Raw genomic sequence first — 54,418 nt, 5'->3', positions numbered from 1 at the left:
GCGAGGGCCGTCCGCGGGTCGGTGGCGCGGGTGATCGCGGACTCGATCGCGGCGATCCGGTCCGCCAGCAGCCCCAGCGCGGCGACCGCCCGCGTCACCGGGTCGTCCTCCGCCCCGCCGAGCACCCGCGCCCGGGTGTGCGCGGCCTTCAGCTCGGCCCAGCGTGCGGCCTGCCCGCCGGTCAGGGTGCCCTGGAGCTCGGCCAGCTTCAGCAGGTTCGCCTCGGCCCCGGTCGTCAGCGTCTGGGCCTCCGCCACGTAGTGGTCCCGTACGAGCGCCGCCACCTCGGCCTCGTTCATGACCGGCCGGATCCGCGCGACGATCTTGTTCATGTCGCGGTACGAGCCCTGGAGCTGGAACCGGGGCTCGGTGCGGGCGTCGTCCGACTGCGCCGCCGACGCGATGTACGCCGCGTTCACGGCCAGGACCGTGCGCCGCGCCGCCAGCACATGGCGCAGCACCGCCAGCACCCCGTCCAGCTCGGACGCCGCGTACGCGTGGCCGAGCCGGTCGGCGCTCGCCGTCGGGTCGCCCGCGGCGAGCCGGACCAGCACGTCGAGGTCCGCCGGGTCCCGGCCGGCCAGCGGCGCCAGTGCGGGGTTCGCGGTCAGCGCGTTCTCGACGAAGCTCAGCGCGAAGGCCTCCTCCTTGCCGGTCAGCACGTCGCCCAGGTTCCACACGTCGGCCCGGTTCGCGAGCATGTCCGGGATACGGAAGCGGCTGCCCGACTCCGTGTACGGGTTGGCGGTCATGCACACCGCGAACCGCTTGCCGCGCAGGTCGTGCCCGTTCAGCGTGCGCGTCGCGTCGCACAGCGGGATGAACTTCTGCAGCAGCTCCGGCGACGTGTGCTGGATGTCGTCCAGGTGCAGCAGCACGTTGTTGCCGGCCGCCAGCGCGAACCGGACCTTCTCCAGCTCGCGGCGCGCGGCCGAGTTCGGCGCCTCGGCCGGGTCGAGGGACGTCACCTCGTGGCCCAGCGCCGGGCCGTCCACCTTCACCAGCAGCATGCCGAGCCGTTCCGCGACGTACTCCATGAGCGTCGTCTTGCCGTAGCCCGGCGGCGAGATGAGAAGCAGCAGGCCGTGGCTGCCCGGGCCCATCTGCTTGTTCAGGCTGTCCCCGACCAGCGGCAGGTACACCTCGTCGACCAGCCGGCCCCGTACGAACGACGCCATCGCGCGCGGCCGGTACGCGTCCAGGTCCAGCCGCTCCCGCTCGGCCGCCACCAGCGCGGCCCGCCGCCGCTGGTAGGCGCGGAACGCGGGCGCGGTGTGCCGCGTGAAGTGGTCCACGCGCGCGAGGAGGTCGTCCAGGCGGACCTCCAGGGTCCGCGCGGCGATTCGCGGATGCGTGCCCAGCAGGCCGTCCACGGTCTCCGTCAGCGGCGCCTCCAGGTCGTACCGCGGCAGCCCCGGGCACAGTTCGATCGCGACGGCCTCCGCGAGGTCGCCGGGCGCCGTGCCGAGGCCGCTCGCCGCGGCGTACGCGGACAGCCACGACTCGATCAGCAGGCGCCGCGCGTCGAGCGAGACGACGCCCGCCAGGTCGTCGCCGTACGCGGCCGTGTCCACCGCGCTGCGGAACTTGTCCACGAGCGTGCGCGCCGCGGCGCCCGTCACGAATCCGTCCGGCGCCGCCGCGAGCTCCTCGACGAGGTACGCGGCGGCCTGCTCGTCACCCACCGCCCCGCACAGCTCGGCCCGCAGCCCGTCCAGGCCCGCCGCCGTGACCGCCGCGCCGAACGCGGCACGCGCGCGTACCAGGGACCGGGCCCGCACCGTCCACTCGTCCCGGGCCGCCGCGTCCGCGCCGTACGCCCAGAACTCCTGCGCCGCCGCACGCGCGCGTGCCGGGTACCGCAGCAGCCCGGCGCCCGCGTGAAGGCGCAGCAGCGCGCCCAGGATCAGGGCCGCGTCCCGGTCGTGGACGCCGTGCTCGTATCCCTCGTCGTAAGCGCTTTCCGCCGCCTCCCGCACCAGCGCCTCCAGGCCCGGCCCGTCGAGCGCCGACAGCGCGTCCGCGCCGTGCTCGGCCAGCAGCCGGGCCGCCAGGAACTCGCCCCGGTACACGTCGGCGTTCTCCGACGGCAGGCTCTGCCCCCAGAACGCCCGGGTCTCCGCGAAGCCCTCGTCCGCGTCCGTCACCGGCGCCCGGTAGTCCGTGCCCGTCACGGCGAACGCGAGCCCGTCGTCGCCGTGCGGCACGAGCGTCAGGTCCAGCGGCTGCGTGTTCACCGCGAACCGGTGCCGGCCCAGCCGGATCGCCGCGCCCCCGTCCGCGTACAGGTCGGTGCGGTCGCGCAGGGCACGCGCCGCCTCCTGCCGGGCGGCCGCGATCCGCCCCTCCAGCTCCTCCGCCCGTACCAGGTCGCCCAGTTCGCGCAGCTCGTCGGCGCTGCGGCGCACCTTGGCGACCAGCGGGTCCGACGCGAAGTACGTGTTGATCTCGTCCGTGTCCGCGAGCGAGGCCAGCCGCCGCGTCACCGTGTCCAGGACCCGGGCGGCCGACGACGCCAGCCGCTCCGCGTGCCGGGCCCGCTCGTCCTGCAGGGTCTGCTTGCGCGCCGCGAACGCCTCGTACACCTCGTCGCGCTTCCCGGCCAGCAGCGACAGCGCGTCGTCGGACGCGCCGAACCGCGCCTCCAGGTTCTCCAGGCGCAGCAGCAGCCCCGCCAGCTGGTCGTCGCACGCCTCGGGTGTGTCCGCGGCGGCCAGCGCGCCCGTCACGGCCTGCCCGAGCAGCGCCGTCTCGGCCGCGAACTCCGCGCGCGACTCGCCCGCCGCCAGCTCCCTGCGCCGCGCGTCCAGCGTGGCCCGCGCCCGGTTCACGCCGCCGAGGACGGCGGAGATCCGCTCCAGGATGGCCGTCCGTACGGTCGCGTCACCGATGTCGAGGCCCGTCACGACCTCCGTGACCGTGCGCAGGCCCTCCGTCTGCGCGTCGATCCGCGCGGCCAGCGGCTCCGCCCCGGCGGCCGTCGCGATGGCCTCGGCCTCCACCGTGAGAACCGCCACCTCCTCGTCGTACGAGGCGAACGCGTCGTCCCGCGCGAGGAACTCCACGGCCCGCCCGCCGAACGCGGCCAGGTCGCCGTCCACGTCGGCGGCCAGCTCGTCGATCCGCTCGACGTCCGCGTACCGCATCTCCTTCAGGGTCGTCAGCCGCCCCTGGGCGCGCCGCAGTTCGGTGAGCCGCTCCACCCAGCCGGGCGCGGTGCGCGGCGCCTCCCCGCGCGTGCGCCGCACGAGCGTCGCGACCCGCGCGGCGGCCTCGGCCAGCGCATCGGCGGCCTCACGCCGCAGCTCCCGTACGGTCGCGAACTCGGCCAGCACCTGCCGCACCGTGTCCCGCATGCCCGTCAGCGGCTCCAGGACCCCGCCGCCGGCCTCCGGGTCCGCCAGCCAGTGGTACGTGTCCAGCGCGCGCACGCACCCGGCGAGCAGCTCCTCGTACGCCTCGCCCGTCGCCGCCTCCGGCAGGTCCGCCGCCGTCGCGGCGAGCGTCAGGCAGTCGGACACGCCGCGTACGAGGTCGGGGTTGCCGATCCGCTCCAGAGGCCCCGTGCCGACGGGCTGCGCGGCCGCGTACGTGTCGGAGACGTACGGCGTGTGCCACACCTGCACCGGGTGTACGCGCGCGGGCTCCCCGTCCGGGCTCTCGCGCAGCACGTGCAGCGTGCCGTCGTCGAACAGCGCGTACCCGTGCCCGGCGACCGGCGTGGCGACGGACGCGCGGATCCTGTTGTACGGCAGGAGCAGCGTCCGCCCGTCCACGCGCGCGTGGAACGCGTACAGCACGTCCTCGCCGTTCGGGGACACGACGGCCCGCTCGAACTCCAGGCCATCGGTGTCCAGGTCGAACGTCTTGTGCGCACCCGTCGCCAGGCAGTACCCGCCGGGGAAGACGACGCCCTGGTCGTCGGGGAGGCGGCGGCAGGCCTGCCCGATGCCGTCGAGCCGTGCCACACGCCGGGTGGGGGAGTGGAACACCAGATACCGGTCCGCGTCCTCCTTGTACGGCCGGACCTTCAGCAGTACGAGGGTGCCCACGCGCGCGTAGGCGACGTCCGCGTCCGCGAGCGACTGCAGCGGCTCGGCCACCGGCTCCGTGTACGCCGTGCCCTCCGCGCCCCGCACCGTCAGCGTCCCGCCCGTCGTCCCGACGAGCAGCTCCACGTCACCCGGCACGCGCACGTACGGGGTGCCGTCGACGGCCGTGTGGTCCTCGCGGGACGTCACCGTCCACGTCACGTCCTGCGCGGCCGGCAGCACATGGTCCCGCTCACCGCGCGCGTCGAGGAACGCGACGGACCCGTCGGCGCCCACCCGCCACCGCAGCACCCGGATGTCGGCGGCCGTGTCCCCCGTACGGAACACCGCCAGCAGTTTGCCGTCCACCAGCCGCAGCTGAAGCAGCCGCGAGCCGCGGTAGTACCGGTACAGCGCCGTGAATTCCCGTACGAAGGCGGGGTCGTCCAGCAGGCCCGGCACCGCGTCGTACGGCAGCGCCTCCAGGCCCTCGCGCGCGTGCAGCGCGAAAACGTCCCCGACCTCGACGTCCCCCGACCCGGTCGCCCCCGACCCGGTCGCCCCAGCCCCGGTCGCCCCAGCCCCGGTCGCCCCAGCCCCGCTCGCCCCGGCGCCTGACGCGCCCGCCCCGTTGCAGCCGAACAGCAGGGCGTCCCCGACGGCCACGACGTCCCGCGCCACCGCCGGACCCGCCGTCCGCAGCCGCTCCGTCCCGGCCAGCCGCAGCTCCCCGGCCCCGAACACCTCCACGCGCCGCGCGTTCAGCGCCTCGGCGCGGCGGGCGAGTTCGGCGCCCTGGGCGGCGAGCCGCTCACGGAGGACGTCGAACGACGCGGCGTCGAAGGTGGTGTGGGTGCTGCTCATCCTCGCTGGTCCCCTCATATCGAAAAGTCGGCCCGGAGCTGCTGCCCCCCGTGACGGCAGCTCCGGGCCCGTACGCCTCAGACGAAATGGCGATCCCAGACCTCAGGGATCCCGGACCCCAGGGGTCTCAGACCTTCGCCGGCGTACCGTTCAGTGCGGCCAGGGGCGTCTCCGAAAGCCCCAGCCGGTCGGCGGCGTCCAGCAGCTTCCGCAGCTCGGGGCTGCTCTCGACGCCACCCGCCTGACCCATCAGCTTCATCAGCAGCGCCGACACGGTCATGTTCTGCACATCGCCCGTGGACAGCGAGCCGAGCACCCGGGTCACGTCCTTCGTGAAGTCCGCGGACCCGTCCAGCCACGGCCCGGCCAGCGTCCGCGCGGTCTTCGACTGGTCCATGAACCCGTCCACGCTCTTGCCGAGCGACATCGCCCCCACGATCCGGTCGAAGAAGGCCGACTCCCCGCCGACGATGTTGATGTCGGCGTTCTCCAGACCGGTGGCGAGCACCGTGGCCTGCGCCTCCGCGATCTGCCGCTGGGCGTCGAGGCCGGCGAGCCGGATGTCCTTCTCCGCCTCCAGGCGCAGCCGGTACTCCTCGTGCCCGCGCGACGCCTCGTCCAGGGCGGCCATGGCCGCGGCCTTCTCGTTGATGCCCTGCGCCTCGGCCTTGAGCCGCTCCGCGATCCCCTCGGCCTCCGCGAGCGCCCGCGCCCTCGCGCCCTCGGCCTCCGCCTTGAGCCGCGCCTCGGCGGCCTGCGCCTCCGCGAGGCCCGCCTTCTCGATGACGTCCGCCTCGGCCTCGCGCACCCGCACCGCCGCCAGCCCCTCGGCGGCCGTCTCCGCCTGGACACCCTCCGCGAGCCGCAGCTTGGCCTGCGCGTCGAGGTCGGCGGCCTTCAGCCGGGCCTCGGCCAGCGTCAGCTCCTCGGCGGCGCGGTGCGTGGCGGCCTGCTCGGCGGCCTCCGCGGCCTTGATGTCCTTGACCAGCCTCTCCTGCGCCTCCGCCTCGGCGGCGATGACGACCGCCTGCCGCTGCCGCTCCGCCTCCTCGACGGCGCGCAGCCGCTTGATCGACTCCTCCTGCTCCGCGACCGTACGGTCCACGGCGACCCGCTCGCGGATGACCTCCGCGATGTCGCGGCGCTCCGCCTCGACCTCCTTCTCGGCGGAGATCCTCGTCAGCGACGTCTCGCGCTCACGGGCGATGGCCTCCAGCTGGCGGTCCTTCTCGATGCGCTCGTTCTCGATGGCGATGACCCGCTCGCGGTTCTTCTCGGCGACCGCGATCTCCCGGGCCTGGTTCTCGCGCTGCACCCCGAGCTGCTCCTCGGTGCGGAGGAAGGCGCTCTGCGCCCGCAGCCGCTCCTCCTCGACGACGCGCGCCGTCTCGGCCTCCTCACGGGCCCGTACGGTCTCGATCTCGCGCTTCTGCTTGATCTCGGCGTCGGCCTGCCGGCGCTCCAGCTCCAGGATGGCCTCGCGGGCGTCGACGTTCTGCCGCGTGATCTCCTTCTGCTCGTGCTGCCGGAACTCGTTCGTGCGGACGTGTTCGGTCGCGGTCAGCTCGGTGATCTTCCGGATGCCCTGGGCGTCGAGGATGTTGCTCGCGTCGAGCTGGTTGAGCGGGGTCTGCTCCAGGTAGTCGATCGCCACGTCCTCCAGGCTGTAGCCGTTGAGGTCGGTGCCGATGACGGCGATGATCCGGTCCCGCAGCTCCTGCCGCTGGTCGTAGAGGTCGGAGAAGTCCATCTGCTTGCCGACCGTCTTGAGCGCCTCGGAGAACTTCGGCGCGAAGGTCTTCTGGAGCATCTGGATGTCGCTGGCGTGCGCCGTGCCGATGGCCTGGGCGACCTTCAGGACGTCCTCGACGGTCTTGTTGACGCGGATGTAGAACGAGATGCGGATGTCGGCGCGCAGGTTGTCGCGGCAGATCAGGCCCTCGCGGCCGGTGCGGCCGATCTCGATGGTCTTCAGCGAGATGTCCATGACCTCGGCCTTGTGCAGCACGGGCAGCACGACCTGGCCGGTGAAGGTCACATCGACCTTGCGCATCTTCGACACGATCAGGGCCTGGCCCTGCGGCACCTTCCGGAACAGCCGGGTGATGACGAGCAGTGTCGCGACGACGATGAGCAGGACAACGGCGATGAGCACACCGATGCCCCAGGTGATGGCATCCATGGGAATCCTTGCGGTGAGGCGCGCGGGGCGCGGGCGGAGGCGCGCGGGCGCGGCGCACGCGGGCGTGTATGTGGGGCGTTGAAGCCGGTTTCAGGGGCGGAGAGCAGCCACAGCGGCTGCGGGACTGCTACGGGGCCGGCTGCTACGGGACAGCGGTGCTGCGGGACAGCGGTGCTACGGGACAGCGGTGCTACGGGCTGCTACGGGGCGACCCAGAAGAACCCGCCGTCGTCGTCGTACGCGTACAGCAGCCCGGTGGCGCCGCGCGTCAGCGGCTGCTCACCGCCCAGTTGCCGTACCTGTACGACGGCCGTGGAACCGTCCTGCGCCGCGACCTCGGCCTGGCCGAACCCGTCGTCCACCCGCCCGGTGCGGATGGTGCAGGTCCGTCCGACGAAGTCCAGCCGGGACGGGGCGGGTTCATGCGGCCGCAGGCGCCGCCAGGCTCTGACGAGCCGCCGCGTCACCTGGTGGGCCACCAGCAGGGCGGCCCCGAGCAGCGCCACGGACAGCAGGGTCCGTACGAGCCCGGGCCCGGTGAGCCGGCCGATCGCGACCGACCCGGCGAGGCTGGTGAACCACCCGGTGAGGGTCACCGCCGACACGGCGACCGTGGCCGGCACGCCGCCGAGACCGACGGCACCGAGCGGGACGTCCGCGTCGAAACTGTCCGTGCCGGCGGCGCCGAACAGCGCCAGCAGCCAGAACCCGACGACGATGACGAGCGCCGCGGTGAAGAAGAGGGTCGGGAAGCCGATCGCCGCGGCGTAGAACTCGCGCATTCCACTTCCCCCTTCGACCCCTGCGGCCCCTTGGTGCGAGGCATGACCGGGTACGGGTCACCGTGTCCGGTGCCGGGTACGGTCTGCCGTATCCCGGCACCGGTTCGGTTGCCCCCGTTTCCGTAGTACGCATCCTGACAGGGGATACAAGGGTCTCGCATTGCCGGATTCCGGCAATCTTTACGGTGCCTTGATGCCGAGCTCCGGAGCCCCGCTACTGACGGGTCATCAACGAACGGGCGCCTCGCTCAGTGCAGGGCGGGCGGCGTCTCCGCCGTGCACAGCGCCCAGATCACGAAGACCCCGATGCCGATGGAGACGATGCCCCAGACCGGCTGGTACGGCAGCCAGATGAAGTTGGCGATGACCGCGAGCGAGGCCAGCGCCACGCCGACCGCCTTCGCCCACGAGGCGGCGCGCAGGATGCCCCAGCCGACGACCGCGAGCAGCAGCCCGAGCACCAGGTGGATCCAGCCCCAGGCCATGACGCTGAACTCGAAGACGTACTGCCCCAGCACCCCGTACACGTTGTCCTCGGCGATCCCGGCGATGCCCTGGAGCATGTCGATCACGCCCAGCACCAGGAGCAGCACCCCGGCGAACATCGCCCCGGCGGACGCCCAGCCGTCGCCCGCGGCGACCGGCGGCGGGCCGCCCTCGTGGTGCGCGTGGGCATGCCCGGGCGCCCGGTCGTGCCCGTGACCGTGACCCGTGGTGTCGCTCATGGCCGCTCCCTCTGCCGGTGCGTCGTCGGCGTCGTACGCAGCAGCCTGCGGCGACGGGCGCGACGCGGCGACGCGGGGCGTCCGCACGGGTGAACGGGACCGGGCGAACGGGACCGCGTGAACGGGACCGTGCGCCGACGGGGTCGCGGCGCCGACTGGGTCGCGGCGCCGGTGGCCGCGTGCTGTCCTGGAGACATGGGCAGCACGCCGGCCGTACGGAGCGGTACGGGGCCGTCGTCGTGGCTGCGGCGCCGCGACATCGCCACGGGCTGGGCGCTGATGACCCTGCTCGCGGTGCTGGCCTGGGTCCTCACGGTCGCCCAGGCGCGCGGCATGGGGCACGTGGAGCCGGGCACGATGGGCCTGGCGCTTCCGCTGTTCCTGCTGCTGTGGCTCGTGATGATGGTGGCGATGATGTTCCCGTCGGTCGCGCCGGTCGCGATCACATGGGCGCGGGCCATCGGACGGCAGTCGAGCGGGGCGGTACGGGCGGCGCGGACGGCCGAGTTCGCGGGCGGGTACCTGGTGGCGTGGACGGCGTTCGGGCTGGTCGCGTACGGGCTGCTGGCGGCGTCCGGCTGGCTGGTGGACCGGGACCCGGACGCGGCCAGGTGGCTCGGGGCGGGCGCTTTCGCGCTGGCGGGCCTGTACCAGCTCGGGCCGCTGAAGCGGGTGTGCCTGCGGCACTGCCGCGACCCGCTGGGACACCTCATGCACTACTCGGGCTACCGGCCACCGGCCAGGGACCTGCGCGTGGGCGTGAACCACGGGCTGTACTGCGTGGGCTGCTGCTGGGGCCTGATGATCGTCCTCGTACCGCTGGGCATGATGAACCTGGCGGCCATGGCCGTGCTCGCGGCGGTGATCTTCCTGGAGAAGCTGTGGCGCTGGGGCCCGTGGCTGGGCCGCGCGGTGGGCGTGGCGTTCCTGGTGCTCGGGGTGCTGGCCGTGTTCCAGGACTGGATGCTGCCGGGCCTGAGCGCGGAGCACGCGGGAATGTGACGCTGACGTACGTAACGTGCTGGCGTACGTAAGGGGCGGGACGCCAGGAGAAGCACGCCCCGCCGTTGGATCCGGGTCCGGCCGCCGAGAGGCCCAAGGAGCCCCAAGCAGCCTCAGGAAGCAGCTCCAGGAAACCCAGGCATCTCAGCCGCGCCCGGTGGGAGCGCCTTCCGCCTGCTCACTGTTGAAGGCGAAGTCGCCCTTCTCCCCGTAGACGGCGTCGAAGGAAAGACCGAACGCCTGGGACTGGCCGGACGCCGTTCCGATCGCGTACTCGGGGGCGAACCCGAACGTCGCGTTCTTGATCGTCGTGGGTCCGCCGTCGGGCCCGGTGAGGCCCTCGTACGAGATCTCGGTCCTGCCGCCGACGGACAGCTTGGGCGCGTCGCCGTCCGACAGGGAGACGGGCGCGCGCTCCATGCCGAGGTACTCGCCGTAGAACTGGGACAGCTGACCGAAGGGGCCGCCCTCGTCACCGGAGAGGATGCGCTCCAGGGCCGAGGCCTGCTCGTCCGTCGCGCCCTCGTCGACGACGACGCCCACCTTCCAGTTGCCGGACGTCAGGTTGGACGGGAACTGGTTGTACAGCGCGAAGTCGACCCCTGACAGATCGACGTCGTCCAGGCGGCCGTCGGCCACGTGGAAGACGTTCACGCCCAGGCACCGCTCGGTGCCCTGCGCGTCACGCGGCTTCGCGTCGACGGCGCACCCGCAGAGAATCGCGCATGAGCAACCGGCCAGGTAATTGCCGGAGATGCTCCACGTCATGACGGTTCACCCCTCACACCTCTCTGTACTGCCTGCGTACTGCCTATACCTCCACGCTAGGCGTCTTCGGGCGCACCTGCGCGACCGGGAACGACCGCCGCCCGCCGCCCGCCGGTGGGGCATCATTGCGGCGGGTACGACGGATTTCGAAACCGCCGGACAGCAGAGGAGAAGGCGCGCGATGAGCGAGCGGCACATGCGGATCGGCGAGGTCGCCGAGCGGACCGGCCTGTCGCTGCGCACGATCCGCCATTACGAGGACGTGGGCCTGGTGACCCCGTCGGCGCGCAGCAAGGGCGGCTTCCGCCTCTACACGGAGGCCGACGTCGAACGCCTCATGGTGATCCGCCGCATGAAGCCCCTGGACTTCTCCCTCGACGAGATGCGCGACCTCCTCCAGATCACCGACCGCCTCACCGCCACCGAGAACGCACCCGCCGGTCCCGAGACCGCCCGCCTCCGAGAACGCCTCGACGCGTTCCGCAAGGTCGCCGAAGCCCGCTGCGAAGCTCTCCGCGCCCGCCTCGCCATGGCCGAAGACTTCGCCACCACCCTCCGCCGCCTCCAGTCGGACATCCACCCACCCACCCACCCACCCACCCACCAGCCGGCCTGACGCCCACGCCCATGTACTCGGAGTACTCGGACAGAGCTGAGTACACGAGCTCTGGTCGCTGACGGTGCGAGCCGGAACGCTCGGGCCATGCGCCAAGGACTCCTGAAACCCCTTCGCCCGCTGATGCCGTTCCTCGTGCCGGCTGTCGCCGCGCTGGCGGCGTGGGCCGCCTGGCTGGGCTGGGACCAGCACCGCGACGTGCAACCCGACGACACGACGACCGGCCCGTACGAGGCGTGGCAGGTGATCGGGCTGGTGCTGACTCTGCTGGCACCGGTGTACTGGGCGGCGTCCCGGCGCCACGTCGCGGGCGCGGTCCTCGGCACCACGACGGGCTTGACCGTGGCTGCTTACTACGACTGGTCGGACGACGCGAGCGGCCTCTTCATGGTGGGCGTGGCGATGGTCATGCTGGGCACCCTCGGCGCGACCGCCGCCGTCTCCGCCGCGATCGCCTTCGCTCGACGGGACGGGCGAGGCACCTCGGAATGAGGTTCGGCAGGCGCCGCCGCCTGCGGTCCAACTGCTGCGGACGCATCGCCGCCGGTGTCAGGGGCCGCTCCTCGCCTGTCCCGTGTACTCTCGCCTGTCCCGTGTACTGGCGGTACTCGCCGGTGAAGCCTGGCGACGAGGGTCCCTTCGACCCTCCACAGCCGACCTGGACGAGGTCGGTGTCGAGATTCATCTCCGACAGCCACACCACGGTGTGGGTGACCTGCTTGGGGAAGTCGGCGGCGATGATCACCTGCCGTGGTCGCTGGAGCAGCTCCGGGCTCCAGTCCCCGTCGACGTGCTCGAGGAGGCGCTGCCTGCACGCGTCGAGGTCGAGGGCCTGCCCTCTGCCGGCGAGGAAGTCGCGGTGGGCTTGGGCCAGGGTGTCGAGGCCGAAGCGGGACATGAGCGCGGCGTACGTGATCGCCTGGTGGTGGACGTCCCGGTAGGCCGTCCCGCGCTTCAGCTCGACGACCACGAGGCGGCCCGTGGCATCCAGCCCCAGGACGTCCAGCCGGTCCCGCGCCGGAACACTGTCCGTGTCCGTCCACCAGTCGAACTCCGCGGCGATCAGCAGCACGGACTCCCCGAGGATCCGCGGGTTGTCGATCACCACTCCTGGAGATGCTGCCGTTCGAGCAATCCCTCCGCGGCCAGCCCAGTCGGTGGGACCGGTGTCGCTGACGGCCCCGAAACCGTGAAGGGATGATCCACCCCCGCCCCCTCGTCCGCCCGGCGGGGGCAGGCCGGGCGCCCAGAGCCTATGGCGCGGACGGCCCCCGGCGCACTCCATCGCGACCCGCCAGAACTGCCACCAGGACTCTCCGCTGCGGCGGGATCCTGGGCGAGCCCGGCCACTCGCCCCACCCGCCCGAGGCCGTCAGGAGTCCGGGGCGGGGACGGTCTCCGGGGTCAGTACGGCGAGGATCTCGTCGGCCGAGACCGTGCCGTGCAGGGTGCACCGAATCTCCTCGATCACCCCAGGGAGTGGGGCGAGGATGCGGTTCTCCATCTTCATGGCCTCGACGACCATGAGCACCGCACCCTGCTCGACCCGGTCGCCCACCGCGCAGGAGAGGGCCACGACCGTGCCGGGCATGGGTGAGCGCACGATGTTGTCGACGGCGTCGGTGTCGGTTTCGCTGTGGGTCCTGGTGGTCAGCGCCGTCCGGTGGCCGTCGATGACCAGTTCGAAGCGGTCGGCGGTGCGGTGGCCGACCCAACCGCGGTCGGCCACCCTGCCCCGGAACAGTCCGTCGCGGTGGGAGACGGTGACGCGGAAGGCGCTGTCGTGGACCAGGACGTCCACCGTGCCGCCGTGGGCGCCCGTCAGGCGGGCCTCCAGTTCGTGGCCGCCGTCGCGCAGGATGAGGCGGCCGAGGGGTGCGTCGGGATCCAGGGACGGGCGGTCGAGGGGCCCGACAGTGCCGCTCCAGGGCGAGGCGGACGGGTTGCCGGGAGGCGGGATCTCCATCGCCGCCGCGCATGCGGCGGCCGCAGCGGACAAGGAGCGGGACGGGGTCTCGGCGACGAAGGTGTCGACGAGGTGCGTGTCGACGCGTCCCGCGACGACGCGGGGGTCACGGAGCAGGTCCCCGACGAAGCCGAGGTTGGTGGTCAGGCCGACGACCGAGGTGGTGCGCGCCGCGTCGGCCAGTCGGCGGAGGGCGGACGTCCGGTCGGGGCCCCGGGCGATCAGCTTGGCGATCATGGGGTCGTAGAAGGCCGAGACGTCTCCGTACGTGTCGAAGGCGGCCTCCACGCGTACGTCGGGTACGTCGGCGGGCCACTCGACCACGTCCGCCCGCCCGGGTGCCGGCTGGAACCCGGCGTCCGGGTCCTCGGCGTAGACGCGGCACTCGACGGCGTGACCGGTGGCGGTGATCTCGTGCTGGGCGAGCGGGAGACGCTCCCCGGCCGCCACGCGCAGCTGCCATTCCACGAGGTCGACACCGGTGATCTCCTCGGTGACCGGATGCTCGACCTGGAGGCGTGTGTTGGCCTCAAGGAAGTAGAACCGGTCGTCGGCGTCGAGGATGAACTCGAAGGTTCCGGCGTTGACGTATCCCAGGGCCTCGGCGCCCCGGACGGCCGTTTCGAGCAGCGCCGCACGGACCTCGGGGGTCAGGCCGACGGCGGGAGCCTCCTCGATGATCTTCTGGTGGCGGCGCTGGAGCGAGCACTCGCGTTCGAAGAGATGGACCAGTGCTCCGTGAGCGTCGCCGAACACCTGGACCTCGATGTGGCGGGGGCGGGGCACATAGCGCTCGGCCAGGAGGCGCCCGTCGCCGAAGTTGCCTCGGCCCAGGCGCACGGCCTCGGCCACGGCATCGGCCATGTCGGCCTCGTCATCGACGACCCGCATGCCCTTGCCACCGCCGCCGGCCACGGGCTTGAGGATCACCGGGTAGCCGATGCGGCGGGCGTCGGCGACGAGCCGGTCGACCGATTCGGTGGCGTCCTCGGAGCCGGGAAGGACGGGGACGCCCGCCTCGGCCATGAGGGCCCTGGCGGTCGCCTTGTCGCCCATGGCCGCGATCAGCGCGGCGTCCGGGCCGACGAAGACCAGACCGGCGTCGGCGACCGCCGAGGCGAACCGGTGACTCTCGGACAAGAAGCCGTAGCCCGGGTGGACGGCGTCGCAGCCCGTCCGGAGCGCCGCGCCGACGATCGACTCGATGTGCAGATAGCTGTCGGCGGCGGCCGCCGGGCCGACACGCACCGACTCGACGGCGCCCTCCAGGTGGGGCGCCGACCGGTCGGCGTCGGAGTACACGGTGACGTACTCGACGCCGAGGCGGCGGCAGGTGCGGGCGATGCGGCGGGCGATTTCGCCGCGATTCGCGATCAAGAGGCGTTTGAGCATGTCTTCGTCACATCCTGAACACGCCGAAACGTGTCTCCTGCTGGGGGGCGTCCGCGGCGGTCGCCAGACAGAGCGTCAGCCATTCACGGGTATCGGTCGGGTCCACCACGGCGTCCACCCACAACCTGGCGGCGTAATACAGCGGATGGGACTGCCGTTCGTACGTCTCGATGATGGGGCGCCTGATCGACTCCTCCTCCTCGGCGGACAGGGTCCTGCCCTCCTTGGCGAGCTGATCGCCGCGGATCAGCGCCATCACCGTCGCGGTCTGTTCCGCGCCGACGGCGGTGGACTTGGCGTTCGGCCACATGGCCATCAGCCGGGGACCCATCGACCTACCGCACATGGCGAAGTTGCCCGCCCCGAAGCTGCCGCCGACCACCAGGCTGAACTTGGGCACCTTGGCGCACGAGACGGCGTTGACGAGCTTCGCGCCGTGCTTGGCGATGCCGTCGGCCTCGTACTCGGCGCCGACCATGAAACCGTTGATGTTGTGCAGGAAAAGCAGCGGGATGTCGCGCTGGGCGCATAGTTCGATGAAGTTCGCGCCCTTCTGCGCGCTTTCCGGGAAGAGCACACCGTCGTTGATCACCACACCGACCGGGTAGCCGCCGATGTGGCCGGTGCCGCAGACGAGGGTCGGGCCGTACCGGGCGCGGTACTCGGCGAACTCGCTGCCGTCGAGCAGCCGCGCAAGGATCTCGCGGGCCGGAATGTGCTCGCGCAGATCGGCGCTCAGGATGCCGGGCAGCTCGGCCGGGTCGTACAGAGGTGGCCTGGGGGGCCGCGGTGGCGGCGACACCGTGCCGGGCCCGGTGCGCCGCACGATGTCCCGTACCAGCTCCAGGGCGTGTTCGTCGTTCTCGGCCAGGTGATCGGCGACGCCGGTGACCCGCGTGTGCAGATCCGCGCCACCGAGGGTCTCCGCGTCGACCACCTCACCGGTGGCCGCGCGGACCAGCTGGGGCCCGCCGAGGAAGATGGTGCCGTTGCCCCGGACGATGACCGCCTCGTCGCACATCGCGGGGATGTACGCGCCTCCGGCGGTGCACGAGCCCATGACGGCCGCGATCTGGGGCAGTCCGAGCGCCGACAGCTCGGCTATGTTCCGGAAGACGCGCCCCAGGTGGTACTCGTCGGGGAACAGGTCTTCCTGCAGCGGTAGATAGATGCCGCCCGAGTCGACCAGGTAGACGCAGGGCAGGCCGTTCTCGCGGGCGATCTTCTGGGCACGCAGGTGCTTCTGCACCGTGAGCGGGAAGTACGTGCCACCCTTCACGGTGGCGTCGTTGGCGAAGATCATGGCCGGTCGTCCGCCGACCACACCGATTCCGGTGATCAGCGCGGCCGAGGGGACCGGCTCGTCGTAGACATCGTGGCCGACCAGCTGCCCGATCTCCATGAACGGGGTGCCGAGGTCGAGCAGCTGGAAGACGCGTCGGCGTGCGGTGAGTTTGCCGCGTTCGGCATGGCGGCGGTGGGCTCGGGCGTCCCCGCCGGCGACGGCGGCCGCCCGCGCTTCGGCGATGATCTGCCGCTTGCGCTCGAAGGCTTCGGCATTGCGGTGAAACACCTCTGACGAGGTGTCGATGTGGGAGCGAAGAATCGTCATCGGTCTCTGGTCAGGTCGTGCTTCGGTCGGTAGCGGCCGCTGCGCGCTGTACGGAGGCGTCACGGCGTACGAGGGCGTAGGCCAGGGCGCTGAGCGCGGCGGCGACGCCAGCCCAGGCGAGGTTGGCGTGCAGCAGAGCCGCGAACGTCGCCACCACGCCGGCGATCGACTGGGCCAGGAACCCGCACAGTGCGACGGCATAGGCGCCGTGGTCCTTCACGGCGGTCACCGCGACGGCCATGCTGCTGGGAAACAGCGCCGCCTGCCCGAAGGTGATGGCGCAGTACAGGGCGGTGAACACCACGAGCGCGGCCGGCAGCGGTACGGACGGCAGCAGCCACAAGGCGACCAGCAGGAGGCCGGAGCCCGTCATGATCAGGGCGCCGATCCGCATCAGCCGGCTCGACCCGGCCGAGGCGACGAGCCGGTTCACCATGACCGCGCCCGCGAAGTACGCCAGCCCGAACAGCAACCCGATGTTGCCGTACGCGTCCACACTCAGGTCGAAATGGTCCTGGAAGACGAAGGGCGCGACCTCCTGGAGGAGGACGATCGTGGCGAAGCCGAGCCCGCCGGCGACGGTGGGCAGCAGGAACGCCGGAACGGTCAGGATGCGGAGGTAGATCCGGATCATGTTCGTCTGCTCGGCGCGCCCCTGACCGGGGTCCAGAGGCAGCGTGGCCGCCCCGATCGCACCGACGGCTCCGACCACGGCCAGCACGACGAAACCCGCCTGCCAGTGGGCATATGTGCCGATGAGGCCGCCGAGGAACTGGCCGCCGCCCAGGGCGGTGACGAAGGCGATCGACAGCACCGACAGCCGACGGGCGAGCGCGTCGCCGCCGCCGAGGTCGCGTACGAAGATGCGGGCGATGATGGCCGCGCCGCCTGCGCCGACGCCCTGCACGGCGCGCAGGACCAGCAGGGCCTCGGCGGAGGAGTTCACCGCCAGCAGGGCGCTGGAGGCGACGAACAGCGCGAGCGCGGCGAGCACCGAGGCACGGCGCCCGTACCGGTCCGCCGCACGCCCCCACAGCACCACGGGCGCCGCGGCACCGATGACGAAGAGAGACACGGACAGCGCGGCGAAGCTGCGGGAGATGCCCAGATCGTGCTGGACCGCCGGGAGGGACGGCAGATAGATGGTCGTGGCCATCTGTGCCATGAACACCAGCAGACAGCCGACGGCCATCGTGCGGCGCTCCGGCCTGCGGCGCTCCGGCCTGGGAGCAGGCACGTCGGGCGGCGCCTCAGCCGTCCGGGACGCACCCTTGGACAGGTCCTCAGACATGCTGGTCCCGCAGTTCCTTGAGCTGCCGGCAGAAGTCCTCGATCTCGGCAGTGCTCATGTTCGCGCGGAGCATCAGCCGCAGGCCGGCCTTTCCGCGGGCGATGACGGGGAAGAAGATCGGAGAGGCGTAATAGCCGCGCTCCAGCAGCGCCTGCGCCAGGCGGACGGTCGCGTCCTCGGAGCCGATGTCCACGAAGCGGATCGGCAGTCCGTCGCCGCTCAGCCCGGTCGGGAGCAGGCTGTCGAAGAGGTCGACGTTCCGCTGGAGTCGGCGCTGGAGCGCCGGGAGCTCGTCCGAGCGGTGCAGCTCGACCGAGGCCAGCACGGCGCCGAGGCCTGCGGTGTTGATCCGCTGCGACCACATCAGCGGGCCGCCGTTGCGCAGGGCGATGTCGCGCCGGTCCTGCGAACCCTTGCGGCCGAGGAAGATCGCGCCGCCCGAGGCGCCGAAGCCCTTGTTGAGGGACGTGATGATCAGAGTCCGGTCGTTGATCCGGCCCATGGCCTCCAGGACCGCGCCCCGGCCCCGCTCGCCGACGGTGGAGATGCCGTGGGCCTCGTCGAAGAACAGGAACAGGCCGTACTTCTCCTGGAGCCGGAGCAGCTCCTCGATCGGCGCCTTCCCGCCGGTGCTGTACACACCATCGGCGATGTAGGCGACCCGGGGGTGCTTCTTGCAGAGGTCCTCGAGGGCCTCGATGTCGTTGTGCCGGATGGTGGTGAGCGGGGCTTCGTCGGCGACGTTCGGCTTCATCGCGTTGAGGCAGAAGTGCGCGTTCTTGTCGAAGACCATCAGCGGCGGCTCGCCGCCGGTGAGGAGGCCCGATGCGAGCAGGGGCAGGCTCGCCCAGGCCGCCGCGGCGCAGGAGGCCACGGTCACGGCCTCCACGTCGAACAGCTCCGACAGGGCGTCCTCGGCGTCCTTCAGCGCGGCGAAACGTATCCGCATGCGGGACGTCGAGGTGTTGAGCGCGCCTTCCGCCAGCATGGCGTCGACCGCGCCCTGGACGATCTTCGGGTGGGTGTCCAGGCCGAGGTACGAGTACGAGGACATGTTGACGAACTCGTGCCCGTCGGCGAGCGACCGGTGGCGCCCCTCGCTCAGACCGGCCGCGACGATATCGAACATGCCGGCCTTGGTGGTGGTCTCCCAGAAGTCGTGGCTGATCCGCGCCGACTTCTTGATGTTCATATACGTATGCACGCGTGTGCTCCTGAAATCCGTGGGCTGGACTGAGTGCTGTCCCGCGAGCTATGCGTACGCATAGAATCCGCGGCCGGTCTTTCTACCGAGGAGGCCGGATTCCACCATGCGCGAGAGCAGTGACGGCGGAGCGTAGAGAGGCTCCTTGAATTCCTCGTACAGGGAGTCGGCGGCCGCCGCGACGACATCGAGACCGATGAGATCGCACAGCCGCAGGGGACCCATGGGATGGGCGCAGCCGCGTTCCATTCCGCGGTCGACGTGCTCGACCGACGCGAAGCCCGACTCGACCATGCGGACGGCCGACAGCAGGTAGGGGACGAGCAGTGCGTTGACCACGAAACCGCTGCGGTCCCCGGCTGGGATCGGGTCCTTGCCGAGCGTCTCGGCGACGAAGGTCTCCGCGCGCCGGAGGACACCCGGGTCGGTGAGCAGTGTCGAGACCAGTTCCACCAGAGGCAACGAGACGACCGGGTTGAAGAAGTGCATCCCGATCAGCCGATTCGGGTGTGCCGTGGCACGCGCCAGCCGGGTGATGGTGATCGCCGAGGTCGTCGAGGCCAGCACCGCGTCCGTGTGCACGACCTTGTCGAGCGCGGTGAACAGGTCGAGCTTGAGCTCCTCGTTCTCCGGGACGGCCTCGATCACGAGCTGGCGGTCGCTCAGGTCCGCCAGGTCCGCGGTGACGGAGATCCTGGACAGCGCCGCGTCCCGTTCCTTCTCGGAAAGTCGGCCCTTGGCGACCCCGCGGTCCAGGGCCGCCGCGAGGCGGCGGGGTGCGGAGACCAGCGAGGACTCCCGGGAGACCGCGAGCCGGACGTCCAGGCCGCGCAGGGCGCACAGCTCGACGATGCCGGCGCCCATGGTGCCCGAGCCGACCACGCCGACGCGCCGGATCGGGCGGCCAGTGGGGTCCGGTCGTACGGCATTTTCGCGGGCGGCGTCCTCGCTCTGGGCGGCGCCCCAGACGCCGTGTCCCAGGAATGACTTCTCGATGTTCGTGAACGCCCGCAAAGCCGATCTCCGGATTCTCTCTCGACAGGACGGCCTGAACCCGTCCCGGCGCATCGAGAAAACCCGCAAGCGGTTCCCGGTGTCAACGCCTGTCAACCGGCAAAGATTTGCCGGTACTGGAATCGGTGCACCGGCAATTCTTTGCCGGTCATCGGGTATTGATTCCCGGGGTTGCGGTGGCGTGTAATCAGTCGTCGCCGGCCGGGGACGACGGCGCGTCCCCGAGAACGACGAATCGCAGGCCCGGGTGTCCGGCGGGCAGCAGGACCTGTGTCACCACGTCGATGACGACGGGCGCGATGTGCGGAAGGTGCAGCCGGAAGCGGTGGCCGTCCCGGTTGCCGACGATGCACGTCCGCTCTCCCCACAGGCGTCGGCAGGTGGGGTCCTGGAGGATCTCGTGCAGCAGCTCCGAGAGCCCCGGCTCGTCCGGGCGCTCGGCCATGGCGAAACGGATCATGGCCAAGTAGATGTACGCGTGCCGGGTCCAGTCCACGAGCTGCTCACGGGCCTCTTGGGTCGTCAGCCCCCAGCGGATGAGGTTGGCGTCCTGGGCGAGGACCCAGGGAAACCACTCGGCCATGGCGCGGTTGTACGCGACGATGTCCCAGCGGGTGTCGGTCACGTAGGCGGGGCGCGGCATCTGCCGGTCGACCAGCTGCTGGAGGGCGGGCAGGTCGTCCGGGTGCTCGGCGTGCGGCCGGGTCGCGTACGGGGTGCCACCGAAGGCGTGGAAGTGCAGCGCCGCGCGTTCGTCCGCGTCGAGGCCCAGGATGTCCGCCAGGCGGGACAGCACGCGAGGGTCGAGGCGCGGAATCGTTCCGCGTTCCAGGTCGCGGTACCAGCGCTCGCTCATGCCGATATCGGCGGCAACCTCGACCTGGGGCAGGGGGGCGCCGAGTCCGCGCCGCTGCCCGGCGCGGGCGCGCCAGCTCCGCAGGAGGGCCGCGAGTCCCGCTACGTCCACCGGGTCCGGCCCACCGGGGTCCTGGCCAGGACTCAGTCCGGTACCGCGTTCCTGGCCACGCATTCGACACTTCCCCCTACAGTTGCTCAAAGCAGTGCGATGTTACTGGAACGTACGAACTGCCAGAGGGGCCACTGCGCGCTCGTGAACCGTCCCATGTCTGATAGAGCCTCAGACGTGTCCTACGTGGTGAGGCGGTCGCTGAGGCCGCCATGGGGCGGGTGCGCGGAGCTGGATTGTTCCGGACGGATTGTGGGAGATCGATCTCGATGTAGCAGGTGGTCGTGCGGTGTAGGGGGGCGTCCTTCCCGCCGCTGCAGCACTTCCCGGTTCCACCGCACGCCCCCTGTCCGGCCCGGACTGGAGCGGAAGAGGCCATGCTCGATCTACAGGAACCAGTCAGGGGCCTGATCCACTGAGTGGATCAGGCCCCTGACCTGGTATTTCGGCTGTCGGGGTGGCGGGATTTGAACCCACGACCTCTTCGTCCCGAATGAGGTTCGGCAGGGGGCGTCACCTGCGCCCTTCGATATCTGCGCAGGTCAGCGGGCTGGTGCATGTGGGTCTGCGTCGGCTTGGGGAGGGGGCTGGGAGAAGATCATCTCCCAGAATTCTCCCAGGGGGCTGCTCGTGCTCCGGTCGCTCCTTGCGAACGAGGCGTTGCAGACGCACCGTCGCTGGGCTCAGGCGCGCACGTTCGCCGAGCCGAGGCTCGGCGCGCACCATGACTTGAGGGAACGCAGGAACGATACCCGTGCGGTCCGGGATGGCTCAGTGCTGTGAGGGTGCCGGAACGGCGCCATCGTCGCTCCGGAACTGGCGGGAGGACTGTCCGTTCCGGGCCGTACTGAACGGAGGCTCAGACCGCCGCGGCATGGGCGGCGGCCGTCGTCCGCTTGGTGCGGACCTGGTGGAGCGGCCCCAACACGCTCTCCAAATGTTCTTACGAGGGTCCGGCAAGGGTCGTAGACGTTCTGACCTGCGGCGGAGCGTCCGGGGTGACCCGTCCGTACGGGGCCGGACGAAGGTGAATGGGGCCAGAACTGAGACCAACGTGTCAGGGCGTAGGCCACCGCATCAAGGGCCGGTGGCAGGCGATTCCTTGGCCTGAGTTGCAGTCGTGGCTTCTGCGTATGCCATGCCTGGGTGACACGGATGGGTGGTTCCGGGCATACGATCGTTACTTCACTGGGGGCGGGCGATCGGCTTCCGGGCCGGCAGTCGCCTCATCTTGTTGCATGAGGGGGTAGGTCTTGGCCACTTTGGGGCACATGAAGGAGCGCACGGTCGGCTTCTACGAAGTGGTGACCGTGAAGGACGGTGAGGCTAAGCGCATGCCTCAGTCGCTTGACTGGGATGCCACGTTGGCTGACCTGTCCAGGGTGCCCGTGTCGGGTCGCACGTTCGAGAGCGACTCGCAGCTGGTGGGCACGATCACCACACATCACATGCAGGACCACCTCCTGTTGCACCGCGTCAAGGACCCGGGCGAGTGGCTCTCGGTGATGAATTGGGACACCGGAGACCTTCGCGAGCTGGAGCAGAACGCGCACGAGGGCTACCTGGATACATCCGTCATCTGCTTCCTGCCGTTCGGAAACGTGATCGGCATCATGCAGGGCAGCCGTTCAGCGCCCAGCCATCGTGCCCTGGAGGCATGGCTGAACGGGGTTGGTTTCTTCCCAGGTACTCAGTTCGAGGTGCGACCCGTTGTCGCCCACGCCGAGATCGAACGCCTGAAGACAGCCACTGGCGCCAGCCGTGTTGAGATCAAGCTGATGGCCAACAAGATGGGCGCGCTGAGGGAGCGCAAGGGAGGTCTTGCACGAACCTTCCGCGTCGCTGGGGAGTCCTATGGTGAGATCAGCGTCACGATGATCATCTCGGTGCCTCGGGGTAAGGCGCTCCGCGAGCATCGGGAGATGCTTCTCGCGGATCTCGAAGAAATCTCAGATGTGGTGACTGGCGCGGAACTGGCGCGCGCCAAGCTGGTGTACAGCGATCCTGGCGGTCCAGAGCGGACACACTTGGTAGAGCTGGTCGAACATAACATCACGGCTAAAAGGCGCGTTCCGGCCACGGATGAGGAAGGCAACTCAATCCGGATCGTGTCAGCGGTGGATGCCATCCTGGGAGCAGCTGCCGAGCACGAGGACGCCCTGCGGCTGGCGGTGGACGCAGGGGACACGTGACCGCGGCGCGGACCATGGGGGGGGGACGTGAGCGTACGCGACACGATCGAGGACTTCTGGGCCGGTCACCTACGACTTGACTATCTGATCGCAGGGGTGGCTCTGGGCTCCCACATCCTCGTCATCCGGAGTACGGGTTCAGGGGACTGGCTCAGTTGGATTGACTCCTCGCAACGCACCGATCTGTATGCGGCAGCAGCAGGCTCGGTGTCTGCCATCGGTGGACTTAGTGCCATCGCCATCTCCCTATACACCGCGGCCAACGGTGATCGGCTGCGCGCAGTTCGCCTCCGTCATCACGCTGAGCTAAGGCGAAGCTGGCGCAGCTTGCTGCAGGCCACGGCAATATGCTGCCTTCTCCTGCTGACCTCGCTGTCTCTAGATCGAGACGCCGACCCGTTGTCAGCACGCTTCGTGTTTGAGTACGCGATGGCCTTCGCGGCGCTTAGATTCGCCCGGCTGATCTGGCTCTTTGACAGGGTCATGGGCCTGTCTGACGCGGATCTTACGGAACCCGCCCCACCTGCGATGCCGGTGAGGGATCCAGGCTGGGTGCAGCGCCGTCAGGCGAACTCCCCTTAAAAGGGGCGCACTTGCCGTGCAGCTCGAAGGAGTCGGCTGGAAGCGCGGTGACGCGGGGCTGCCGTTCCTTGACATCGGCGCTCGTGGGCGGTCGGCGGCAGGTTCATGGGTTCCGAGCCCCCACCATCGCTGCGCGGTGCCACAGTTGGTTGGTACGACTAGAGCTCGCGTAGGCCGGTCAGGACTCGTCCGATGAGCATGGGGGCAGCTTGCCGACCGCCGAAGCCGGGCTCACCCAGGGCGCTACTGGGACGAGCGGGAACCTCTGCCCAGACGATCTTCCCCGAGTGCGGGTGTGCGGGCGAGTAGCCCCAGCGGTTGGCCATGGTCTGGATGAGGACCAGTCCGCGGCCCCCGGTGGCGCTGGCGTCATGGGCGCGAGGTGTCGGCGGTCGTGGGTCGGGGTCACTGACCGCAAGGACGATGCCGCCGTCGGTGGGCCAGAGCATGAGCACGATTGTTCCGAGATCGGCGGACTCAGCGGCCGTTTCAGACGCCTTCATGGGGCGTGCGTGTCGGATCGCGTTGGTTGCCAGCTCCGAGATGAGGAGCCGGGCGACTTCTATGCCCTCGTCGGGGAAGCGCCAGCGCTGGAGGATGTCGACGGTGTGGCGGCGGGCCCAGGCGACGGCGTTGGGGGTGGCGGCGAGGGTCAGTTCGCTGATGGACGGTGGGACCTGGTTCATGCGGGTGGCTCCCTCGGCGGCGTGGCCGGGCGGGTGCGGCGCTTTGGAGTGGGTGGAGGCCCGCGAGGCCGGGACGGCTAGGGACGGGCGTTCTGGCCTCGCGGGCTTAAGGGGGCTACTTCGTGGCGACGACGTAGACGCTGCCCCAGCGGCGCTTGAGGTTGGCCATGGTCGGGTCGAAGGTCCAGGGCTCGACGCTGGTGAAGCCGGCCTCGGTGAAGAGCTGGACGAGCTTCTCGTGGTCGTACGCCCACAGGTGCGGGGTGTACGTGGGGTCGTCGTCCTGGTCGCGGAAGACGAGGTTGACGAGGTCGAGCTGCGTGTTGATGTCAGCGCGGCAGTCGCGCTTGGCGTACCAGCGGGCGATCGTCTCGTCGGTGGCGTCCAGGGGGCCGGGGTATTGGCTCAGGGCGAAGGCGGCGTCGGGGACGCCGGTGATGATCCGGCCGCCCGGGACGAGGACGCGGTGGGCCTCGCGGACGTAGTGCTTGGCCGAGCGCGGGTAGTCGATGTGCTCCAGGAAGTGCTCGGAGAAGATCTCGTCGGTGCTGTCGTCCTGGAGGGGGATGCCTTCGCGGATGTCCCAGAGGAGGTCGGCCGGCGGGACGAGGTCGATGTTGAAGAAGCCGTCGATGCGGTGGGCTCCGATCGCGGAAGCGTCCGTGGTCGTCGGCCTGGGTCAGCAGGCCGACGAATGTGCGCTCGGCGCTGAGGGTGACCGAGGCGAGGGACTCGGAGGCGAAGGCTTCGGGCTTGATGGTGCGGATGCGTGCCAAGTGAGGCGGTCCTCTCCTGGTGGCCGTGGGCCGGTGGTGCCCAGGGCTCACCGTCGTTCGTCGCCGGAAGCGGCGGAGCGGGGTGGGGGTTTGAGGTGGGAGCGGTGGCATCGACGGCTCTTGCACACGTTCCCGCGTGCTGATGGCCTGCCATGCATTTCCGGGTGTGTCGTCAACATATCCACACCTCGGCCGCACAAGTCCAGCCCTATCTCCCACGGCAGAAGCCGATTCGGGAAAGCGGTTGGTGATGCGGTGCCAAAACAGTAGGGCACGATCGCCGGTTGCCCAAATAGTTGCCCGACGGTGCGAGCCAGAAGCATCACATCGGCAAACCCTTGCCCACTCGCCGACGGGCAAGCTACAACACAACACCCCGGGTCACAGCACGTTCTTTACCCTCCCTTGGGTAGCGCTCGCTGTAACCCGACGAGTGCTGCTTCCGGCACGCGCCGCGGGAACATAGACGACGATCGCCGGTTCACCAAACCGGCGATTGCAAGGTACCAATGGAGATATGCCAGCACGTTCGCTAGAAATCGGTCCCGCAGGGGTACGAGCCGCCACGCCATCGAAATTCTCCGCACCCGCAGCGGCATTTCCCAGCGTCAACTCGCCGCCCGCTGCACCGCGCTCGGCCACCCCATGTCCAACACCACGGTGTCCCGCATCGAACGCGTCCAACGACGCTGCGACACCGACGACCTCGTCGCCATCGCCCAAGCCCTGCACGTGCCGCCCACCGCTCTCCTCCGCGAGCCCGCCCGCTCGTAGACCCGGCGACCGCCACATCCCTCAGCCCCGACCACGCCCAGCCACGTGGGGACGCCCAGCCCTGCGCCCCCGCCAGAAGGAAGAACCTCCTTGTCCCGACCCGCCATGCCTGCCGACCCCGCACCCTCGCCGCGTGCGACCGGCGGCGACGCACGCCTGCCACGCCTGTACCGCCCCGAAGAGATAGCCGACGTGCTCGGCTGCTCCGCCTGGTGGGTCAAGGACCGTGCCCGGCGGAGCCTCATCCCGCACACCCGCGTCGGCCGCGCGTACCGCTTCACCGCCGAACACCTCGCCGAGATCGTGCGCATGCACGAAGAGCGTCCGGCCCGGAATCCGCAGAGCCCCAGCAGCACTGCTGTGCCGACTCCGAAGCCTGCGGCGCGACAGCGCACCGAGACAGCCGTGCCCACGGCCCGTCTCACGGCCCGGCCACCGCGCCGCATGGTGAGGTCTCACTACGGAACCGCTGCTTAACGCAACCCCACACGACAGAAGGGAGGGAACTCAGTGGGGTACGCGGAGAAGCGCGGCGGCTACTGGCGCGGCCGGTACAAGATCGGGGACGGTAAGTACGGCACGGTTGCCGATCCCACGGGCGCCGTGGTCAAGTTCGCCACCAAGCGCGAGGCCAAGCAGGCCGCGGACGCGGAAGAGGTGAACGTTCGGCGTGGTCAGTGGCGGGATCCGGCGCTTGGCCAGGAGACCTTCGGCGAGTACGCCAGCCGTTGGTACGAGGCCCAGGACCTGGCTGCCTCGACGATGCAGAACTACAAGCGCCACATCGAGGAGCACCTGCTCCCCGAGTTCGAGGACAAGGCGCTCGCGGGCATCCTGCGCGCGGACGTCGCCGCCTGGGAGAAGAAGGAGAAGGCCGTGTACGCGGCCTCCAGCGTCAAGACCTGGCGCTCGACGCTCCACCTGATCTTCGAGGACGCGATCGACGAGGGCCTGATCGTGTCGAACCCGGCAGCCAGGCGACGCGGGCGCGGCAAGCGTGCCGGCCGCTCGCGCGACCGAGGCCCGAGAAGGTAGTCACCGACGCGCTCGGCATCCTGCTGACCGCCGAGCGGGCCGCTCTGCTCGCCGGCCGCGATGACGAGTTCGTCGCCGTCGTCCTCAAGGGCTACACGGGCAAGCGCTGGGGCGAGATCGTGGGCCTGGAGACCGAGTTCGTCCGGCCTGACGCGATCCGCGTCGAGTGGCAGCTGTACGAGCTGGACACCGGCGAGCTAGTGCGTTGCCCGCCCAAGGACGACAGCTACCGCACCATCGACTCGATGGACTGGCTGTCGGCCCTGGTCTTCGACCACATTGCCCGGACGAAGCCGGGACCCTGCCCCTGCCACGGCAAGACGTACGTCTTCCGAGGCCAGGGCGCCGCCCGCACCGGTGGCCACCAGGCCGCCAAGCTGGTCGACGTCGCTCGCTTGGCCGAGGTCTCCACAGGGACGGTGTCCAATGTCCTCAACCGCCCCGCCCGCGTCGCCGAAGCCACGCGGGCGCGCGTGGAGGAGGCCATCGCGGACCTGGGCTTCGTACGAGGCGGCACCGTGTCCGGCCACGCCTCCCATTGGCGCAGGAACGGTTTTGCGACCTGGCTGTTCACGCCGGCCGCCTCCGGCTGGTACCCGAAGAAGGCGCCGCAGGAGGCGCGCCCCGTGCCCATCCTTGGCGAGCCGTGGCCCGGCATCCCGGCACGAGGCCGAGGCGCCACTGACCGGGCCGACGCCTGCTGGCTCCCGATCGCCAAGGGCCTCACACCCCATGGCCTCCGGCACACCCACCGGACGATGATGGAGGATCTGGGCACGGAGAAGGTGCTCATGGATGAACGCATGGGCCACATCGACGGCTCGGTCTCCGCCCGCTACGCCCACGTCACCCCCGGCATGCGCCGGCGCCTCATGGCCGGCCTGACCGAGCAGTGGGAGGCGGCACTCGACGCTCGCTGGGCGATGTGGCCCGGTTCTCCGGTGCGTGTTCTCGACGACCAGCTCCTGCGGGCACGCGCTCCGCGCCGGCAGGCCGCGGTCTGAGGCCGGATCGGGCGCCGACCGGACTGCAACTCTTCTTTCCCGTGCCCTGCCAGTGCGGGCGGACGGGACGCGCGACCCCGTCCATCCGCGTCCCGGCACCGGCGGGAGCAAGGCTCCTTGCACGGCGGTGGCTGAGCCGGTCGAGTCGCCCAGAACGGCGAGCCCATGCTGCCTCCGCCGACGACGACGGAAGGCGCAGCCGGATGGGGACGCGGCGGAGGGCCGTCTCAGGTCACGCGTCGGCTCTGGTGTCGGGCTGACCGGAGGAGGACGGTGGCGGGAAGCCGTTCCAGTCCGACGGAGTCCCGGGCGGTTCCCAGTGTTTCCCGGGTCAGTAGTGTCAGTGTGTCCGCCGGATCCGCATGTGCGTCCAGCAGGAGTCGTACGCGCACCGCGGGCGCAGTGCGACGGCCCGTCAGGTGCGCGTGGGCGCGTGATACTCCGTCCAGCGTCTCTGCCTCAGCCGCCATGACGTGTTCGAGTGCCTGCCTCCGTAGCCGCGCCGTCTCTCCGTCGCCCGTGTCGACGAGGACCTCGGGGACCCGGTGTCGGCGCAGCTGTGCCAGGAGCCACCACAGCAGGAGCAGCAACAGCAGACCGAGGACGGCGATGACGGTGGGCCACCACCATCCGTCGTCGCGGAACCGTGTGCGCTCCTGGGGGGTGAGCAGCACGTCGTGGGGACCGGTGAAGGGCCACCAGGCGGGCAGGGAGAACGTCCAGCGTCGTGGGAGATCGAGCCCGGAGAGCAGCACGCCGCCCCCCACGGCGAGCAGGGCGAGTCCGGTCAGTGCCAGCAGCACCCGGTTGGCGATTCTGGTCATGCCCTGAGGTCACCTCTTCCTGGGCCGCCGGACGCGTACGGACACCTTGGGCTGCTTGGCGAGTCCGAGCCGCCTGATGCCGTCGGTGAGGGCCGTGTCCAGATCGGCCAGGACCTCGTCGAGATCTCGGAAGTGCGCCTGGGCTCGGGCGGTGACCCTGCGGCGTTTCACGTCGATGCGTGCCGCCTGGACACCGGGCACGCGCATGGCCCGGTCGCGGAGTACCAGGGCCGCCGCGGAACGTGCCAGCCCGGCGTGTACGTCCACGCCGCCCTGTACTCCTCCGGGGCGCCGCATCGGCAGCAGTGATCGCAGTCCTGGGGTCACCGCGAGGACGACCAGCCACAGTCCGAGGAGCATCGCTCCCGTGGCACCGACGATCATCCAGGTGTCGTCCAGGGGCCGGGTGGCCAGTTCGGTGGCCAGCGTGCGCCGCCAGCGCATCGCCGGGCGGCCGGCCCGTACGGCTGCCACGTCATACAAGAGGAGTCCGGTGCCCGCGGCCGCGAGCAGGGCGGTGATCCCGGCGGGGACCCGCCGCCCTGACCAGAAGCGGTGGGCGCCCCGGTCGGCGTCTCCCACCGATGTCGCGGCTGCTCCAGGTTGTGGGTGTGCCGTGCCCGCGGCGGACAGCTCTCCGCCGGGAGGAAGGCCGCCGGGCTGGGGAGGCGTCCGCAGCGGGCCGGACTCGGGCTCGGTTCCGCTCATCGCACCCCGCCCTCGCCCGCCCCGGGACCGGACGCGGCGTGCAACCGTTCGACCGTGACACCGACATGAGCCACGTCCATGCCCGCCAGCGTGTGCACTCGTTCGGTCACGACGCGGCGCACCGCCCCGCACTGCCTGCCGATGTCGCAGGGATAGCGCAGTTCCACGGCGACGTGTACCCGTGCCTCGCCGAGCACGGGCCCTTCATCGGAGGCCCGCTCGGCGCCTCGCTCGGCCGTACCGCGTCCGGCTGCCGGACGGACCGACACGGACGCCCGCGCTGTGGTGTGCGCGACAGGCCCCTGCCTGGTCCCGCGAAGCTCACCCAGTGCCTCTCTGGCGGCGTGTGAGGCGATCTTGGTGATGACTCGATCGCTGATCCGAATCGCGCCCCGCTCCCGCGGCGGCACCGCCTCATCAGCGGGTTCGGGCGGCGCCACGGGTCATCGCCGCCGGTCGCCGTGCTCGCGGGCACGGAAGAAGTCGCCGAGCTCCCAGTCGCCGTCGGCGAACCGCCCGGCGACGAACCCGACGGCACCCAGCGCCGCCACCAGCAAGAACGCGCCGAAGCCGCCGAAGTATCCAGCGAAGCCCAGCGCCATGCCGGCGATCAGGCCGACCACGGCCATGCTCATCCCGCGCCCCTTCCCGTCGTCGCCCACCGGTGCACGGCTACTCGACCCGCCGCTCGGCTTCTTCGTCTTCCTCGTCGGGCAGATGGACATCACTGACCGCGATGTTGACCTCGACGACTTCCAGCCCGGCCATCTGCTCGATGGCGGTGATCACGTTCTGCCTGACCTCGCCCGCGACATCCACGATCGGAACGCCGTACTCGACGACGATCTCCAGGTCGACCGCGGCCTGGACCTCACCGACCTCGACCTTCACCCCGCTGGTGACGGACTTGCCGCCGGCGCCGGGCATACGCTCCCGCATGACCCCCACGCCACGGGCGAACCCGCCGCCCATCGCGTGGACGCCCGGCACATCCCGGGCGGCCATCCCGGCGATCTTCGCCACCACACCGTCGGCGATCGTGGTTCGGCCACGCGCACCCGGATCCTTCCCGTGGCGCACCTCAACGCCCTTACCGCCACGCTCACCTGCCGGGTCGACGCGGGCGGTCTCGGGCCGGTTCGGCTGTCCGGTATCCGTCATCTTCGGTCACCTCTCCTCGTACCGAGGCACTTGTCGCCTGCCGGGCCTCTTCCTCGACGTTAACGGCGAGCCCCCGACCTCGCTCGCTCAAGCGGCGTGTGAGTGATGCCCCCTGAGCGGAGACGGTGACTGTGTGGCCGGGCGGACTGCCTCTATCGGACACGGGGCCCGCGGCGGTGCCCCACACGTGTTCTGAGGAGGACCAGGGCGACGATGAAGACCGCCACCCCGATGATCAGTAGGTAGAGCATGCCCTCGGCGAGTACCCCGATGAAACCGAGCACGACCGCCACGAGGAGCAGCAGCAGAAAGAGCGCCATGTCGACCTCCCGGTGTCAGTGGCGGGCCGGTCACCGTCCGCTGACGCGGGGACGGCGGGACGATGACGCAACGGCCCCGGCGTGTACACACCGGGGCCGCCCTTCCGGGTCGTTGCACGTGAGCGTGCACCGGCCCACTCACCAGACTATGCCCGGGGTGTGCTTCAGGCCACATGGGACGACACGGCCGTCATGCGGCCGAGCGGCACCGTGTCAGCCATGCTGCCGCTCCTCGGTCTCGACGAACCGGATTCCTTGATGCGTCAGCGTGACCATCGCGGGTGTGTTTTTCCGTGCCCCTCGGACATGGCGAGGTCCTCGCGCAGCTTCACCCCCGTGAGAGGCCGAGGAGGCGATTGCCTTCGACGGCCTCGTACCGGGTCTTCATGATCGTCTCGCGGTAGTGCTTCCGCTCGTGCAGTGCCGTCATGGCCGCCTACCTCTCGTGCCGGCACTGGCGGAAACCTGCACGGCCGGGGCGGCGTCCTTCTTCCCCTCTGGGGGCCGACGCCTCAGATCTCGCCCGGCTGTGCGTGATCGTCCCGCGAGGACTGGCTGGTCACCAGCCAGGAGCGCACCGGCTCCGCCGTGTGCGTGGTGTCCACGGTGAGGTGGAGCCGTGTTCCGCCGTCGGTGCCCGCCGGATACCTGCGCGCCTCGGTGGCGGCGAAGCAACGGCGGAGCACCTCCGCGACATGGCGGGCAGCCTCCGGGGTCGCGGCGACGATACGAACCTCCGCGTGTCCGGCCGACGGCAGTTCCGATGCCTCCATGATCACCTCTCGTTCCCTTCGTACCTTCAAGACGGTGTGCGTCAGGGGCGATGCGTCGGTGGGGGCGACGGCCGTCGTCTCATGCCCATCGCCCCGGCCGGAAGCAGTCCGGCGCCTTCAGCGGTCCGTTCTCGGTGCTCACGGCGTGTGGTGTCGGCAGGAGAGCCCTCAGGCGCGGTCGCGCGCGCACCCTTCTGGAGCCGCCGGCCGACTCCTGGTAGGGCGTCGCTGTAGCGGAATGCCCCGATCCGCTCGGCATGCTGCTCGTTGAGCCGGTGGATCACGAACATTCCCGCGGCGATCACGGCGATGACCACGGCGACGGTGACGACTGTCTCCACGTCCTCACCTCCCCCTCCGGGCGGAACTCAGCCCGGACGCGGACCCGGCCGCCGAGGCGGCTCCGCCCTCGGTCTCCCATTCCTCTTCCAGGTTCCGGGCGTCTGTCGCGTCGTGGCTCATGGCCTCGTCGGCCAGCAGACCGCTTGCGGTGCGGCTATTTCCCGGAGCGGCTGCGGCGGCCATCAGCCGGGCGGCGGCAGACGGCTCCGTCTCCGGTGGGATCACCAGCAGGTCCAGGCGGCCGACCGTGTAGGAGAGGAGGATCAGTGTGTGCGGGTCCTGCTCGTCGGCGAACCAGCCGACGTGCACGGTGTGCCCGGTGACCGGTACCTTGCGCGGGATCACGGGCCAGTGGGCCGGGTTCACGGTCACGCGGGTGATCCGACCCCAGCGCGCGTCCAGCACGTCCGTGAGAGCGGGGATCTCCCGGAGGAGATCACGGGAACGGGGCCACCAGGCACCGTCCAGGCGCCCTGGAGCCGAGCCCCTCGGGGCCAGGGAGAGCCTGGCTGATGTTGAGGACGGGCGCTGTTGGGTGATCGTAGGTTCGATGGGCGCGGCCATGGCGCGGACCTGTCCCCGGGCTTCGTCTGCGACGGCCCGGTGCTGTCGCTCACCGGGAACGACACCAGCATGGGCGCGGTGCGCGAAGTGCTCCCGGTACCTTCACTCTACGCCGCCCCCGAGCCCTCAGGGCGTGCGCGGAGCAGGCACTCGCCCAAGGGGCCCCGCGTCCGGACCGCCGGCAAGCGCGGCCGAGACGGCGGCAGACGGCGTACGGTGAGAGGACGAGGTCACCTCGTTCGGCGGACATACCCGATCCCGCAGACGAGCGGAGACGCGATGACCGAATCGGAAGCACCCCGCGACCCCAGGCTCCTGCCGGGCGCGGTCCATCAAGCCGCACCCGGGACGGTTCTTCTGCGGCTGGAGACGACGCGATCCCGCGAAGGCAACCTCGACGGCGCGTGGTGGCCACGTTCCCGCGACGTCGGCGCCGAGCTGCCCGGCCTCATCCACGTGCTGACCGGGTACCTCGGCCCTGTCACGCGCGTCGGCCTGGACGCCACCGCCTGGGATGGACTCCCCACGCGCTTGGTCATCGATGATCAGCTGGTCCACATCGACTCCTTCGTGGTCGGTGACGACACCATCCTGATCACCCGAGGCGAACGGGTCCACTTCTCCCTTCTGGTGGTCCCGCCGCACGCGACGCCCGACGCAGCCCGGGCCGCCATGGCCCGAGCCATCCGCGCCGACAACGTCACCCAGGCCGAACAGATCCTCGTCGACACCGGCACCCACCGGCCCCACCCCGTTCCCGCGGAGGCTCCTCAGACCGGCCAGGAAGGCCCAGAGCCCCAGGAATGACGTCTGCGTGTACGGGCGCCAGTACTCCATCATCAACGTGCCGCAGATCGCGCGAGGACGCCCGCCGGCCACCGAGGATTGTCCTCATCGTCGTTGCTGGCCGGTACCAGCAACTGCCGCTCGGCCGGGGCCGAATCGGCTGCTGGAGTTCACGAACGCGCAGATGCCCGTCGCTAACCCGGGACCTGTCGCGCCTGCATCGCGACCAGGTGCTGGGAGTAGTCGGTCAAGCTCTTCTCCCGGATTTCTCCCAAACGATCTCCAGGAACGATTCAGGGGCCTGATCCACTGAGTGGATCAGGCCCCTGACCTGGTACTTCGGCTGTCGGGGTGGCGGGATTTGAACCCACGACCTCTTCGTCCCGAACGAAGCGCGCTGCCAAGCTGCGCTACACCCCGATGTCGCCGGTGTCCTGGCGACGACGTTTACTTTAGCCCACCGGCGGCCGGAGGCGAAATCCGGTTTCCCCGGGCCGCGGGCCCGGGCGTCAGGTGCGGGGGGTGAGGGTGAGGAGGGTGGCCTCCGGGGGGCAGGCGAAGCGGATCGGGGTGTAGCGGTTGGTGCCGCAGCCGGCCGAGACGTGGAGGTACGACGTGTGGCCGCCCGCGCGGTGGGTGGAGAGGCCCTTCGCGCGGTCCGTGTCCAGGTCGCAGTTGGTGACCAGCGCCCCGTAGAAGGGGACGCACAGCTGGCCGCCGTGGGTGTGGCCGGCCAGGACCAGCGGGTAGCCGTCCGCCGTGAAGGCGTCGAGGGAGCGCAGGTACGGGGCGTGGACCACGCCCACCGACAGGTCGGCGTCCGGTTCCGGGCCGCCGGCCACCGCCTCGTACCGGTCACGCTTGATGTGCGGGTCGTCGAGGCCGGTGAAGGCGAGCTCCAGGCCCTCAAGCTTGAGGCGGCCGCGCGTGTTGGTCAGGTCCAGCCAGCCCGCCGAGTCGAAGGCGTCCTTGATCTCCTCCCACGGGTTGTGCACCGCGCCCACCGCCGGCGGGTTGCCGTTGAGGCCGTGCCGGCCCTGCATCTTCTCCAGGAGGTAGCGGGCGGGGTTGCGGAGCTTCGGGCCGTAGTAGTCGTTGGAGCCGAAGACGTACACGCCCGGGAAGTCCATCAGCGGGCCCAGAGCGTCGACGAGCTCCGGGACCGCGTCCGGGTCCGACAGGTTGTCGCCCGTGTTCACCACGAAGTCCGGGCGCAGGCCCGCCAGCGACTGGAGCCAGCGCTGCTTCTTGCGCTGCCCGCACACCATGTGGACGTCGGAGACCTGCAGGACCCTCAGGGGCCGTGTGCCGTGCGGGAGTACGGGGATCGTCACCCGTCGGAGCCGGAACGAGCGGGCCTCGAAGCCGGCGGCGTAGGCCAGTCCGGCGGCGCCCAGTGCAGTGATGCCGAGGGGTACTCCGTATCGCGCGCGCATGCGGTCCATCGTCGCAGACCGGGAGGGGGTCGCACGACGCCGGGAAATGGAGCGGCGGGCTTTGTGGCTCACCTGCCACACTTGTGCGCATGACCACGCTCAAGTCCAGGCTTCAGGAAGACCTCACCGAGGCGATCAGGGCGCGCGACGAGCTGCGCTCCTCGACGCTGCGGCTCACCCTCACCGCCATCGCGAAGGAGGAGGTCGCGGGTACGGAGTCCCGTGAGCTCTCCGACGACGAGGTGCAGAAGGTGATCGCCAAGGAGGCCAAGAAGCGCCGCGAGGCGGCCGAGGCGTTCGCGCAGGGCGGTCGCGCCGAGCAGGCCGAGCGGGAGCGTGCGGAGGGCGTCGTGCTCGACGCGTACCTGCCGAAGCAGCTGTCCGACGACGAGCTGCGGGCGATCGTCGCGCAGGCCGTCGAGGAGGCGAAGGCCGCGGGTGCCGAGGGGCCGCGGGCGATGGGCGCCGTCATGAAGATCGTCAACCCGAAGGTCGCGGGCCGCGCCGAGGGCGGGCGCGTCGCCGCCGCCGTCAAGCAGCACCTCGCCGGGTAGCTGTACGGGGCGACGGTAGACGGACGGTACGAGTCGGTCGGGGGACCCGCGGCGGGCACGCGTCGCGGCGCCGCGTGTCGCCGCGCCGGACCGCGCCGGGCCCGAAGGCACCCCCGCGCCGAGCCCCGCAGCAGCAAGAGGGCGGCCACCTGCCTGGTGGCCGCCCTCTCCCGTTGGTGTTCAGGCCCGCGTCAGCGGCCCCAGCCGCCGTTGCCGTTCCCGTTGCCGCCATTCCCGTTGGCGCCGCCGGTGATCAGGTCCGGCGGGATGGAGACGCCCGGGAACGGGTCCGTGTCGCCGCCGCCGGTGGTCCCGCCGCCGATCAGGCCGCCCACCGTGCCCCCGTTACCGCCGCCGCCGTTCGTGCGGCCCGGCTTGTCGTCGCCCCGGCCGCGGTCCGGGTCCTGGGGCTTCGGGGCGTCCGGGATGTGGACCGTGGTGAAGCGCGGGTTCGGGTGTCCCTCCAGGGCGCCCGACACGGCGTCCTTCCAGATCGGGCCCGGCACCTGGCCGCCGAAGACCTTCGGGTGGTACTCGCCCCCGATGGTGATGGCCTCCATCTTCACCTCCTGCGTGGGGCTGCCCACCCAGACGGCGCCGGACAGGTTCGGCGTGTAGCCGACGAACCACGCGTTGCGGCGGCTGTCCGTCGTACCCGTCTTGCCCGCGCTGTCGCGGGACTCGAGACCGGCCTGCCGGCCCGTACCGGAGTCGATCACACCGCGCAGCAGCGTGTTGATCGTGTCCGCGGTCCGCTCGCTCATCGCCTTGCCGCACTTGGTCCGCGGCACCTTCAGGGTCGTGCCGTCGGCGGTCCTGATCGACTCGATCGCGGTCGGCGTGCAGTACGTGCCGCGGTTCGCGAAGGCCGCGTACGCGCCGGCCATCGTCAGCGGCGACATGCCCTGCGAGCCCAGCGTCAGCGCGGACGGGTTCTCGGGCAGCTTCTTGTCGTTGCCCATGACCACGCCGAGCTTGTCGGCCGTCTCGACGACCGGGCACATGCCGACCTCGGCGAGCATCTGCACGAAGTAGGTGTTGACGGACATCGCCATCGCGTCCTTGAGGTCGTACGGGCCGACCTCCGACTCGTTCTCGTTCTCGACCGTGTCGCCGCCGATGTTCTTCCACGGCTTGCCGCTGCACGACTGGACCGAGTCCGGGTACGGCATCTTGTACGGCGACGGGTACACCTGCGTCGGCGGCTTGCCCTGCTCGATGGCGGCCGCGGCCACGAACGGCTTGAAGGTCGAACCGGTCGGGAAGCCGAAGTTCGAGCCGCCCATCCCCTTGTTGACCGAGTAGTTGATCTGCGTCTCGTTCTTGCCGAAGCCGTACGGCTTGGACTGGCCCATCGCGAGGATCTTGCCGGTGCCCGGCTGGACCATCGTGATCGCCGCCGCGACCTTGTCGGTCTGGTAGACGTGGTCCTTCAGGGACTCCTGTGCCGCACGCTGCGCCTGCGGGTCCAGCGTCGTACGGATGGTGAGGCCGCCGCGGTTCCAGATCTTGGCGCGGTCCTCGCGGGTCTCGCCGAAGACCTTGTCCGACAGGAAGACCGCGCGGACGTAGTCGCAGAAGAAGCCGGCCCCGTCACGCGCCGTGATGCAGCCGTTCTTCGGCTGGGTGACCTTCAGCTTGATCGGTGTGGCCTTCGCGCGGTCGGCCTCGGCCTGGCTGATGTCGCCCACGGCGACCATGCGCTGCAGCACGATGTTGCGGCGCTGGGTGGCCGCCGGGAGGTCGTTGAGCGGGCTGTACGAGCTGGGCGACTGGACGAGGCCGGCGATCATGGCCGACTCTTCCAGCGTGAGGTCCTTGGCCCGCTTGGAGAAGTAGCGCTCGGCGGCCGACTCGACGCCGTACGCCTGCTGCCCGAAGAAGGTGATGTTGAGGTAGTTCTCGAGGATCTTCTTCTTCCCGAGTTCCTTCTCCACCTGGATCGCGTACTTCAGCTCCTGGATCTTGCGGCCCAGGGTCTGCTGCGTGGCCTGCGCGAACTTCTCGCGGTCGTCGCCGGCCTCCTCGACGAAGACGTTCTTCACGTACTGCTGCGTCAGCGTCGACGCGCCCTGGGTGACGCCGCCGTCCTGCGCGTTGCGGTTGAGCGCGCGCAGCACGCCCTTGACGTCGACGGCACCGTGCTCGTAGAAGCGCGAGTCCTCGATGGCGACGATCGCCTTCTGCAGGTACGGGGAGATCTCCTCCAGCGGTACGACCTTGCGGTCGCGCGAGTAGACGGTGGCGATCAGCCCGCCCTTCGCGTCGAGGATCGTCGTGCGCTGGCTCAGCGGCGGTCGCTTCAGGTCGGCGGGGATCTCGTCGAACCCTTCGACCGTCCCCTTCGCCGCGAGCCCGAAGGCCCCCGCCGCGGGCAGGGCGATACCCGCGAGGACGACTCCCGAGAGCACGCTGACACCGAGGAATTTGGCGGCCTGCTGGGTCCGGGTCAGACCACCGCCGGAGCGCTTCTTTGGCATGGGGAAAGCCTACGTTCTCATTCGCCGGACACGCGTATATCCCTTGGCCTAAGCTGGTCACAACTGTCACAGCAGTTGCGCTGCAGTGGTGTTGCCGCGACACGAGCACCGTCCTCGTACCGCCCCCTGGTACTACGTCCCTCCCCCTCTCCCGTGTTCACGGGGCGCGTGGCTCGCTGTCCGTTTTCGTGCTGTGTGTCAGGGTGTGCCCTGTGTGGCGTAAGTAAATTGCCCTGATTCGAGTACTTCATCTTGTATGTCTATCGGTCACTCCCCTGGGTGATCTGCCGCGTACGCATAGTCCGTTCGGGCCATTCAAGATTGGGCCCGAAGGGGGTGTTGCGCTGTCTCCGCCTTCCGTAACGTCCTCAACTGGCAGCGGTGAATATGCCGCTGCCGCCGTGGGGGAGCCTCGATTCGGGAGAGGACGGCGCCGGCATGGGCTGGGTAGCTGACTGGAGTGCGCAGGCGGCCTGCCGCACTACCGATCCGGATGAACTGTTCGTACAAGGAGCGGCGCAGAACAGGGCCAAGGCGGTGTGCACCGGATGTCCGGTGCGGACCGAGTGCCTGGCCGACGCGCTCGACAACCGCGTCGAGTTCGGCGTGTGGGGCGGGATGACGGAGCGCGAGCGGCGTGCGCTGCTGCGCCGCCGGCCGACCGTCACCTCGTGGCGCCGGCTCCTGGAGACCGCGCGTACCGAGTACGAGCGGAGCGCGGGCATCCTGCCCGTCGCACTCAACGACGACGAGACCTACGAGACGTACGCCGCGGTGGGCTGACCCCCGTCGTGCTCACCCTCCGGTCGCGAGCCGGTCACCGATGGCCCGCAGGCCCGCGAGGTCGTGCACGTCCCCGGGCAGGGCGGCCACTTCGGCCACCGGTACGTCGGCGTGGAGCGCGGTGAAGCGGTCGCGCGTTCGCTGCTCGCGCGCGAGCACCTGCATCCGCTCCGCATGGAGGCGCAGCAGACCCGCCGTCAGCTCCGCCACGGCGGGTGACGCCCCGGGGCGCGAGCGGGCATCGACCGCTTCGGGCGGTGGTGGTGGTGTGGTGGTGGTACGGGGCGCAGGAGCCTTGGTCTGGGCCTGAGCCTGGGTCTCGGTCGGGGCCTGGGGGAGAACGGCGCCCGGTCCGCCCACACCAGTCTGCCCGGCGCCCTGATCCACAATGCGGCCCTCGTCAAGATTTTCCGCGGCGGCCAGCGCCCGCTCGGCGGAGAGCCGGGCGGCGCCACTGCCGTGCACGCGGTTCAGGACAAGCCCCGCCAGGGGCATGTCCTCCGCGGCGAGCCGCTCCACGAAGTAGGCCGCCTCCCGCAGCGCGTCCCGCTCCGGCGCGGCCACCACCAGGAACGCCGTCCCCGGCGCCTGCAACAGCCGGTACGTGGCGTCCGCCCGCGTACGGAACCCGCCGAACATCGTGTCCATCGCGGACACGAAGGTCTGTACGTCACGCAGCAGCTGACCCCCCAGCAGCTTGCCCAGCGTCCCGGTCATCATCGACATACCGACATTCAGGAACTTCATCCCGGCCCGGCCGCCCACCTTCGCCGGCGCCATCAGCACCTTGATGAGCTTCCCGTCCAGGAACGACCCCAGCCGCTTCGGCGCGTCCAGGAAGTCCAGTGCCGAGCGGGACGGCGGCGTGTCCACGATGATCAGGTCCCAGGCCTCACGCGCGCGTAGCTGCCCCAGCTTCTCCATCGCCATGTACTCCTGCGTGCCCGCGAAGCCGGCCGACAGGGACTGGTAGAAGGGGTTCGCCAGAATCGCGCGGGCCCGCTCCGGGTCCGCGTGCGCCTCGACGATCTCGTCGAACGTGCGCTTCATGTCCAGCATCATGGCGTGCAGCTCGCCGTCGCCCCGTGTGCCCGGTACCCGGCGGGGTGTGTTGTCCAGCTCGTCGATGCCCATGGACTGGGCCAGCCTGCGGGCCGGGTCGATGGTCAGGACGACCACCTTCCGGCCGCGCTCCGCCGCCCGTACCCCCAGGGCCGCCGCCGTCGTCGTTTTGCCGACGCCGCCCGCCCCGCAGCACACGACGATGCGCGTCGCCGGGTCGTCGAGCAGCGGGTCGACCGCGAGGCGGGGGGACTCCAGCGCCGCCTCGGACCCGGTCGGGGTCCCGGTCCGTGGCCCGGTCCCGGTCCGTGGCCCGGTCCCGATCCGGGTCCCGGTCCCGATCCGGGTCCCGGTCCCGGAGTCGGACCCGTGTTCGGTCCCAGGCCTCTGACCCCGCCCCGGCGCGGGTTCGTGCGTCGTCGCCTCCGTGGCCGTCATGCGCCCACCCCGAGCTTCCGTAGTTCCTTCGCCAGCCGGTACAGGCCGGCGAGGTCCGCGCCCTCGCCGAGGAACGGCAGTTCGTACGCCGGGACGTCCAGCTTCGCGAGCGCGTCCCGCTGCTCCCGCTCCAGCTCCACGCGGCGCGCGTGCTCCGCCGCCTCGTTGAGGAGCGGGCCGACCAGCCCGTCCGGGTCGGTGAGCCCGGCCGCCGCCAGGGCGCGCGCGATGCCGTCCCGCTGGTCGCCGGCGGCGGCCCGTACCGCGTCCTCGTCGAAGACCCGCGGGCGGACCATGTTCACGATGACGTCGCCCACCGGCAGCTCGGCGGCGCGCAGTTCGGCGATGCCGTCCGCGGTCTCCTGGACCGGCATCTCCTCCAGCAGCGTCACGAGGTGCACGGCCGTCTCGGGCGACTTCAGCACCCGCATGACCGCCTGCGCCTGATGGTGTATCGGTCCCATCCTGGCCAGGCCGGCCACCTCGTCGTTGACGTTCAGGAAGCGCGTGACCCGGCCCGTGGGCGGGGCGTCCATGACGACGTGGTCGTAGACGAAGCGGCCGCCCTTGTCCTTGCGGCGCACCGCCTCGCACGCCTTGCCGGTGAGCAGCACGTCCCGTACGCCCGGGGCGACCGTCGTCGCGAAGTCGATGGCGCCCAGCTTCTTCAACGCCCGCCCGGCCGCACCCAGCTTGTAGAACATCTGGAGGTAGTCGAGCAGCGCCCGCTCGGCGTCGATGGCGAGCGCGTACACCTCCCCGCCGCCGGGCGCGACGGCGATCTTGCGCTCCTCGTACGGAAGCGCCTCCGTCTCGAAGAGCTGTGCGATGCCCTGTCTGCCTTCGACCTCCACCAGAAGGGTCCGCCTGCCCTCCGTGGCGAGGGCGAGCGCGAGGGCGGCGGCGACCGTCGTCTTACCGGTACCGCCCTTGCCGCTGACGACCTGGAGCCTGCTCACACAGGCGAGCGTAACCAGTCGTGCCGCCGCCCACGCAGGAGGCTGCCCCTGGGGCCGCCGGGCGAGCGGATACAGTCGGCCCATGACCAAGTGGGAATACGCGACCGTGCCCCTTCTCGTGCACGCGACCAAGCAGATCCTGGACACCTGGGGCGAGGACGGCTGGGAGCTCGTCCAGGTCGTCCCCGGCCCGAACAACCCCGAGCAGCTCGTGGCGTACCTCAAGCGGGAGAAGCAGTGACCGGGCGCGTCGAGGCGGCCCTCGCGGAGCGCGGGCTGACGCTGCCGCAGGTCGTGCCGCCGCTGGCCGCGTACCAGCCGGCCGTGCGGTCCGGGGTGCACGTGTACACGGCGGGCCAGTTGCCGATGGTGGAGGGCAAGCTTCCGGTCACCGGCAAGGTCGGCGGCGAGGTCACGCCCGAGGAGGCCAAGGACCTGGCGCGGATCTGCGCGCTCAACGCTCTGGCCGCCGTGAAGTCGGTCGCGGGCGACCTGGACCGTATCGCACGAGTAGTCAAAGTTGTCGGGTACGTCGCATCGGCGGCCGACTTCACCGGGCAGCCGGCCGTGCTGAACGGCGCGAGCGAGCTGCTGGGCGAGGTACTCGGCGACAAGGGCGTGCACGCGCGCAGCGCCGTGGGTGTCGCCGTACTGCCGCTGGACGCGCCGGTCGAGGTCGAGCTCCTGGTGGAGCTGGAGCCGGAGGCGTAACCCCCTGCGTGGGAGCGCGGACCCCGCGCGCTGAGCCGAGCGGGGTCCGCGGATCAGCTCTCGAACATCAACGCGGATCCGCATAGGCTCCGGCCATGCCCAATGGTCAGTGGTACCCACCCGAATGGCCCGGTCTCATCCGCGCTCTCGCGGCCGGCGAGCTGACACCCGTGACGCCCCGGCGGGCCGCGACCGTCATGCTGCTGCGCGACGGGTCCGCGCCCGGCCGGGGCCCCGAGGTGCACATGCTGCGCCGCCGCACGTCCATGGCGTTCGCGGGCGGCGCCTACGCCTATCCCGGCGGCGGCGTCGACCCGCGGGACGAGCAGCCCGTACGGTGGGCCGGCCCCACGCCCGCCGCATGGGCGGAGCGCCTGGGCGTCGCCACGCCCGCCGAGGCGCAGGCGATCGTCTGCGCGGCGGTCCGCGAGACGTACGAGGAGGCCGGCGTCCTGCTGGCCGGGCCGACGCCGGACACGGTCGTGGGGGACACCACCGGCGACGACTGGGAGGCCGACCGCGCCGCCCTGGTCGCCCGCGAACTGCCGTTCGCGGAGTTCCTGGACCGCCGTGACCTGGTGCTGCGCTCCGACCTGCTGGGCGCGTGGGCCCGGTGGATCACCCCCGAGTTCGAGCCGCGCCGCTACGACACCTGGTTCTTCGTGGCCGCCCTGCCGAGCGGCCAGCGCACCCGGAACGCCTCGACGGAGGCCGACCGGACCGTCTGGATCCGCCCGGAGGAGGCGGCGGCCGGGTACGACCGGGGCGAGCTGCTGATGATGCCGCCGACCATCGCCACGCTGCGTACCCTCACCGCGTACGGCACCCCGCTCGCCGCTCTCGACGCGGCCGCGCGGCAGGACATGACGCCGGTGCTGGCGCGGGCGAGACTGGAGGGGGACGAGGTGGTGCTGAGCTGGCCGGGCCACGACGAGTTCACCAAGCACGTGCCCGGCGCGGCATCTGCTGCCGGAGGTGGTGACGTATGACCGACGCCGCCGCCCTGCCGGGCCGACCGCGCGGCGCCGTGGTCTCCGGGCCCGCCACCGAGCGCGCCGTCAACGTCCTGGCGCCGAACGCGTCCCCGATGACCCTGGACGGCACCAACACCTGGATCCTCTCGGAGCCCGGCTCCGCCCTCGCGGTCGTCGTCGACCCGGGCCCGCTGGACGAGGGGCACCTCGCGCGCGTACGGGACACGGCGGAGCGCCTCGGCAAGCGCGTCGCCCTGACGCTGCTCACGCACGGCCACGCCGACCACGCCGAGGGCGCCGCGCGGTTCGCGGAGCTGACGGGGACGACCGTACGGGCCCTGGACCCGGCGCTGCGGCTCGGAGACGAGGGGCTGGCCGCCGGGCAGGTCGTCGAGGTCGGCGGCCTGGAGCTGCGCGTCGTACCGACGCCCGGCCACACCCGGGACTCGCTCAGCTTCCATCTGCCGGCCTGCCGGGCGGTGCTGACCGGTGACACGGTCCTCGGTCGCGGCACGACGATGGTGGCGCACCCGGACGGGCGGCTCGGGGACTACCTGGACTCGCTGCGGCGGCTGCGCTCGCTGACCGTCGACGACGGCGTCCACACCGTGCTGCCGGGCCACGGGCCCGTACTGGACGACGCCCAGGGCGCGGTCGAGTTCTACCTGGCGCACCGCGCGCACCGGCTCGCGCAGGTCGAGACGGCCGTGGAGGACGGGCACACGACGCCGGAAGCGGTCGTGGCGCATGTGTACGCGGACGTCGACCGGTCCCTGTGGCCGGCCGCCGAACTGTCCGTGCGGGCGCAGCTGGAGTACCTCGCGGAACACGGCCTGATCTGAAGCGAAGTCGGTACGGATCCGCGACAACGCGGCAGGTTCCAGGCGACACGCCATGCTTTACCCTCCCTTTACATCTGCTGTCGCTCCAACGGGGGGATCTTCGTGTTTGTCCTGTCCATCCTGCTGCTCATCGCCGCGGTGGTGCTGTACTTCGTCGGGCGCTCCGACGGCCGCACCGCCTTCCGGCTCGGCGCGGTCGGCGCGCTGATCGCGGGTCTGTTCGCGGGGCTCGCGAGCTGTCTGCACATCGTCAGCGCGTACGAGGTCGGGGTGCCCGTGACGTTCGGCAAGGTGGGGACGCCGATGTCGCCCGGCGTCAACGTCGTGTCGCCGTTCACGACGGTGACCACGTTCTCGACGCGCCCGGTGGACCTGAACCTGTCCGACAAGGACGTGGTCGAGGTCCGCTCCTCGCAGGGCGGTGTCATGTACGTCGAGGTCACGGTCAAGTGGGCGGTCGCCCCGTCCAAGGCCGTGGAGCTGTACCGGCTCGCCGGCAACGAGGCCGCCATCCAGCAGCGTCTCGTGTTCCCGGACAGCCGGGAGATCGTCCGTAACGTCTTCGCGCGCCACACCAGCGAGGAGGGCTACTCCTCGGCCCGCGAGAAGATCAACGCCGAGATCGCCGAGCTGGTCAAGGAGCGCCTGGCCCCGCGCGGTATCGACGTGACGACCGTGAACCTGCGGAACGTGAAGCCGTCGGACCAGCTCCAGGACCAGATCGACCGCAAGATCCAGCAGCAGCAGGCCACCGAGCGCGCGCAGGAGGCCGCCCGCACGGCCACGGCGGAGGCGGAGCGCCGGCGGATCGAGGCCGAGGGCATCGCCAAGGCCAACAAGATCCTCAACGACTCGCTGAGCGACAAGGTCCTGCTCAACCAGTGCATCGAGGCCTACAAGGAGGCCGCCGCGAAGAACCCGGTGTACGCCGTGCCGTGCGGCGCCGGGAGCGGGACGCCGGTGATCGTGGACGGCAAGAAGGACTGACGTACCGACGTGACGCGCTGAGGTGCTGAGGTACGGAGGTACTGAGGTGCTGAGGTCGCGACGAGGGGGCCGTCCCGCAGGTTGCTGCGGGGCGGCCCCCTCGTCGTGCTTCTCGCGCTTCGCGCCTCTGGTCAGCGGGAGCGCTTCGCGAGGCGCTCCACGTCCAGCAGGATCACGGCGCGCGCCTCCAGGCGCAGCCAGCCGCGGCCCGCGAAGTCGGCCAGCGCCTTGTTGACGGTCTCGCGCGACGCGCCGACGAGCTGGGCCAGCTCCTCCTGGGTCAGGTCGTGCACCACGTGGATGCCCTCCTCCGACTGCACGCCGAAGCGGCGCGACAGGTCGAGGAGCGCCCGCGCGACACGGCCGGGGACATCGGAGAAGACCAGGTCGGACATCTGGTCGTTGGTCTTGCGGAGGCGGCGGGCGACGGCGCGCAGCAGCGCCGACGCGACCTCGGGGCGGGCGTTCAGCCAGGGCTGGAGGTCGCCGTGGCCGAGGCCGAGCAGCTTGACCTCGGTCAGCGCGGTCGCCGTGGCCGTACGCGGACCCGGGTCGAACAGGGACAGCTCACCGATGAGCTCACCGGGGCCGAGGACGGCGAGCATGTTCTCGCGGCCGTCGGGGGAGGTGCGGTGGAGCTTGACCTTGCCTTCCGTGACCACGTAGAGGCGGTCACCCGGGTCGCCCTCGTGGAAGAGCGCGTCGCCACGGGCCAGCGTCACCTCACTCATCGAGGCGCGGAGCTCCGCGGCCTGCTCGTCATCGAGCGCCGCGAAGAGCGGGGCGCGCCGCAGAACGTCGTCCACGAGTTCTCTCCTATGTCGACCTGCTCAGGGACGTTTGGTCCCCATGATGCCGGACGGTGCGTTGCTCGTCCGGGGGACGCTGCGCGCGGCGGGCTCCCGGCGGACCGGCTTCGGCAGGTTAATCGTCGTGCGATCAATCACAACAAGTTTGACGTACGGGTACGCGTGTCCGTACGGCAGGGGCCCGATTGGGTCCTCATCGCCCGTGCCCAGGGCGGATGTCGGTGGCGGCGCTTAGGCTGGCCGGGTGTCCAATTCGCCGGTGAGAGCGCAGGCCGAGGGGGCCGGGAGAGTGTCCGGGGAACAGAATTCCGCTGTGGGCGAACAGCCGGCGGGTACGGCCAGGAAAACCACCAAGAAGGCAGCAAAGCAGACAAAACGGGCGGCAGGGTCGAAGGCCGGGGCGGCCACGTCCAAGGCCGCGCCGAAGGCCGCTGCGAAGGCCGCTGCGGCGGCTTCCAAGGCCTCCAAGGCTTCCAAGCCGTCCAAGGCGGTCGCGGCGAAGCCGGAGTCGCGGCTCGCGATGGTACGGCGGGCCCGGCGGATCAACCGGGAGCTCGCCGAGGTCTACTCGTACGCCCATCCGGAGCTCGACTTCCGCAATCCCTTCGAGCTGCTGGTCGCGACGGTCCTGTCCGCCCAGACCACCGACCTGCGGGTCAACCAGACCACCCCGGCGCTCTTCGCGAAGTACCCGACGCCCGAGGACATGGCGGCCGCCGTGCCCGAGGAGCTGGAGGAGATCATCCGGCCGACCGGCTTCTTCCGGGCCAAGGCCAAGTCCCTGATCGGCCTCTCCACCGCCCTGCGCGACCGCTTCGACGGCGAGGTCCCGGGCCGGCTCGACGACCTGGTCACCCTCCCCGGTGTGGGCCGCAAGACGGCGAACGTCGTCCTCGGCAACGCCTACGGCGTCCCGGGGATCACGGTCGACACCCACTTCGGGCGCCTGGTGCGGCGCTGGAAGTGGACCGAGCAGGAGGACCCCGAGAAGGTCGAGGAGGAGATCGGCGCGATCTTCCCCAAGTCCGAGTGGACGATGCTGTCGCACCGCGTGATCTTCCACGGCCGCCGTATCTGCCACTCCCGCAAGCCCGCCTGCGGCGCCTGCCCGATCGCGCACCTCTGCCCCGCGTACGGGGAGGGCGAGACGGACCCGGAGAAGGCGAAGAAGCTGCTCAAGTACGAGATGGGGGGCTACCCCGGCCAGCGCCTCGCCCCGCCCCCCGACTACCCCGGCCGCCCCGCGCCCCCGCTGGGTACGGGCCCGGGGGTCGCCGTCGGGGCCGCCGACGGGCCGGGCGACGGCCTGGGCGGGTGACGGCCTGGGCGGGTGGCGGTCCGAGCGCGTGACTGTCCGGGCGGGTGGCGGTCCGAGCGGTGACGGCCGGCCGTCCGGCGGGCGATGGAACGAACCAGTGGCCGGAAGACGTTGTGAGAGCCGGGGGTGCTGCCTATGACGCGCGCGAGACATGAGACCTTGGGCTCCGCCGACACCGAGCACGAGCACCGCGGGCCCGGAGACGGCGGCCCGCCGGTGGTCGTGAGCGACGACGGGCTGCCCGTATGGCTGGAGCCCGTGGTGCGGTCGGCACGGACGATCGCGCCCGAGCAGCTCAGCCGCTTCCTGCCGCCCGAGACAGGCGGCCGCCAGGCGGCCGTGCTGATCCTCTTCGGCGAGGGCGAGCGCGGCCCTGAACTGCTGCTCATGGAGCGGTCCGGGAGCCTCCGCTCGCACGCCGGCCAGCCGTCGTTCCCCGGCGGGGCCATAGACCCCGAGGACGGCGACCCGGCCACGCTCGGCCCGCTGCGCGCCGCGCTGCGGGAGGCCGAGGAGGAGACGGGCCTCGACCCCGCCGGCGTACAGGTGTTCGGTGTGCTGCCCCGCCTCTACATCCCGGTGAGCGGCTTCGTCGTCACGCCCGTACTCGGATGGTGGCGCGACCCCACCCCGGTCGGCGCCGTCGACCCGGCCGAGACCGCGCGGGTCTTCACCGTCCCCGTGGCGGATCTCACGGACCCCGCCAACCGTTCGACGGCCATCCACCCCAGCGGTTACCGAGGCCCGGCATTTCTGGTCGAATCGGCGCTGGTGTGGGGGTTCACGGCCGGCCTGATCGACCGGATCCTGCACTACGCGGGCTGGGAAGTGCCCTGGGACCAGGGGAAGCAGGTCCCGCTCGACTGGCGTGCATGACAGGCTGACTGCTGGCGCCGCGGCCGCACGGGGCGACCGGAGACGAATCTGCGAGGCTAATGACGGTGAACGTGCTGGACATCTTGCTGCTGGTCGCCGCCGTGTGGTTCGCGATCGTCGGATACCGCCAGGGGTTCGTGGTCGGCATCCTGTCGGTGATCGGCTTCCTCGGGGGCGGACTCGTCGCCGTCTATCTGCTGCCGCTGGTGTGGGGGCCGCTCACCGGTGACGCGGAGGTCTCCACGACCGCCGCCATCGTCGCCGTCGCGGTCGTGCTGATCTTCGCGTCGGTCGGGCAGACCCTCACCACCCACTGGGGCAACAAGCTGCGCCGCCACATCACCTGGTCGCCCGCGCGCGCCCTGGACGCCACCGGGGGCGCCCTGGTGAACGTGGTGGCGATGCTGCTGGTGGCGTGGTTGATCGGCTCGGCCCTGGCGCGGACGGCCGTGCCGTTCAGCAAGGAGGTGCGCAACTCCAAGGTCCTCCTCGGGGTGGAGGCGGTGATGCCCGCGCAGTCGTCCAACCTCTTCACGGACTTCCAGTCCGTGCTGGCGAAGAACGGCTTCCCGCAGGTGTTCAGCCCGTTCGCCAACGAGCCCATCACGGAGGTCCGCCCGCCCGACCCGGCCCTCGCGAACAGCCCCGTCGCCGCGCGCGCGAAGCAGTCGATCGTGAAGGTCGTCGGGACGGCGCGCAGTTGCGGCAAGGTGCTGGAGGGCACGGGCTTCGTGTTCGGGGAGCGCCGTGTGATGACGAACGCGCACGTCGTGGGCGGCGTCGACGAGCCGACCGTCCAGATAGGCGGAGAGGGCAAGCTGTACGACGCGACGGTCGTCCTGTACGACTGGCAGCGCGACATCGCCGTACTCGACGTGCCCGACCTGAAGGCGCCGGTGCTCCAGTTCACCGAGTCCGACGCCCGCAGCGGCGACGGCGCGATCGTGGCGGGCTTCCCGGAGAACGGCGCGTACGACGTGCGCTCGGCGCGCGTCCGGGGCCGTATCAACGCCAACGGCCCCGACATCTACCACCGCGGCGAGGTGAGGCGCGATGTGTACTCGCTGTTCGCGACGGTCCGCCAGGGCAACTCCGGCGGCCCGCTGCTGACGGAGGACGGCAAGGTGTACGGCGTCATCTTCGCGCGGTCCCTGGACGACGCGAACACCGGTTACGCGCTGACGGTCGACGAGATCCGCGAGGACATCACGCTCGGCCTGAGCGCCAACCAGCAGGTCGACAGCCAGGGCTGCGCGCTCTGAGGATGGTGGTGGTGCGGGCGGTGGCCTGGCGCTCCGTCAGGCCGACCCGTCGGCGTGTCGGCCCGTTCGGCTTGTCGGCCGTCGGCCGTCGGCCTTCGGCCCGTTCGGCTCGTCGGCTTTCAGCCCGTACGGTGCCCGGTGCCGGTGCTCCGGGCTCAGCTGCGTTGGTGCCGCAGCCGCGCGGACACCCAGCGGGCCCTGCGGCGCAGGATGCGCGGGATGCCGAGGCGGGCGTCCAGCTCCTGGCTCGGGGGGCCGCTCCTCTCCGGAGTCGGCGCGGCGCCGGCGGAGCGGCGGTTACGTGCGGCGTCAACATGGTCGTGCGTCCAGCCCATACCCCGACGTGTGCCCGGGCCCCATGGTCGGTAACCGCCCGGGGGACGGCCAATTGGCCTATGCGCCGGGCATTTGGCTGTTCGTAGGACAACCGTTCCTGCGGGTTTCCGTGCCTTCCGCCAGACGGGCCGTCAGCCGGGCCGTCAGCCGGCCGTTCAGCGGTCGGGCTCCGGGTCCTTGAGCCAGTTGACCAGCTCCGTCGAGAACGCCAGCGGGTCCTCCTCGTGCGGGAAGTGGCCGAGGCCGTCGAACAGCCGCCAGCGGTACGGCGCCTCGACGTACTCGCCCGAGCCGGCCGCGCTGCGGGTCCGCATCACCGGGTCCTGGGAGCCGTGCAGATGCAGCGTCGGCACGCGCACCGGGCGCTTCATGCGCCGGTTGAACTGGATGCCGTCCGGGCGGGCCATCGAACGGACCATCCACCGGTACGGCTCGATCGAGCAGTGCGCCGTCGACGGAATCGTCATCGCCCGCCGGTACACGCCGACCGTCTCGTCGTCCGGTGCGTACGCCCCCGACCAGTCCCGGATCAGCTCCCCGACCAGCGCCGCGTCGTCCGCGACCAGCCGCCGCTCGGGCAGCCACGGGCGCTGGAAGCCCCATACGTACGACCCGGCGCGTGACTGGGCGAAATCGGAGAGCATCGCCGAGCGCCAGCGCCGCGGGTGCGGCATCGACGACACCGCGAGCCGCCGCACCAGCTTGGGCCGCATCACCGCGGCCGTCCACGCCAGGTACCCGCCGAGGTCATGGCCGACCAGCGCCGCGTCCGGCTCGCCGAGGGACCGTACGACGCCGGTGATGTCGAGCGCCAGGTTCGCCGGGTCGTAGCCGCGCGGCGTACGGTCGCTGCCGCCCACGCCCCGCAGGTCCATGGCCACGGCCCGGAACCCGGCGTCGGCGAGCGCGGTCAGCTGGTGCCGCCACGTCCACCAGAACTGCGGGAAGCCGTGCAGCAGCAGCACGAGCGGGCCGTCGCCCAGCTCGGCGATGTGGAAGCGCGCCCCGTTGGCGGCCACGTCACGGTGGGTCCAGGGGCCCTCGATCCGTACGGGATGGCCGGGGGCGCCGGTACTGCCGCTGTTGCTCTCAGGGACGGTCATACGGACGAGCGTGCCACAGGCTCGGCCTTCTCCAAGGCCGGACGCCCGTCGGGGCGCGGGTGCGGCTTGGCGTTCTGGAGCACCGCCGCCGTCTCCTTGACCGAAGCGGCCGTCTTCTGCGGGCCCTTGCCCTGCTTGGCCTTCTTCATGAAGGCCACTCCGATCCCGGCGAGCAGGATGGCGACGACGAGGTTCACCGCGAAGGACAGCACGAAGCACACGGAGAGGTGCAGGCCCGTCCAGGCCTGGAATCCGTACGCGAGCGCGAAGCTCAGCATCGGCAGCGAGAAGATCAGTACCACGGCCGCCGCCAGGAGACCGACGCTGCCGGCCACTCCACGCTTGACGTCCTGCCGTAGCTGCGCCTTCGCGAGTGCGATCTCATCGTGCACCAGGGCGGACATCTCGGCGGTCGCGGAGGCGACCAGCTGACCGAGGCTGCGCTCGGCGCCGTTCAGTCCGGCCGTCACTCGTGGATCGGTCTCGGTGAACGCCGCGGCGGCGTGCCTCGCGCTCTTGTCGGCGGGGTCGCTCATCTCCAGCTCCCTCTCTCCTCTACGGTCCGACCTCAGATCATGCCGGACCGTCGCCCTCCCTGCGCGCCGCCCCCGCGTCTTCGGCCTGGCGCCGGTTCTCTTCGGCCTGCCGCCGGTGCTCGGCGGCCTTCCGCTCGTAGATCTCGGCGAGCCGGCGGTGGTGCTCCGGGTCGTCCACCTCGTACACGTCCGGGACGCCGCTCATGTCCTCGTCCCGCTCCTCGACCTCGACGAGGGCCTGGTACTTCCGTACGCGGAGCTTCAGCAGGACCGTGGCGAGCAGCGCGGCGATCAGCGAGCCCATCAGGACGGCGGCCTTCACCTCGTCCGTCAGCGCCGCGTCGCCCTCGAACGCCAGCTCGCCGATGAGCAGCGACACGGTGAACCCGATGCCGGCGAGGGTGGCGACGGCGAAGAGGTCGGCCCAGGCCAGGTCCGGGTTGAGCTGCGCCCGCGTGAAGCGGGCGGTCAGCCAGGTGCCGCCGAAGATGCCGAACGCCTTGCCGACCACCAGGCCGAGGACGACGCCGAGCGTCTCGGGCCGCGTGAAGACGTCTGCCAGCGCGCCGCCGGAGACGGAGACACCCGCCGAGAACAGCGCGAACATCGGTACGGCGAAGCCGGCCGACAGCGGGCGCACCTGGTGCTCGATGTGCTCGCCCAGGGAGTGCTTCTCGCCCTCGCGGCGGGTGCAGCGCAGCATCAGGCCCATGGCGACGCCGGCGATCGTGGCGTGGACGCCGCTGTTGTACATCAGGCCCCAGATGGCCAGGCCGAGCGGCACGTAGATGTACCAGCCGCGGACCTCCGCGCGCAGCAGGAGCCAGAAGACGACCAGGCCGGCGACGGCGCCGCCGAGTGCGTAGAAGTTGAGGTCGCTGGTGAAGAAGACCGCGATGATCAGGATGGCGAAGAGGTCGTCGACGACGGCGAGCGTGAGCAGGAACGCGCGGAGCGCCGACGGCAGCGAGGTGCCGATGACGGCGAGCACGGCGAGCGCGAACGCGATGTCGGTGGCCGTGGGCACCGCCCAGCCGGCCAGCGAGCCGCCGCCGCTGGTGGCGACGATGACGTAGACCAGTGCGGGGGCGACCATGCCGCACAGCGCGGCGATGACCGGGAGCGCGGCGGCCTTGGGGTCGCGGAGCTCGCCCGCGACCAGTTCACGCTTGAGCTCGATACCGGCGACGAAGAAGAAGATCGCGAGGAGGCCGTCGGCGGCCCAGTGCTGGATCGACAGGTCGAGGCCGAGCGCCGCCGGGCCTATGTGGAAGTCGCGTACGGATTCGTAGCTCTCACGCAGCGGTGTGTTCGCCCAGACGAGTGCCGCGATGGCGGCGACGAGCAGGAGGACACCACCGACGGTCTCCGCGCGCAGCGCGTCGGCGACGAAGGTCCGCTCGGGGAGGGACAGCCGGCCGAGGAACTTGCGCTCGGTGGTGTTGGGCGTCTTGGGCGCAGCCACGATGAAGGGACCTCCGGTCGGTCTCGGCGGACATGCCGATGCACGGACATGACGAAGTACGTGCCGACCAGACTTCCCGGCGCCCCTTGGATTTTTATCGCTTTGTTGATGCGCCCCATACCCTACCGGGAGGGCGCAAGGACAAATGCGGCCAAGTTCACCTTATGCATAAAAAGGACACCCGGCGCGCTGTCGCCGGGTGTCCTCAGGGTGCCGTCGGGCCCTGCTGGTGGGCCCTGCTGGTGGGTCTGGTGGGTCAGTCCTCGCTTGCGGCGGCGGGCAGCTTGGCCTGGATGAGGTCCATGACCGAGGAGTCGGTCAGCGTGGTGACATCACCCAGCTGGCGGTTCTCCGCGACATCCCGCAGCAGCCGGCGCATGATCTTGCCGGAACGGGTCTTCGGCAGCTCGGCCACCGGAAGGATCCGCTTGGGCTTGGCGATCGGCCCGAGCGTGGCGCCCACGTGGTTGCGGAGATCGGCGACGAGGCCGTCCTGCTCGGCCTCCGCCACGGCCGCCGCGCCGCGCAGGATGACGAACGCGACGATGGCCTGGCCGGTCGTCTCGTCCGCCGCGCCCACGACGGCCGCCTCGGCGACCTTCGGGTGGGACACCAGCGCCGACTCCACCTCGGTGGTGGAGATGTTGTGGCCGGACACCAGCATCACGTCGTCGACCCGGCCCAGCAGCCAGATGTCGCCGTCCTCGTCCTTCTTGGCGCCGTCCCCGGCGAAGTACCGGCCCTCGAAGCGGGACCAGTACGTGTCGAGGAACCGCTGGTCGTCGCCCCAGATGGTGCGCAGCATCGACGGCCACGGCTCGGTGAGGACCAGGTAGCCGCCTCCGCCGTTCGGGACCTCGTTGGCCTCGTCGTCGACGACGGTGGCCGCGATGCCGGGCAGCGGGCGCTGCGCGGAGCCGGGCTTGGTCTCGGTGACTCCGGGCAGCGGCGAGATCATCATGGCGCCGGTCTCGGTCTGCCACCAGGTGTCGACGATCGGGCAGCGGCCGCCGCCGATGTGCTCGCGGTACCAGACCCAGGCCTCGGGGTTGATCGGCTCGCCGACGGACCCCAGGACGCGCAGGCTCGACAGGTCGAACTTGGCGGGGATGTCGTCGCCCCACTTCATGAACGTACGGATCGCGGTGGGCGCCGTGTAGAGGATCGTGACGCCGTACTTCTGCACGATCTCCCAGAAGCGGCCCTGGTGCGGGGTGTCCGGGGTGCCCTCGTACATGACCTGGGTGGCGCCGTTCGCGAGCGGCCCGTAGACGATGTACGAGTGGCCCGTCACCCAGCCGATGTCGGCGGTGCACCAGTAGACGTCGGACTCCGGCTTGAGGTCGAAGACCGCGTGGTGCGTGTAGGCCGCCTGGGTGAGGTAGCCGCCGGAGGTGTGCAGGATGCCCTTCGGCTTCCCGGTGGTGCCGGACGTGTAGAGGATGAACAGCGGGTGCTCGGCCTCGAACGCCTCGGGTGTGTGCTCGGCGGACTGGCGGCCGACGACGTCGTCCCACCACACGTCCCGGCCCTCGGTCCAGGCCACGTCCTGGCCGGTACGGCGGACCACCAGCACGTGCTCGACGCTGTCGACCCGGTTGAGGGCCTCGTCCACGGCGGGCTTGAGCGCGGACGGCTTGCCGCGCCGGTAGCCGCCGTCGGCGGTGATGACCAGCTTGGCGTCGGCGTCCTCGATACGGGCGGCGATCGCGTCGGCCGAGAAGCCGCCGAACACCACGGAGTGGGCGGCGCCGATGCGGGCGCAGGCCAGCATCGCGACGGCCGCCTCCGGGATCATCGGCATGTAGACGGCGACCCGGTCGCCCTTGCGGACGCCGAGCTCGGTCAGCGCGTTGGCCGCCTTGGAGACCTCGTCCTTGAGTTCGGCGTAGGTGATGGCCCGGCTGTCGCCCGGCTCCCCTTCGAAGTGGAGGGCGACCCGGTCGCCGAGGCCGGCCTCCACATGGCGGTCCACGCAGTTGTACGCGACGTTGAGCGTGCCGTCGGCGAACCACTTCGCGAAGGGCGGGTTCGACCAGTCGAGGGTCTCGGTCGGCTCGGTGGCCCAGCTGAGCCGACGTGCCTGCTCGGCCCAGAAACCGAGCCTGTCCGCCTTGGCCTGCTCGTACGCGTCCGCCGTCACGTTGGCGTGGGCGGCCAGCTCGGCGGGCGGCGCGAACCGCCGCTCCTCCTTCAGAAGGTTGGCCAGGCTCTCGTTGCTCACGACATCTCCCATTCCCAGGGCGTCCGATGTGTCCCGGCTCATAGCTCACCAGCCGGATGCCCCGGTGACAAGGGTTTCCCGGGCATTGGTTTAGACCTCTCAGGCTGGTGGATGAATCCGCACGCGCGGGAACGCGTGCGCGGCCATGGGCGGGGACGGTGCGGTGGTCCGGTGGGCTCCTCCTCCCGGGTGCAGGCGGAGGAGCCCACCACCCACCTCCACGTCCACCCCGGCGGCCTGGTTCACCTGGGCCCGGTGGTGAAGGGGCCGGGATGCCTGGCCTGACCGGCCGGGGGGGCCGGGTCGTCACCCCGCGGGGC

General features: G+C 70.9%; 49 protein-coding genes, 1 tRNA gene and 3 pseudogenes. 19 read left to right on the top strand and 34 right to left on the bottom strand.

Translation table 11 applies throughout. The features are described from left to right. The 4 genes from HTZ82_RS08010 to HTZ82_RS07995 all read right to left on the bottom strand — a co-directional run. A partial coding sequence (locus HTZ82_RS08010) for a DNA repair ATPase (RefSeq protein WP_175408593.1) occupies nucleotides 1-4,895 on the bottom strand: 4,895 nt, incomplete at its 3' end. Between the two features lie 127 nt (nucleotides 4,896-5,022). Continuing rightward, the gene (locus HTZ82_RS08005; protein WP_175408592.1) at nucleotides 5,023-7,077 is read right to left on the bottom strand and encodes a flotillin family protein; all 2,055 of its coding nucleotides are present in this window, start codon (nucleotides 7,075-7,077) and stop codon (nucleotides 5,023-5,025) included. 200 nt (nucleotides 7,078-7,277) lie between these two features. Next, complete coding sequence (locus HTZ82_RS08000) at nucleotides 7,278-7,859, bottom strand: hypothetical protein (protein ID WP_175408591.1); 582 nt, start codon at nucleotides 7,857-7,859, stop codon at nucleotides 7,278-7,280. Nucleotides 7,860-8,107: 248 nt separating this feature from the next. Beyond that, the gene (locus HTZ82_RS07995; RefSeq protein WP_254711703.1) at nucleotides 8,108-8,584 is read right to left on the bottom strand and encodes a hypothetical protein; all 477 of its coding nucleotides are present in this window, start codon (nucleotides 8,582-8,584) and stop codon (nucleotides 8,108-8,110) included. Nucleotides 8,585-8,779: 195 nt separating this feature from the next. On the opposite strand from HTZ82_RS07995, the gene HTZ82_RS07990 reads away from it, so the two are divergent. Further along, nucleotides 8,780-9,586: a DUF2182 domain-containing protein gene (locus HTZ82_RS07990; RefSeq protein WP_175408590.1), complete on the top strand. Its 807-nt coding sequence runs from the start codon at nucleotides 8,780-8,782 to the stop codon at nucleotides 9,584-9,586. Between the two features lie 144 nt (nucleotides 9,587-9,730). Here the strand turns inward: HTZ82_RS07990 and HTZ82_RS07985 are convergent, their stop codons facing one another. Next, nucleotides 9,731-10,354, bottom strand: coding sequence for a DUF1326 domain-containing protein (locus HTZ82_RS07985; protein ID WP_175408589.1), 624 nt, complete (start codon nucleotides 10,352-10,354; stop codon nucleotides 9,731-9,733). 181 nt (nucleotides 10,355-10,535) lie between these two features. Here HTZ82_RS07985 and HTZ82_RS07980 point away from each other — a divergent pair, with 181 nt between their 5' ends. Beyond that, nucleotides 10,536-10,970 (top strand): MerR family transcriptional regulator, encoded by a 435-nt coding sequence (locus HTZ82_RS07980; protein WP_175408588.1) that lies wholly within the window; start codon nucleotides 10,536-10,538, stop codon nucleotides 10,968-10,970. Between the two features lie 87 nt (nucleotides 10,971-11,057). Beyond that, the gene (locus HTZ82_RS07975; protein ID WP_175408587.1) at nucleotides 11,058-11,462 is read left to right on the top strand and encodes a hypothetical protein; all 405 of its coding nucleotides are present in this window, start codon (nucleotides 11,058-11,060) and stop codon (nucleotides 11,460-11,462) included. On the opposite strand, the gene HTZ82_RS32060 is transcribed toward HTZ82_RS07975, so the two are convergent. The 7 genes from HTZ82_RS32060 to HTZ82_RS07940 all read right to left on the bottom strand — a co-directional run bounded on the left by HTZ82_RS32060 (nucleotide 11,377) and on the right by HTZ82_RS07940 (nucleotide 20,416). Next, entirely contained in the window at nucleotides 11,377-12,075 is a 699-nt protein-coding gene (locus HTZ82_RS32060) for a hypothetical protein (protein WP_254711702.1), read from the bottom strand. The two genes, HTZ82_RS07975 and HTZ82_RS32060, sit on opposite strands and share 86 nt — an antisense overlap. Nucleotides 12,076-12,342: 267 nt before the next feature. Continuing rightward, nucleotides 12,343-14,328 carry a biotin carboxylase N-terminal domain-containing protein gene (locus tag HTZ82_RS07965; protein WP_175408586.1) on the bottom strand — a complete coding sequence of 662 codons (1,986 nt, stop codon included), beginning with the start codon at nucleotides 14,326-14,328 and terminating at the stop codon, nucleotides 12,343-12,345. A gap of 7 nt (nucleotides 14,329-14,335) precedes the next feature. Further along, a complete protein-coding gene (locus tag HTZ82_RS07960; protein WP_175408585.1) occupies nucleotides 14,336-15,940 on the bottom strand; it encodes a carboxyl transferase domain-containing protein in 1,605 nt (534 codons plus the stop codon). 10 nt (nucleotides 15,941-15,950) lie between these two features. After that, entirely contained in the window at nucleotides 15,951-17,231 is a 1,281-nt protein-coding gene (locus HTZ82_RS07955; RefSeq protein WP_254711701.1) for an MFS transporter, read from the bottom strand. Then, a complete protein-coding gene (locus HTZ82_RS07950) occupies nucleotides 17,224-18,435 on the bottom strand; it encodes an aminotransferase class I/II-fold pyridoxal phosphate-dependent enzyme (RefSeq protein ID WP_175408584.1) in 1,212 nt (403 codons plus the stop codon). Before HTZ82_RS07950 ends, HTZ82_RS07955 begins: the two co-directional genes overlap by 8 nt. Nucleotides 18,436-18,483: 48 nt before the next feature. Then, nucleotides 18,484-19,449, bottom strand: coding sequence for a 3-hydroxybutyryl-CoA dehydrogenase (locus HTZ82_RS07945; RefSeq protein ID WP_302852215.1), 966 nt, complete (start codon nucleotides 19,447-19,449; stop codon nucleotides 18,484-18,486). Between the two features lie 187 nt (nucleotides 19,450-19,636). Beyond that, nucleotides 19,637-20,416, bottom strand: a complete 780-nt coding sequence (locus HTZ82_RS07940; RefSeq protein WP_309235366.1) for a helix-turn-helix transcriptional regulator — start codon at nucleotides 20,414-20,416, stop codon at nucleotides 19,637-19,639. A 1,271-nt stretch (nucleotides 20,417-21,687) separates the two neighbouring features. Here HTZ82_RS07940 and HTZ82_RS07935 point away from each other — a divergent pair. Then, nucleotides 21,688-22,608, top strand: coding sequence for a hypothetical protein (locus HTZ82_RS07935; protein WP_254711700.1), 921 nt, complete (start codon nucleotides 21,688-21,690; stop codon nucleotides 22,606-22,608). A 27-nt stretch (nucleotides 22,609-22,635) separates the two neighbouring features. Next, nucleotides 22,636-23,190 carry a hypothetical protein gene (locus HTZ82_RS07930; RefSeq protein WP_175408581.1) on the top strand — a complete coding sequence of 185 codons (555 nt, stop codon included), beginning with the start codon at nucleotides 22,636-22,638 and terminating at the stop codon, nucleotides 23,188-23,190. Between the two features lie 158 nt (nucleotides 23,191-23,348). Here the strand turns inward: HTZ82_RS07930 and HTZ82_RS07925 are convergent, their stop codons facing one another. Then, nucleotides 23,349-23,876: an anti-sigma regulatory factor gene (locus HTZ82_RS07925; RefSeq protein ID WP_175408580.1), complete on the bottom strand. Its 528-nt coding sequence runs from the start codon at nucleotides 23,874-23,876 to the stop codon at nucleotides 23,349-23,351. A 115-nt stretch (nucleotides 23,877-23,991) separates the two neighbouring features. Beyond that, nucleotides 23,992-24,522 (bottom strand): annotated as a pseudogene (locus HTZ82_RS07920) (methyltransferase domain-containing protein); the annotation flags it as partial. A 647-nt stretch (nucleotides 24,523-25,169) separates the two neighbouring features. Here HTZ82_RS07920 and HTZ82_RS33050 point away from each other — a divergent pair. From HTZ82_RS33050 to HTZ82_RS07910, 3 genes and pseudogenes are all read left to right on the top strand, one after another. Next, a pseudogene (locus tag HTZ82_RS33050) lies at nucleotides 25,170-25,426 on the top strand (helix-turn-helix domain-containing protein). A 105-nt stretch (nucleotides 25,427-25,531) separates the two neighbouring features. Next, the gene (locus tag HTZ82_RS32055) at nucleotides 25,532-25,903 is read left to right on the top strand and encodes a helix-turn-helix domain-containing protein (protein WP_254711706.1); all 372 of its coding nucleotides are present in this window, start codon (nucleotides 25,532-25,534) and stop codon (nucleotides 25,901-25,903) included. Nucleotides 25,904-25,936: 33 nt separating this feature from the next. Continuing rightward, a pseudogene (locus tag HTZ82_RS07910) lies at nucleotides 25,937-27,465 on the top strand (LacI family DNA-binding transcriptional regulator). Nucleotides 27,466-27,692: 227 nt separating this feature from the next. On the opposite strand, the gene amaP reads toward HTZ82_RS07910, so the two are convergent. The 9 genes from amaP to HTZ82_RS07860 form a co-directional block, all read right to left on the bottom strand. After that, nucleotides 27,693-28,289, bottom strand: a complete 597-nt coding sequence (gene amaP, locus HTZ82_RS07905; RefSeq protein WP_175408579.1) for an alkaline shock response membrane anchor protein AmaP — start codon at nucleotides 28,287-28,289, stop codon at nucleotides 27,693-27,695. 9 nt (nucleotides 28,290-28,298) lie between these two features. Further along, on the bottom strand, nucleotides 28,299-28,997 hold the full coding sequence (locus HTZ82_RS07900) for a DUF6286 domain-containing protein (protein ID WP_217623791.1): 699 nt from the start codon (nucleotides 28,995-28,997) through the stop codon (nucleotides 28,299-28,301). Further along, complete coding sequence (locus HTZ82_RS07895) at nucleotides 28,994-29,407, bottom strand: Asp23/Gls24 family envelope stress response protein (RefSeq protein WP_309235369.1); 414 nt, start codon at nucleotides 29,405-29,407, stop codon at nucleotides 28,994-28,996. The genes HTZ82_RS07900 and HTZ82_RS07895 overlap by 4 nt, the downstream gene beginning before the upstream one ends. Nucleotides 29,408-29,440: 33 nt before the next feature. Further along, on the bottom strand, nucleotides 29,441-29,632 hold the full coding sequence (locus HTZ82_RS07890; RefSeq protein WP_175408577.1) for a hypothetical protein: 192 nt from the start codon (nucleotides 29,630-29,632) through the stop codon (nucleotides 29,441-29,443). A 37-nt stretch (nucleotides 29,633-29,669) separates the two neighbouring features. Further along, nucleotides 29,670-30,158 carry an Asp23/Gls24 family envelope stress response protein gene (locus HTZ82_RS07885; protein WP_175408576.1) on the bottom strand — a complete coding sequence of 163 codons (489 nt, stop codon included), beginning with the start codon at nucleotides 30,156-30,158 and terminating at the stop codon, nucleotides 29,670-29,672. Nucleotides 30,159-30,310: 152 nt separating this feature from the next. Beyond that, entirely contained in the window at nucleotides 30,311-30,478 is a 168-nt protein-coding gene (locus tag HTZ82_RS07880) for a hypothetical protein (protein WP_175408575.1), read from the bottom strand. Nucleotides 30,479-30,990: 512 nt separating this feature from the next. Continuing rightward, entirely contained in the window at nucleotides 30,991-31,251 is a 261-nt protein-coding gene (locus HTZ82_RS07870) for a hypothetical protein (protein ID WP_175408574.1), read from the bottom strand. 41 nt (nucleotides 31,252-31,292) lie between these two features. Further along, entirely contained in the window at nucleotides 31,293-31,592 is a 300-nt protein-coding gene (locus HTZ82_RS07865) for a hypothetical protein (protein ID WP_175408554.1), read from the bottom strand. A 4-nt stretch (nucleotides 31,593-31,596) separates the two neighbouring features. After that, nucleotides 31,597-32,157 (bottom strand): DUF5994 family protein, encoded by a 561-nt coding sequence (locus tag HTZ82_RS07860; protein WP_175408573.1) that lies wholly within the window; start codon nucleotides 32,155-32,157, stop codon nucleotides 31,597-31,599. A 279-nt stretch (nucleotides 32,158-32,436) separates the two neighbouring features. Here HTZ82_RS07860 and HTZ82_RS07855 point away from each other — a divergent pair, with 279 nt between their 5' ends. Further along, nucleotides 32,437-32,964 (top strand): DUF5994 family protein, encoded by a 528-nt coding sequence (locus HTZ82_RS07855; protein ID WP_175408572.1) that lies wholly within the window; start codon nucleotides 32,437-32,439, stop codon nucleotides 32,962-32,964. A gap of 325 nt (nucleotides 32,965-33,289) precedes the next feature. Here the strand turns inward: HTZ82_RS07855 and HTZ82_RS07850 are convergent. Continuing rightward, nucleotides 33,290-33,363, bottom strand: a tRNA-Pro gene (locus tag HTZ82_RS07850). 89 nt (nucleotides 33,364-33,452) lie between these two features. Beyond that, nucleotides 33,453-34,379 carry a metallophosphoesterase gene (locus HTZ82_RS07845; protein WP_175408571.1) on the bottom strand — a complete coding sequence of 309 codons (927 nt, stop codon included), beginning with the start codon at nucleotides 34,377-34,379 and terminating at the stop codon, nucleotides 33,453-33,455. Nucleotides 34,380-34,468: 89 nt separating this feature from the next. Here HTZ82_RS07845 and HTZ82_RS07840 point away from each other — a divergent pair, with 89 nt between their 5' ends. Continuing rightward, nucleotides 34,469-34,933, top strand: coding sequence for a GatB/YqeY domain-containing protein (locus HTZ82_RS07840; protein WP_175408570.1), 465 nt, complete (start codon nucleotides 34,469-34,471; stop codon nucleotides 34,931-34,933). 191 nt (nucleotides 34,934-35,124) lie between these two features. Here HTZ82_RS07840 and HTZ82_RS07835 read toward each other — a convergent pair whose 3' ends face one another. Continuing rightward, a complete protein-coding gene (locus HTZ82_RS07835) occupies nucleotides 35,125-37,413 on the bottom strand; it encodes a transglycosylase domain-containing protein (protein ID WP_175408569.1) in 2,289 nt (762 codons plus the stop codon). Nucleotides 37,414-37,851: 438 nt separating this feature from the next. Between HTZ82_RS07835 and HTZ82_RS07830 the strand changes: the two genes are divergently transcribed. Continuing rightward, a complete protein-coding gene (locus tag HTZ82_RS07830) occupies nucleotides 37,852-38,196 on the top strand; it encodes a WhiB family transcriptional regulator (RefSeq protein ID WP_175408568.1) in 345 nt (114 codons plus the stop codon). 12 nt (nucleotides 38,197-38,208) lie between these two features. On the opposite strand, the gene HTZ82_RS07825 is transcribed toward HTZ82_RS07830, so the two are convergent. Then, nucleotides 38,209-39,696: an ArsA family ATPase gene (locus HTZ82_RS07825; RefSeq protein ID WP_254711699.1), complete on the bottom strand. Its 1,488-nt coding sequence runs from the start codon at nucleotides 39,694-39,696 to the stop codon at nucleotides 38,209-38,211. Beyond that, a complete protein-coding gene (locus HTZ82_RS07820; RefSeq protein WP_175408567.1) occupies nucleotides 39,693-40,655 on the bottom strand; it encodes an ArsA-related P-loop ATPase in 963 nt (320 codons plus the stop codon). The genes HTZ82_RS07825 and HTZ82_RS07820 overlap by 4 nt, the downstream gene beginning before the upstream one ends. Nucleotides 40,656-40,737: 82 nt before the next feature. Here HTZ82_RS07820 and HTZ82_RS07815 point away from each other — a divergent pair, with 82 nt between their 5' ends. From HTZ82_RS07815 to HTZ82_RS07795, 5 genes are all read left to right on the top strand, one after another. Further along, a complete protein-coding gene (locus HTZ82_RS07815) occupies nucleotides 40,738-40,896 on the top strand; it encodes a DUF4177 domain-containing protein (protein ID WP_003991873.1) in 159 nt (52 codons plus the stop codon). Next, a complete protein-coding gene (locus tag HTZ82_RS07810; RefSeq protein ID WP_175408566.1) occupies nucleotides 40,893-41,366 on the top strand; it encodes a RidA family protein in 474 nt (157 codons plus the stop codon). Before HTZ82_RS07815 ends, HTZ82_RS07810 begins: the two co-directional genes overlap by 4 nt. Nucleotides 41,367-41,461: 95 nt before the next feature. Continuing rightward, on the top strand, nucleotides 41,462-42,355 hold the full coding sequence (locus HTZ82_RS07805; protein ID WP_175408565.1) for an NUDIX hydrolase: 894 nt from the start codon (nucleotides 41,462-41,464) through the stop codon (nucleotides 42,353-42,355). Then, nucleotides 42,352-43,182, top strand: a complete 831-nt coding sequence (locus tag HTZ82_RS07800) for an MBL fold metallo-hydrolase (protein ID WP_175408564.1) — start codon at nucleotides 42,352-42,354, stop codon at nucleotides 43,180-43,182. Before HTZ82_RS07805 ends, HTZ82_RS07800 begins: the two co-directional genes overlap by 4 nt. Before the next feature lie 102 nt (nucleotides 43,183-43,284). After that, nucleotides 43,285-44,169, top strand: a complete 885-nt coding sequence (locus tag HTZ82_RS07795) for a prohibitin family protein (protein WP_175408563.1) — start codon at nucleotides 43,285-43,287, stop codon at nucleotides 44,167-44,169. 131 nt (nucleotides 44,170-44,300) lie between these two features. Here HTZ82_RS07795 and HTZ82_RS07790 read toward each other — a convergent pair whose 3' ends face one another. Then, nucleotides 44,301-44,975 (bottom strand): Crp/Fnr family transcriptional regulator, encoded by a 675-nt coding sequence (locus HTZ82_RS07790; RefSeq protein WP_010473292.1) that lies wholly within the window; start codon nucleotides 44,973-44,975, stop codon nucleotides 44,301-44,303. A gap of 316 nt (nucleotides 44,976-45,291) precedes the next feature. Here HTZ82_RS07790 and nth point away from each other — a divergent pair, with 316 nt between their 5' ends. The 3 genes from nth to HTZ82_RS07775 all read left to right on the top strand — a co-directional run bounded on the left by nth (nucleotide 45,292) and on the right by HTZ82_RS07775 (nucleotide 48,434). After that, nucleotides 45,292-46,296, top strand: a complete 1,005-nt coding sequence (gene nth / locus HTZ82_RS07785) for an endonuclease III (protein ID WP_175408562.1) — start codon at nucleotides 45,292-45,294, stop codon at nucleotides 46,294-46,296. Between the two features lie 135 nt (nucleotides 46,297-46,431). Continuing rightward, nucleotides 46,432-47,172: a CoA pyrophosphatase gene (locus tag HTZ82_RS07780; protein ID WP_175408561.1), complete on the top strand. Its 741-nt coding sequence runs from the start codon at nucleotides 46,432-46,434 to the stop codon at nucleotides 47,170-47,172. A 65-nt stretch (nucleotides 47,173-47,237) separates the two neighbouring features. Beyond that, nucleotides 47,238-48,434, top strand: coding sequence for a MarP family serine protease (locus HTZ82_RS07775; RefSeq protein ID WP_175408560.1), 1,197 nt, complete (start codon nucleotides 47,238-47,240; stop codon nucleotides 48,432-48,434). A 155-nt stretch (nucleotides 48,435-48,589) separates the two neighbouring features. Here HTZ82_RS07775 and HTZ82_RS07770 read toward each other — a convergent pair whose 3' ends face one another. The 5 genes from HTZ82_RS07770 to acs all read right to left on the bottom strand — a co-directional run bounded on the left by HTZ82_RS07770 (nucleotide 48,590) and on the right by acs (nucleotide 54,140). After that, on the bottom strand, nucleotides 48,590-48,769 hold the full coding sequence (locus HTZ82_RS07770; RefSeq protein ID WP_175408559.1) for a hypothetical protein: 180 nt from the start codon (nucleotides 48,767-48,769) through the stop codon (nucleotides 48,590-48,592). A 156-nt stretch (nucleotides 48,770-48,925) separates the two neighbouring features. Continuing rightward, nucleotides 48,926-49,873 carry an alpha/beta fold hydrolase gene (locus tag HTZ82_RS07765; RefSeq protein ID WP_175408558.1) on the bottom strand — a complete coding sequence of 316 codons (948 nt, stop codon included), beginning with the start codon at nucleotides 49,871-49,873 and terminating at the stop codon, nucleotides 48,926-48,928. After that, a complete protein-coding gene (locus HTZ82_RS07760; protein ID WP_175408557.1) occupies nucleotides 49,870-50,409 on the bottom strand; it encodes a phage holin family protein in 540 nt (179 codons plus the stop codon). Before HTZ82_RS07760 ends, HTZ82_RS07765 begins: the two co-directional genes overlap by 4 nt. Before the next feature lie 37 nt (nucleotides 50,410-50,446). Continuing rightward, nucleotides 50,447-51,874, bottom strand: coding sequence for a Na+/H+ antiporter NhaA (gene nhaA, locus HTZ82_RS07755; protein WP_175408556.1), 1,428 nt, complete (start codon nucleotides 51,872-51,874; stop codon nucleotides 50,447-50,449). A gap of 256 nt (nucleotides 51,875-52,130) precedes the next feature. After that, complete coding sequence (acs, locus tag HTZ82_RS07750; RefSeq protein ID WP_175408555.1) at nucleotides 52,131-54,140, bottom strand: acetate--CoA ligase; 2,010 nt, start codon at nucleotides 54,138-54,140, stop codon at nucleotides 52,131-52,133. Between the last annotated feature and the right edge of the window lie 278 nt (nucleotides 54,141-54,418).

It is taken from the genome of Streptomyces sp. TRM64462 (assembly GCF_013362995.1).
In the GTDB taxonomy this organism is placed as follows: Bacteria; Actinomycetota; Actinomycetes; order Streptomycetales; family Streptomycetaceae; genus Streptomyces.
This window is presented reverse-complemented; position numbering and strand designations above follow the sequence as displayed.

Bases quoted from the DNA above. Each gene is read 5' to 3' on its own strand.
- HTZ82_RS08005 (WP_175408592.1), bottom strand. From the start codon at position 7,077: ATGGATGCCATCACCTGGGGCATCGGTGTGCTCATCGCCGTTGTCCTG.
- HTZ82_RS08000 (WP_175408591.1), bottom strand. From the start codon at position 7,859: ATGCGCGAGTTCTACGCCGCGGCGATCGGCTTCCCGACCCTCTTCTTC.
- HTZ82_RS07995 (WP_254711703.1), bottom strand. From the start codon at position 8,584: ATGAGCGACACCACGGGTCACGGTCACGGGCACGACCGGGCGCCCGGG.
- HTZ82_RS07990 (WP_175408590.1), top strand. From the start codon at position 8,780: ATGGGCAGCACGCCGGCCGTACGGAGCGGTACGGGGCCGTCGTCGTGG.
- HTZ82_RS07985 (WP_175408589.1), bottom strand. From the start codon at position 10,354: ATGACGTGGAGCATCTCCGGCAATTACCTGGCCGGTTGCTCATGCGCG.
- HTZ82_RS07980 (WP_175408588.1), top strand. From the start codon at position 10,536: ATGAGCGAGCGGCACATGCGGATCGGCGAGGTCGCCGAGCGGACCGGC.
- HTZ82_RS07975 (WP_175408587.1), top strand. From the start codon at position 11,058: ATGCGCCAAGGACTCCTGAAACCCCTTCGCCCGCTGATGCCGTTCCTC.
- HTZ82_RS07965 (WP_175408586.1), bottom strand. From the start codon at position 14,328: ATGCTCAAACGCCTCTTGATCGCGAATCGCGGCGAAATCGCCCGCCGC.
- HTZ82_RS07960 (WP_175408585.1), bottom strand. From the start codon at position 15,940: ATGACGATTCTTCGCTCCCACATCGACACCTCGTCAGAGGTGTTTCAC.
- HTZ82_RS07955 (WP_254711701.1), bottom strand. From the start codon at position 17,231: ATGTCTGAGGACCTGTCCAAGGGTGCGTCCCGGACGGCTGAGGCGCCG.
- HTZ82_RS07935 (WP_254711700.1), top strand. From the start codon at position 21,688: ATGAAGGAGCGCACGGTCGGCTTCTACGAAGTGGTGACCGTGAAGGAC.
- HTZ82_RS07925 (WP_175408580.1), bottom strand. From the start codon at position 23,876: ATGAACCAGGTCCCACCGTCCATCAGCGAACTGACCCTCGCCGCCACC.
- HTZ82_RS32055 (WP_254711706.1), top strand. From the start codon at position 25,532: ATGCCTGCCGACCCCGCACCCTCGCCGCGTGCGACCGGCGGCGACGCA.
- amaP (WP_175408579.1), bottom strand. From the start codon at position 28,289: ATGACCAGAATCGCCAACCGGGTGCTGCTGGCACTGACCGGACTCGCC.
- HTZ82_RS07900 (WP_217623791.1), bottom strand. From the start codon at position 28,997: ATGAGCGGAACCGAGCCCGAGTCCGGCCCGCTGCGGACGCCTCCCCAG.
- HTZ82_RS07890 (WP_175408577.1), bottom strand. From the start codon at position 29,632: ATGAGCATGGCCGTGGTCGGCCTGATCGCCGGCATGGCGCTGGGCTTC.
- HTZ82_RS07885 (WP_175408576.1), bottom strand. From the start codon at position 30,158: ATGACGGATACCGGACAGCCGAACCGGCCCGAGACCGCCCGCGTCGAC.
- HTZ82_RS07880 (WP_175408575.1), bottom strand. From the start codon at position 30,478: ATGGCGCTCTTTCTGCTGCTGCTCCTCGTGGCGGTCGTGCTCGGTTTC.
- HTZ82_RS07870 (WP_175408574.1), bottom strand. From the start codon at position 31,251: ATGGAGGCATCGGAACTGCCGTCGGCCGGACACGCGGAGGTTCGTATC.
- HTZ82_RS07860 (WP_175408573.1), bottom strand. From the start codon at position 32,157: ATGGCCGCGCCCATCGAACCTACGATCACCCAACAGCGCCCGTCCTCA.
- HTZ82_RS07855 (WP_175408572.1), top strand. From the start codon at position 32,437: ATGACCGAATCGGAAGCACCCCGCGACCCCAGGCTCCTGCCGGGCGCG.
- HTZ82_RS07845 (WP_175408571.1), bottom strand. From the start codon at position 34,379: ATGCGCGCGCGATACGGAGTACCCCTCGGCATCACTGCACTGGGCGCC.
- HTZ82_RS07840 (WP_175408570.1), top strand. From the start codon at position 34,469: ATGACCACGCTCAAGTCCAGGCTTCAGGAAGACCTCACCGAGGCGATC.
- HTZ82_RS07835 (WP_175408569.1), bottom strand. From the start codon at position 37,413: ATGCCAAAGAAGCGCTCCGGCGGTGGTCTGACCCGGACCCAGCAGGCC.
- HTZ82_RS07830 (WP_175408568.1), top strand. From the start codon at position 37,852: ATGGGCTGGGTAGCTGACTGGAGTGCGCAGGCGGCCTGCCGCACTACC.
- HTZ82_RS07825 (WP_254711699.1), bottom strand. From the start codon at position 39,696: ATGACGGCCACGGAGGCGACGACGCACGAACCCGCGCCGGGGCGGGGT.
- HTZ82_RS07815 (WP_003991873.1), top strand. From the start codon at position 40,738: ATGACCAAGTGGGAATACGCGACCGTGCCCCTTCTCGTGCACGCGACC.
- HTZ82_RS07805 (WP_175408565.1), top strand. From the start codon at position 41,462: ATGCCCAATGGTCAGTGGTACCCACCCGAATGGCCCGGTCTCATCCGC.
- HTZ82_RS07800 (WP_175408564.1), top strand. From the start codon at position 42,352: ATGACCGACGCCGCCGCCCTGCCGGGCCGACCGCGCGGCGCCGTGGTC.
- HTZ82_RS07780 (WP_175408561.1), top strand. From the start codon at position 46,432: ATGACGCGCGCGAGACATGAGACCTTGGGCTCCGCCGACACCGAGCAC.
- HTZ82_RS07770 (WP_175408559.1), bottom strand. From the start codon at position 48,769: ATGGGCTGGACGCACGACCATGTTGACGCCGCACGTAACCGCCGCTCC.
- HTZ82_RS07765 (WP_175408558.1), bottom strand. From the start codon at position 49,873: ATGACCGTCCCTGAGAGCAACAGCGGCAGTACCGGCGCCCCCGGCCAT.
- HTZ82_RS07760 (WP_175408557.1), bottom strand. From the start codon at position 50,409: ATGAGCGACCCCGCCGACAAGAGCGCGAGGCACGCCGCCGCGGCGTTC.
- acs (WP_175408555.1), bottom strand. From the start codon at position 54,140: ATGAGCCGGGACACATCGGACGCCCTGGGAATGGGAGATGTCGTGAGC.